We start from the raw sequence: 57,098 nt of genomic DNA on the forward strand, positions 1-57,098 counted from the left end.
AGCATAGATGATTTATGATATTAGATTGTGACCTGTAAGAGTAAAAACTAAGTTATTATTGCTCTGTAAGTTTTCAGATGTGTAACATCCGCAGCCAATAATAAACTTGGCTCAAAGTTGTCAGAGACTGGTAAACTAGAAAAGCTCTCAGGTTCAATCAGAGTTAATGGCTGAATAAAACAAGCCAAAAAACAACTCTAAACTACATTCACTCCTTTAAGCTTGAGAAACCAGGCGAAATCTTAAACTATAGTTTAAGGTTAAAGTAATGTGTTGAGTGAAGCAAAAACTGAGCAGCAATGTTGGTTTAATAGCATTGCACTAGCCTTAGTTAAAGGATACTGAGTGGTAAAAAACCGCTTAAGTCCCACTACAGCACGGCAGAAGCAAGTTATGGCAGGAAAGCCACCAACAGCACTGCCTCCAGAAAGTGCCTAAGTAATTGCTTGGACGAAAGCATTACTGCACAAAGCGCAAAGCTAGAAAGCATTGCCCTAATTCCAAAAGTTATTTTTTCTGAATGGGAAAAAGCTTGTGGCTGTTCTGGTGACCAAGTGAGTGAAAGTAAACGGATTCACCAAACAGAAAAGACACAACTCGTTGTGTCATGAAATATATGGTGTAGTTTTATCTGCTGCAAATTTCCGTTCGAGCAGCATCCTCAAGAAAGGTTCGTCCAACCTCAATCGGCACTGATACCAAGTGTAAAAGTGTCCTCAAGAGTCCGATTCCAACACCAGCAAGTATATAAGGAGAACCAGTTACTGTGTCTGTAGGTATTCTCGGCACCAAACTGGGCATGACCCAAGTCTTTGACGAAGCAGGAATATCCATTCCTGTCACCGTAGTTCAAGCGGGACCATGCACTGTTACACAAGTTAAAACAAAACAGACCGACGGTTATAGCGCCATTCAACTCGGTTATGGTGAAGTAAAACCCAAGGCGCTGAATAGACCTCTGCTGGGTCACTTGGCAAAATCATCTGCACCAGCTTTGCGTCATTTAAACGAATATCACACAGATAGCCCTAGTGATTATGCTTTAGGTCAAGAACTGAAAGCAGACATTTTTAGCGAAGGTCAAATTGTCGATGTAGTCGGTACCAGTATTGGTCGTGGTTTTGCGGGCAACCAAAAGCGCAACAACTTCAGCCGTGGTCCCATGTCACATGGTTCAAAAAACCATAGAGCGCCGGGTTCCATCGGTGCAGGTACAACCCCCGGTCGTGTTTATCCCGGTAAACGGATGGCAGGACGTTTGGGTGGAACCCGCGTGACAATTCGCAAGTTGACAGTGGTACGAGTAGACCTCGAACGCAACTTATTGCTAATTAAAGGAGCCATTCCTGGTAAACCGGGGTCCTTAGTGAATATTCTGCCTGCAAAGAAAGTTGGTAAGTAGTCATTAAAAGGCAAAAGACACAAAAGGACAAAAAAATGGTTGAAAGCGTAGTAAAAAATTGGCAAGGAGAACAAGTCGGCGAGACGACCTTTGAATTAAGAGTTGCTAAAGAATCAACAGCATCTCATATTGTGCATAGAGCCTTGGTTAGACAAATGACCAACTCTCGCCAAGGAACCGCAAGTACAAAAACTCGTTCCGAAGTCAGAGGTGGTGGTCGTAAACCTTGGCGGCAAAAAGGTACCGGTCGCGCTCGTGCAGGGTCTATTCGTTCACCACTGTGGCGTGGTGGTGGTGTCATCTTTGGACCAAAACCCAGAGACTATAACCAAAAATTAAACCGCAAAGAACGACGTTTAGCACTGCGAACTGCACTAGTTAGTCGTGCCGACGATTTGATTGTGGTACAAGACTTTAGTAACGAGTTATCCCGCCCCAAAACCAAAGAATTAGTGGCAGCACTAGCTCGTTGGGGAGCAGCACCAGAAAACAAGGCATTGTTAATTATGCCGGCAATTTCATCTGAGGATAACGTTTATCTGTCAGCCCGCAATATCCAAAATTTAAAGTTAATTGCAGCCGACCAGCTAAATGTTTACGATTTGCTGCACGCTGACAAAATTGTGATCACAGCATCAGCTTTAGCTAAAATTCAGGAGGTCTATAGTGCCTAAGTTTGACCCCCGCAACCTTGCCGACTTAGTGCGTCGCCCCATAGTGACTGAAAAGGCGACCATCCTGATGGAGCAAAATAAATATACATTTGAAGTGGCTCCAAAAGCCACCAAGCCACAAATAAAAGCGGCAATTGAAGACCTATTCGCGGTCAAAATTGTCAAAATTAATACCATGATGCCACCACGCAAACAGCGTCGGGTTGGTAAATTCGTTGGTTACAAACCCCAATACAAGCGAGCTATCGTCACTGTAGCCCCTGGGGATGAAGAAAAAATTAGACAAGTTCTATTCCCAGAGGTATAAAGCAAAATGGGTACTCGTTCTTATCGTCCTTATACCCCTAGTACACGCCAAGTTACTGTTTCCGACTTTGCCGAAATTACCAAATCAAAGCCGGAAAAATCTTTAACAGAATACGTGCATCGCCCCAAAGGTCGTAACAACCAAGGGCGCATCACTAGCCGTCGTCGGGGTGGCGGACACAAACAAATGTACCGGATCATTGACTTTAAACGGGATAAACGTAATATTCCCGCCCAAGTCATAGCCATTGAATATGATCCCAACCGGAATGCGCGCATTGCCCTTGTGTTATATCAAGATGGCGAAAAGCGTTACATTCTTCACCCCAATAAGTTGCCAGTGGGTGCAACAATTATTGCTGGGCCTGATTCCCCCTTTGAAGATGGCAATGCTCTGCCACTTCTGAATATTCCCTTGGGTACAAGCGTACACAACGTAGAACTAACACCTGGTAAAGGCGGACAAATTGTCCGGGCTGCTGGTGCTAACGCTCAAGTGGTCGCCAAAGAAGGTCAGTATGTCACACTGAAATTACCTTCGGGAGAAGTGCGGATGATTCGGCGGGAATGCTACGCCACCATCGGACAAGTCGGTAACACCGACGCGAGAAACTTGAGTGCGGGTAAAGCCGGACGTAATCGTTGGAAGGGTCGCCGTCCGAAGGTGAGAGGTAGTGTCATGAACCCCGTGGATCACCCACATGGTGGTGGTGAGGGTAGAGCGCCTATTGGTAGACCAGGCCCTGTAACACCTTGGGGTAAACCTACTTTGGGTGCGAAGACACGCAAACCCAAGAAAGCCAGCAGTAAATTGATTGTACGTCGCCGCCGTAAATCTTCTAAACGTGGTCGTGGTGGTCGTCAATCATAGAATTTTAGATTTTAAATTTTGGATTTTATATGGGGTTGACTTGTGAGTATCCAGAATTTGCGAAACTTGACCAGAGACCTAATTCATTAAAATCCGAAATTCTCAAATTTTTAATTCAAAATCTCAAATCCAAAATCCAAAATCGAATTATGGGTCGTTCTTTAAAAAAAGGGCCTTTTGTGGCCGATCACTTGCTGACCAAGATTGAAAAGCTCAACGCTAAAAACGAAAAGCAAGTAATCAAAACTTGGTCTAGAGCTTCGACAATTTTGCCCTTAATGATAGGTCATACCATCGCTGTTCACAACGGTCGTCAACACGTTCCGGTTTTTGTGAACGAGCAAATGGTAGGACACAAGTTGGGAGAGTTCGCCCCCACACGTACCTATAGAGGTCATGGGAAGAGTGATAAAAAAGCAGGGAGATAGTTATTAGTCATTAGTCATCAGCTAAAGACTAATAATCAGTGACTAATGACTAAAGGAGAAAATTATGGCTATTGATACTACTGAAGTTAAGGCGATCGCTCGTTATATCCGCATCTCTCCCTACAAAGTGCGTCGTGTCCTCGACCAAATTAGAGGGCGTTCTTACCGGGAAGCACTAATTATATTGGAATTCATGCCCTATCGAGCCTGTGAACCAATATTGAAGCTTCTCAGAAGTGCCGCCGCTAATGCCGAGCATAATGCTGGTTTAGACCGGACAAATCTGGTAATTACTCAGGCTTATGCCAATCAAGGTCCAGTGCTAAAACGGTTTCAACCCAGAGCGCAAGGGCGAGCTTATCAAATTCGCAAGCCAACGTGTCATATCACTGTGGCTGTAGCTGATGCTACTGCTGAATAATTATCAAACCCGAAAAATTGCGTAAAGTCAGAAATTTTAGAGGAAGCATTTGTGGGACAGAAGATTCATCCAGTTGGTTTTCGCCTGGGTATTACAAGAGAGCATCAATCCCGTTGGTTTGCAGTTCCTGAACGCTATCCAGAACTTTTACAAGAAGACTACAAACTGCGTCAGTATATAGAACAAAAGCTGGGTAAACTGGCTCAAAACAACGCCGGGATTTCCGAAGTCAGAATTGAGCGCAAAGCCGACCAAATTGACTTAGAAGTACGCACAGCTAGACCTGGTGTAGTTGTCGGTCGTGGTGGACAAGGTATTGAATCACTACGGATTGGACTACAAGAAGTGCTGGGTGGTAATCGCCAAATTCGCATCAACGTAGTCGAAGTTCAAAAAGTTGATGCTGATGCTTCCCTGATTGGCGAATACATTGCTCAACAGTTGGAACGACGTGTTTCGTTTCGGCGGGTAGTACGGCAAGCCATTCAGCGCGCTCAACGTGCTGGTGTTCAAGGCATTAAAATTCAAGTCAGTGGTCGGCTCAACGGTGCAGAAATTGCCCGAACAGAGTGGACTCGTGAAGGTAGAGTACCTTTACATACCTTACGGGCTGACATTGACTACGCTTACTGCACAGCCAAAACAATCTACGGGATTCTGGGCATCAAAGTATGGGTGTTCAAGGGAGAAATTATCCCTGGACAGGAAGAAACTCCAGCCCCACCCAGTACACGCGATCGCGAACGTGAACCTCGTCGTCGTCAACAACAACGCCGTCGTCAGCAATTTGAAGACCGTTCTAATGAAGGATAGTCATTAGTCATTAGTCCTGAGTCCTAAGAAAGACAAATGACAAATGACCAATGACCAATTACCAATGACAAATGACGAACCATGTTAAGTCCTAGAAGAACTAAATTCCGCAAACAACAGCGCGGACGGATGCAAGGCCTAGCTACCCGTGGCTGCAACATTGATTTTGGTGATTTTGCCCTCCAAGCTCAAGAACCATCTTGGATTACTGCCCGGCAAATAGAGGCCTCCCGTCGGGCAATGACCCGTTATATTCGCCGGGGTGGACAAATTTGGATTCGGATTTTCCCAGATAAACCGATCACCATGCGCCCAGCTGAAACCCGGATGGGTTCTGGTAAAGGTTCCCCTGAATATTGGGTAGCCGTAGTCAAGCCAGGACGCATTATGTTTGAAATCGCTGGTGTTACCGAAGAAATCGCTCGTGAAGCGATGCGTTTGGCAGCAAATAAGCTCCCGATTAAAACTAAGTTTATTGTGCGTTCTCAACCAAAGGAGCAGGAGTAGGTTATGCCTCTTCCCAAAATTTCAGAAGCTAGAGAATTCAGCGACGAGCAGCTGGTTGAGGAAATTCTCGCTGTTAAAAAACAACTGTTTCAGTTGCGCTTGCAAAAAGCGACAAGACAACTAGAAAAGCCTCACCAGTTCCGACACGCCCGACATCGCCTATCCCAATTGCTGACTGTCGAGACTGAACGTAAGCACAGCAGCAAGTCAACCGACTAAAGAAGAACAATAGGAGATTATGGCAATCAAAGAACGAGTCGGCTTGGTAGTGAGCGACAAAATGCAAAAAACTGTAGTAGTTGCTATAGAGAATCGCTCTCCCCATCCCAAGTACGGCAAAATCATGGTTAAAACTCGTCGTTATAAAGTCCACGACGAAGAGAATCAATGCAAAGTAGGCGATCGCGTGCGGATTCAAGAAACTAGACCTTTGAGTAAAACCAAACGCTGGCAAGTCAAAGACATCTTGAATACTAAAGCCACAATGTAACCCTGGTTACACGAATAAATCAGGATAAAAGGGAGACTAATTGTGATTCAAACCCAGACTTACCTGAATGTCGCAGATAATAGCGGTGCCAAAAAAATTATGTGCATCCGTGTATTAGGTGGTGGCAACAGACGTTATGGTTTCATCGGCGATAGAATTATCGCCGTTGTTAAAGATGCCATTCCTAACATGGCTGTGAAAAAGTCAGATGTAATCGAAGCAGTGATTGTCCGCACCCGTCATAGCATCCGCCGTGATAGTGGTATGACCATTCGCTTTGACGATAACGCTGCCGTGATCATCAATAAAGATGGTAATCCCAGAGGTACACGGGTTTTTGGCCCAGTTGCCCGCGAATTACGTGAAAAGAGCTTCACCAAAATTGTTTCTCTGGCTCCGGAGGTACTCTAATGGCAAACCGCAAGGAAAAGCCGAAAGTATTCTATAAAATGCACGTCAAAACTGGTGATACCGTGCAAGTAATTGCAGGTAAAGACAAAGGCAAAGTGGGGGAAATAGTCCAAGCACTACCCCAACTGAGCAAAGTCATTATCAAAGGTGTCAACATGAAGACGAAGCACATGAAACCCCAGCAAGAAGGGGAATCAGGTAAAATCGTCACTCAGGAATTTCCCATCCATAGTTCCAACGTGATGCTCTACTCCAGCAAGCAAAACGTTACCAGTCGTGTTTGCTACTCCTTCACCGCAGAGGGTAAAAAGGTGAGAATGCTGAAAAAAACAGGCGAAATTCTCAATAACTAAAGAACTAGCCAATGTGTGCCACTGTAAATTCTTTACTCAGCACGGGCTAAACGCCCCGCTACCGCTCTAAGCGCAGCCATGCCCGCAAGGGCCTTTACAGCACCCAGCACTTAAAAACGCTTCCCTGACCAAGCCCAGGGATAAGGACAAGAAAGTATGCCAACAACAAGACTCAAAAACTTATACCAAGAGACAATCGTCCCTAAACTGATTAATCAGTTTCAATACACCAATGTACATCAAGTACCAAAGGTGATTAAGATTACGATTAACCGAGGTTTAGGCGAAGCAGCTCAAAATGCTAAGTCGCTAGAAGCGTCTTTAAATGAAATTGCGGTAATCACTGGTCAAAAACCAGTAGTGACGCGGGCGAAAAAGGCGATCGCTGGCTTTAAAATTCGTGAGGGGATGCCCGTGGGCATTATGGTAACTCTCCGAAGCGAACGAATGTATGCTTTTCTTGACAGATTAATTAGCTTGTCATTACCCAGAATTAGAGACTTTCGGGGCATTAGTCCTAAGAGTTTTGACGGTCGAGGTAACTACACTCTGGGTGTGAGAGAACAGCTAATTTTTCCAGAAGTCGAGTACGACAGTATCGATCAAATCCGTGGTATGGATATTTCCATCATCACAACAGCGAAAAACGACGAAGAGGGTCGCGCCTTACTTAAAGAAATGGGAATGCCCTTTCGCGATCAATAAGTTCATCTAAAGAGGGAACGATGGCGGCTAACGATACAGTTGCAGATATGCTGACGCGCATCCGCAATGCCAACCTGGCAAGACATCAAACAACACAAGTGCCAGCCACAAAAATGACTCGTAGTATTGCTAAAGTACTACAAGAGGAAGGTTTTGTTGCTGAAATTGCGGAAGCAGGAGAAGGAATTCAGCGAAATCTCGTGATTTCCTTGAAGTATAAGGGTAAAAATCGTCAACCTTTAATCACTGCCTTAAAGCGAGTGAGTAAACCAGGTTTGCGCGTTTACTCCACTAGAAAAGAATTACCAAGGGTACTAGGTGGCATCGGCATTGCCATTATTTCTACATCCAGTGGCATCATGACTGACCGGGAAGCCCGTCGTCAGAGCTTGGGTGGTGAAGTACTTTGCTATGTTTGGTAGTCATTAGTTAGTCCTTAGCGCTCAGGACTCAAGATAAAGGACAAAAAATCATGTCTCGTATTGGTAAACAACCAATTACTATTCCCGCCAAAGTGGAAGTGACAATTGATGGCCCCAAAGTTTTGGTGAAAGGCCCCAAAGGGCAACTTTCTCGCACTTTGTCATCCAATGTCATTGTCTCCCAAGAAGGGGAAATATTAAATGTCACCCGTCGTGATGAGACCCGTGTCTCTCGGCAAATGCACGGTTTAAGCCGTACCTTGGTCGCTAACATGGTCGAGGGAGTTTCCCAAGGCTTTAAGCGTCGCTTGGAAATTCAAGGTGTAGGTTATCGCGCCCAACTTCAAGGACGTAACCTAGTTTTGAATATTGGTTATAGCCATCAAGTGCATATTGTGCCACCAGACGGAGTTGAGTTTGTTGTAGAAACTAACACAAACATCGTCGTCAGTGGTTACGACAAAGAAATAGTAGGTAACACAGCAGCGAAGATCCGCGCCGTTCGTCCCCCAGAACCATACAAAGGTAAAGGGATTCGTTATGCCGGTGAAGTGGTCAGACGCAAGGCTGGTAAGACTGGTAAGAGTGGTAAGAAGTAAAAATGAAACTTACTCGTAGAGAATCAAAACAGCGTCGCCATCGGCGCGTTCGTAATAAAGTTCAAGGAACCCTAGCACGTCCACGTTTAGCCGTGTTTCGTTCCAACGAACATATTTACGCTCAAGTAATTGACGATACTCAGCATCACACATTAGTAGCAGCCTCGACGCTGGAAGCAGATTTGAAATCTAATTCAGCTACAGGTGCTACTCGTGACGCATCAGCGCAAGTCGGCAAGTTGATAGCAGTGCGATTGTTAGAAAAAGGCATTACCCAAGTAGTCTTTGATCGCGGTGGCAACTTATATCATGGTCGTGTCAAAGCCCTCGCTGATGCAGCCCGCGAAGCTGGTTTAGATTTCTAAAGTCATTAGTCATTAGTCATTAGTCATTGGCTAAGGATAAATGACAAAAGACAAAAGACAACTGACTAATAGAGAGCATTTGATTATGGCAACTGGTCGTCGTAAAGCGAACCGCACAAAAAAAGAAGAAACTACTTGGCAAGAGCGAGTCATCCAAATCCGCCGGGTGAGCAAGGTCGTCAAGGGAGGTAAAAAACTTAGCTTCCGGGCTATTGTGGTCGTCGGTAATGAACGTGGTCAAGTTGGTGTCGGAGTAGGCAAAGCCTCAGATGTCATCGGTGCTGTTAAAAAAGGTGTAGCCGATGGCAAAAAACATCTGATTGATATCCCTATGACCAAATCTAACTCCATTCCTCATCCTATTGATGGTGTGGGTGGCGGTGCTAAGGTGATGATGCGTCCTGCTGCCCCTGGTACTGGGGTAATTGCTGGTGGTGCGGTTCGGACTGTCCTGGAATTGGCAGGAGTTCGTAACATCTTGGCCAAGCAACTTGGTTCCAACAATCCACTCAACAATGCTAGAGCCGCAGTGAATGCCTTATCTACACTACGTACTCTTTCGGAAGTGGCTGAAGACCGGGGTATTCCTATTGAAAAACTCTACATTTAGAATGGTTGACGGTTGTCACTCAACAGTCATCACTCAACAGTGAACAGTCAGTCAATAGTGAACGTGTAAACAATTACTAATTACATCATGAGACTCAACGATGTTAAGCCCCAAAAAGGTTCAAAGAAACGCCGTCGCCGCGTAGCTAGGGGTATTTCCGCAGGTCAAGGCGCTAGCGCTGGTTTAGGGATGAGAGGTCAAAAATCTCGGTCTGGTAGCGGTACCAGACCTGGTTTTGAAGGTGGTCAACAACCATTGTACCGCCGAGTACCTAAGCTCAAGGGCTTTCCAGTGGTGAATCGGAAAGTTTACACTACGATTAATGTAGAGAAACTAGCTTCCCTTCCTGCTGATACAGAAGTAACTTTGGCTTCCCTCAGAGAGGCAGGAATCTTAACTGCTGCTAAGGGTCCATTGAAAGTTTTGGGCAACGGCGAATTGAATGTATCTCTAAAGGTACAAGCAGCAGCTTTTACAGGACAAGCTCGGAGCAAAATTGAAGCAGCTGGTGGTAGTTGCGAAGTTTTATAAGTGAGCCGGAAAAGCGCACTTTGCAAGCTAACTCGCTGCCAGCGCCTGGTTCACTATAGAGGTAGCATTCTATGATCAGTCGAGAAAAAGCCCCAACGGCTCAAGAAACTTTTATGCAGATGGCGCAAGCAGCTGGCCTCAGAGGTAGGCTGCTTGTCACCGTCGGTATTTTAATTTTGGTTCGCCTCGGTATATTTTTGCCAGTGCCTGGCCTTGATAGAGCTAGGTTTGCTGAAGCAATAGCTGGTAATAATGCCGTCTTCGGTTTATTGGATATATTTTCTGGACGAGGACTTTCCACTTTGGGAATCTTCGCTTTGGGGATTTTACCCTTTATTAATGCGTCCATTATTATCCAATTACTCACGGCGGCCATTCCATCTTTAGAAAATTTACAGAAAAATGAAGGGGAGCAAGGTCGGCGAAAAATTTCGCAGATCACACGCTATGTAACTGTAGTGTGGGCAACTATTCAAAGTGTGGCTTTTTCGGCGATTTTCCTGAATCAATTTGCTTTGAATCCAGGTACAGCATTTGTCCTGGAGACAGCGATCGCTCTAACAGCTGGTTCCATGTTTGTCATGTGGGCATCAGAATTGATTACAGAACGAGGACTTGGTAATGGAGCATCATTGTTAATTTTTGTCAACATTGTGGCTTCGTTACCTAAAGCTTTAGGCGATACCATTGACTTGGTGCAAGTCGGTGGTAGAGAAACCATTGGTCGCGTCATCGTTCTGATCTTGGTGTTCCTCGTGACAATTGTGGGGATTGTTTTCGTTCAAGAAGGCATCCGTCGCATCCCGATTATCTCGGCTCGTCGCCAAGTAGGTCGGAGAGTACTGGCAGAACAACGGAGTTATTTACCCTTGCGGCTCAATTCGGGGGGTGTAATGCCGATTATTTTTGCGGCGGCAATTTTAAGTTTGCCACTTTTAATCGCTAATTTTACCAGAAATCCGGAAATAGCCAACATTGTCAATACTTATCTCAGTCCTGGGGGTTCTGGGGCTTGGGTTTACGCTCTGGTCTATTTAGTCTCAATTATTTTCTTCAGTTACTTCTATTCTTCGTTGATTGTTAACCCAGTTGATGTAGCGCAGAACTTGAAGAAAATGGGGTCTAGCATTCCCGGTATTCGTCCCGGAAAAGCTACCAGTGAGTATCTGGAGCGTGTGATCAATCGACTAACTTTTTTAGGTGCGATATTTTTGGGCTTTGTGGCTATTATTCCCACGGCTGTGGAAAGTGCTTTAGGAGTACCAACCTTTAGAGGATTGGGTGCTACTTCTTTGCTAATTCTAGTAGGTGTGGCAATTGATACAGCAAAACAAGTTCAAACTTACGTTATTTCTCAGCGTTATGAAGGAATGGTGAAACAATAGTGACAGTGACTCGATTAATTTTCTTGGGACCACCTGGATCTGGTAAAGGAACTCAAGCTCAAATTTTAGCTGAAGATTTGAATATTCCCCATATTTCTACCGGGGAAATATTAAGGCAAGCTATGCAAGAGCAAACTTCTTTGGGAATTAAGGCTCAAAGTTATGTAAATAGCGGCGATTTAGTCCCCGACCAGTTAGTTCAGGACTTAGTAAAGGAACGTCTTAGTCAACCTGATGTGCAATCTGGTTGGATTCTTGATGGTTTTCCTCGCAAAGTCACACAAGCAGTTTTTCTGGAAAAATTGCTAGCAGAAATGAACCAGGGTGGCGAAAGGGTAATTAATCTGGATGCACCAGATGATGTTGTGGTAGCACGTTTACTCGAAAGAGGACGAAAAGATGATACCGAAGCGGTAATCCGTCATCGTCTAGACGTTTATCGTTCTGAAACTGCGCCATTGATTGATTATTATGGCGAACGTCAGAAATTGATCACAGTCAATGGCGATCAGTCCCAAGAAGAAGTCACTCACGAGTTGAAAAAAATCGTCACTTCATAGACTGAGTATGGTTTGTCAAAATCACCATTCACTCCCTAGTACAGACGCGATCAATCGCGTCTCTCCCCCACAAGGGCAAGATGCAGGCCAATTTTAGCTAAGATATATTAAGAAACTGTTGATATATTTCTCAAAATATGTTCTTTTGCAGATGAAGTGCTGTAACTGAATAAAAAGGAGATTGTTGCATTGAGGAAAAAACAAATTGTCTAAGCAAGATTTGATCGAAATGGAAGGCACTGTCACTGAATCCTTGCCCAATGCGATGTTTCGCGTTGATTTGGACAATGGATTTAATGTCTTGGCACACATTTCCGGTAAGATTCGCCGTAATTACATCAAGATTTTACCTGGCGATCGCGTCAAAGTGGAGTTGACCCCCTACGACCTCTCAAAAGGTAGAATCACCTATAGACTGCGGAAAAAATAGTTATATGTCGAAAATCTTACCATAAAACCATCTTTTTGGGTTCTACCCAGTTACTTAAGTGAATTAATTTCCCTAAAAATGCTATAATTTACTATTTGGAGTCAATTAAAAAAGGCATGAAAGTTCGAGCCTCAGTCAAGAAAATGTGTGAAAAATGTAACGTGATCCGCCGTCGCGGTCGCGTTATGGTGATTTGCGTGAACCCCAAACACAAACAACGCCAAGGCTAACACTCTGACAGATCAAAGAGTGATCACACAGATTAATCACCATTAAAAGCTACAAAGGCGATTATCACGCCTTTGTCATAGTAACTGCGATAACAATAGGGAGAAATTAATTGTGGCACGTATTTCCGGAGTAGACCTTCCACGCGATAAGCGCGTTGAAATTGGTCTGACTTATATCTACGGAATTGGGTTAACAAGGTCTCTGGAAATTTTAGCCGCTACAGGTGTAAACCCAGATACCCGTGTTAAAGACCTAAGTGATGCTGACGTAGCAGCCCTGCGTGGCGAAATCGAAAGCAACTATCAAGTTGAAGGTGACTTACGGCGTTTAGAAGCCATGAGCATTAAACGCTTGGTTGATATTGGTTGCTACCGTGGTCGTCGTCACCGCATGGGCTTACCAGTTAGAGGTCAAAGAACTCGGACTAATGCTAGAACCCGTCGTGGGAGAAGGCAGACAGTGGCTGGTAAGAAGAAGGCTCCAGGCAAATAAACTTTCAACACTTGCTCGTCCAGGCAAGTTTTACCTTAGATTAACTAAACAAATATGGCAAGACAACCAACTAAAAAAGGCGGGAGCAAAAAGCAGAAGCGCAACGTACCCAACGGGATGGCCTACATCCAGTCTACTTTCAACAATAGCATTGTCACCATTACCGATCAAAATGGCGACGTTATTTCCTGGGCCAGTGCTGGTTCAAGCGGTTTTAAGGGAGCCAAAAAAGGAACTCCCTTTGCAGCACAAACCGCAGCTGAAAGTGCAGCCCGTCGGGCTATGGATCAAGGGATGCGCCAAATTGAAGTCATGGTAAGTGGCCCCGGAGCAGGTAGAGAAACCGCGATTCGGGCTATCCAAGGTGCAGGACTGGAAATTACATTGATTCGGGATATTACCCCGATTCCTCACAATGGTTGCCGTCCACCCAAGCGCCGCCGAGTTTAAATGCAACCTGTTTGTTAGGCATTGGCTCTACAAATTGTTTCAAATGGCTTGAGCACCGAGAAGCAAGTCAGCTCTTCCTGTCGGGAGGGCTGCTAAACTTCAGAACAACCAAAATACAGCAAAGAAAGTGCTGTTAGCGGTAGCGGGGCGTTTAGCCCGTGTTGAGTGCTGAGTATAAACCCAGTTTATTGATAGCTCTAAGCAATCAACACTGTACTTAACATCGCTGACTACAACTAAAAATAATGATTTTCCCTGAAGAGGGTAATCAAATTAGACTGCCATTAAAAGCAGTTGAATCTACCCAGCGAAAGCTGGGGAAAAAAAGTAAATTGGGGAGGCAATTGATTTGCCTGCTAGCAGCACCTTAAAGAAGGGAGGCTAATCCGTGGCGCAGTTTCAAATTGAATGTGTAGAATCTAATACTGAGGAAAGTCGGAGCCATTACAGTAAATTTGTGCTGGAGCCTCTAGAGCGTGGTCAAGGAACAACAGTTGGCAACGCGCTGCGGCGGGTTTTACTGTCGAATCTAGAGGGGACAGCAGTTACAGCAGTGAGAATTGCCGGTGTAACCCACGAGTTTGCTACAGTTCCGGGTGTGCGGGAAGACGTTTTGGAAATCCTCATGAAAATGAAGGAAGTTATCCTCAGAAGCTATTCTTCTCAACCCCAGATTGGCAGATTACTCGTTAACGGGCCAGCAACAGTTACTGTGGCTCATTTTGATTTGCCCAGTGAAGTAGAAGTCATAGACCAAACCCAGTATGTCGCTACCCTTGCTGAGGGTGGCAAACTGGAAATGGAATTTCGGATTGAGAAAGGCAAAGGGTATCGCACAGTAGAGCGAGGACGTGAAGAAGCTACTTCCTTGGACTTTCTGCAAATTGACTCGGTATTTATGCCAGTCCGGAAAGTTAACTACAGTGTCGAAGAAGCCCGTGGTGAAAGCTCAATTACCAAAGACAGACTGCTGTTAGAAGTTTGGACAAATGGCAGTATTTCGCCCCAAGAAGCACTATCATCAGCAGCTGGTATTCTGGTAGAGCTATTCAATCCATTGAAAGATATTTCACTGGAACCAACAGAAACAGGCGCTGAAGTCCCAGACGACCCCACCGCCCAAATTCCCATTGAAGAGTTACAACTTTCTGTGCGGGCTTATAACTGTCTCAAACGCGCACAAGTTAACTCTGTGGCCGATTTATTAGATTTCACTCAAGAAGACTTGTTAGAAATTAAAAACTTTGGTCAGAAGTCAGCAGAAGAGGTAGTTGAAGCCTTACAGCGCCGTTTAGGTATTACCCTGCCCCAAGAAAGAGGCACTAAACACACATAAGTCCAAACTTTTACTCATTGATAGTCCCTTATTATGCGTCACCGTTGTCGAGTTAAAAAACTCAGTAAACCAGCTGACCAACGTCGCGCCCTCTTGCGAGCGTTGACCACAGAGATCATCCGTCATGGTCGAATCACCACAACTTTAATTCGAGCTAAAGTTGTGCGTAGTGAAGTAGAAAAAATGATTACCCTAGCTAAAAACGGCTCTTTGTCAGCACGTCGGGAAGCTCTGGGTTATATCTACGACAAGCAGCTAGTTCATGCTTTATTTGAACAAGCTCCGACTCGTTACGGCGAACGCCAAGGCGGTTATACCCGCATCATGCGTACCGTTCCTCGCCGGGGAGATCAGGCGAAAATGGCAATCATCGAGCTAGTTTAGTTGATTGGTGATCGGTCATGAGTCATGAGTGAATGGCAAAGACAGATCCCAACAGACAAAATCAGTATGTTAGAAAGCCAACCGGTTCCTACCCAAACCCATAGAGTCGCCCTCGTAATTCAATACGTCGGCACTCATTTTCACGGCTGGCAAAGACAAAAGCAGCATCGTTCAGTTCAAGAAGAAATTGAAACAGCGATCGCTACGGTTCTTGGTGATCATGTGACTCTACATGGTGCTGGGCGAACCGATTCTGGAGTTCATGCAGCTGCTCAAGTCGCCCATTTTGAAGCCACAGGATTAATCCCACCTCACAGGTGGGCATCAATTCTGAATAGCTATCTGCCTCAAGATATACTGATAAAGGCTTCAGCTGCTGTAGATAATCGTTGGCACGCACGCTTTAGTGCTGCCTATCGCCGATATCGCTACACGATATACACTGAAGATCGGCCGAACTTGTTCGTCAGACCCTTCAGTTGGCATTATTATTATGCACCCCTGGATGAATGCTTAATCCAAGCTGCCCTCCAACCCTTGATGGGGAAGCATCATTTGGCCGCATTTCACCGTGCAGGTTCCAAGCGATCGCATTCTTGGGTAGAGGTGCAAGCAGCAGAATGTCATCGTAGTGGGCCATTTCTTCATATTGAAATTCAGGCAAATGGATTTTTGTATGGCATGGTACGGCTGTTAGTAGGGATGCTGGCACAGGTAGGCACAGGTAAGCTGACACTTGCTGGCTTTACCGAACTCTGGCAAGAAGAACGCCGCGAAGAAGTCAAATACGCTGCCCCTCCCCAGGGTTTGTGTTTGTTACGAGTAGGCTATCCAGATTTTCCTTTTTCCCCAGAGATTTGGTACGAAACCCTGCCTAAATTGGTCTTTCCTACAGATATTCCTTTGGAATATTCCCAAACAGAAACCGTTTCCCTCAATTCCACACCACTTTTGTAAACCGAAACTCTAATGACAACAAAAACATACCTTCCTCCTCAAGCAACCCTTGAGCGTGAGTGGTACGTAGTAGATGCCACTGATAAACGCCTCGGCCGCCTCGCCACCGAAATCGCCATGATTTTGAGAGGCAAAAAGAAAGCCGAATTTACTCCCCACATGGACACCGGTGACTTTGTAATTGTGATCAATGTCGAAAAAATCGCAGTTACAGGCAAAAAGCGCAGCCAAAAACTTTACCGTCGCCATTCAGGCCGTCCCGGCGGAATGAAAACAGAAACCTTCGCTAAATTGCAACAGCGCCTACCAGAACGGATATTAGAACACGCCGTCAAAGGTATGCTCCCTAAAAATAGTTTGGGTAAGCAGTTATTTACCAAACTCAAAGTCTACGCTGGGCCAACTCATCCCCACGAAGCGCAAAAACCCAAAGAACTAAAAATTAATACAATTCCTGGAGAAGAAAATTAATGGTAGTAGCAGATAGCAATAGCGGTCGCGCCGTGTACTGGGGTACTGGTCGTCGCAAGTCCGCAGTCGCACGGGTCAGATTGGTTCCAGGTGAAGGTAAATTGACTGTCAATGGTAAGGATGGAGAATTGTATTTTCAATTCAACGCCAACTACCTGGGAGTGATTAAAAACCCTCTAGAAACTTTGGGACTAGAAAACGAATACGACATTTTGGTGAAAGCTGAAGGCGGCGGATTGACAGGACAAGCTGATTCTATTCGTTTAGGTGTCGCTCGCGCTCTTTGTCAACTAGACCCAGATAACCGTCCACCTTTGAAAACTGAGGGCTACCTAACTCGTGACCCCCGTGCCAAAGAACGGAAAAAATATGGTTTGCACAAAGCCCGGAAAGCTCCTCAGTACTCCAAACGTTAAGCAAATTGGGTATTGGGTATTGGGCATAGAGAAATTTCTTCCCCAGTTCCCATTAGGGGCGGGTTCATAGCTATCGTTCCACATAAACGAGGATATGACTAAACCCGCCCCTACGACCCAATCCCTTTTTTCATCTAAAAGTTATAATTGATATAGGTTCAAGACAAAAAACATGGCTAAATCTGATATTCATCCCCAATGGTATCCAGAAGCTAAAGTTTACTGTAACGGTCAAGTTGTCATGACCATTGGCTCAACCAAGCCAGAATTACACGTAGACGTTTGGTCTGGAAATCACCCTTTCTATACTGGTACTCAGAAGCTGATCGACACTGAAGGTCGAGTTGAACGCTTCTTGCGTAAGTACGGTATGAGCAGCACTCAAGCCGCAGAAGAAACTCAAGAAAAGTAGCGGTTTGGCTCTGCTGTTAACGACGACCCTGCAACTGCTGGGTCGATTGTCATTTTTGGGCGAGCCAAGTTGTTATTTTTAAGGAGCGCATTGGTCATGGCTGAATCATACTTACTAGATAAACTTAAATCTGTTGAACAAACCTTTCATGAATTAACCCGTCGTCTGGCTGATCCTGATACTGCTAGCAATCCTGATGAGTATCAAAAAATCGCCAAGTCTCGGTCATCTTTGGAAGAGGTAGTAAATACCTACGAAACCTGGAAGATTGCGACTGAAGAATTAGCAGGGGCGCGTCAGATATACAAAGAGGCCAACAGTGATCCAGATCTGCACGAAATGGCAGCTTTGGAAGTTAATGAGTTAGAAGAAAAACTAGAACATTTAGAAGCTCGCTTGAAGGTGTTGCTGTTACCCCGCGACCCCAATGATGATAAAAACATCATGTTGGAAATTCGCGCTGGTACTGGTGGCGATGAAGCGAGTATTTGGGCTGGAGATTTACTGCGGATGTACTCCCGCTATGCTGAACTCCAGCATTGGAAAGTCAAACTGGTGAGCGAGTCACTGGGAGAAATGGGTGGCTTTAAAGAAGTAATCCTAGAAATTCAAGGTGATAGCGTTTACAGTCAGCTGAAGTTTGAAGCGGGAGTACATCGTGTACAGCGTGTACCAGCAACTGAAGCTGGGGGACGAGTTCACACCTCTACCGCCACAGTAGCAATTATGCCAGAAGTGGATGATGTGGAAATTCACATTGATCCCAAGGATATTGAAATGAGTACAGCTCGTTCTGGTGGCGCTGGTGGACAAAACGTCAACAAAGTGGAAACGGCTGCTGACTTGTTCCACAAACCCACAGGTATCCGCATTTTCTGTACAGAAGAACGTAGCCAGTTGCAAAACAAAGAACGGGCGATGCAAATCCTGCGGGCAAAACTGTACGAAATGAAGTTAGCCGAACAACAAGATGCGGTAACTTCCATGAGGCGATCGCAAGTTGGGACAGGATCACGATCAGAAAAAATCCGTACCTACAATTATAAAGATAACCGCGTTACCGACCACCGTCTAGGACAGAATTATTCTCTGAATCCTGTCTTAGAAGGTGAGTTAGAAACGGTGATTCAATCTTGTATCTCTCAAGACCAGCAAGAACGCCTAGCAGAGTTAGCAACTTCTAGTTCTAACTAATTTGTGCCTGTTAAACTTCCTAGAAAACCGCTAGTTGTTCTGTAGCTTGCAATACATACAGGCGGTTTTCTAATGCGTTGCTGAGTGCTTCTGAGATTTCACTGAGATAATGGTAATATGCAAACTCGTACTGGATGATGTGATTTAACTTCTTCCATTCTGCCAGGGTTGGGCAGTAGTCAATTAATTTTTCCACGTCTGTTTGCCAACGGGCAAAAATCCGATAACTGAAAAAGCTACAGCAGACGTTATTATTTGCATCCCAGTAGGAAATACACACCTGATGCTTGAGACAACGGATTTTTTTGACTTGCTTAACGTCGTAGCCTTTAACTTTCAGAGCTTCTTTCACTTCTGCATCTGAAATGTTCCATTGATCTGGTTTAATCTTATTAGAGGCGATGAGGTTTCGACCTGAACGGCGATATTTTTTAACCTTGCGTGGACTGCGGAACATGATGCACCCTTGATTTGATTGGCAGCAAAGCCGAAAAGTCTAGTTGTGTATTTATTTCTAGGTTAAAATTAGAATTGCTACCTGGTAATTATTTTAAGATACCAGCAACAATAAACCTTGTCAAGATAAAAGTATAATTTTAATAATTGCTTACTAAACTTGTAAACACAGTTGGCTAGCTATATAAGCAGTGAAGATTGAAAGCAAAGAAAAACTGGTAGAAATCATCAAATTAGCTCGTGGTTCCATGAGTCAACGAGCCTTTGGCAAACTGTTAGGAGTTTCTGCTACTGCTGTTCAGTTGTGGGAAAAAGGTGTGAATGTGCCAGATACCGACTATTTGGTGAAGATAGCAGCCAGAGCAGGCTATACGCTACAAGAGTTAATCACCTGCTTAAATGGCGAGCCAATCCAAGAAATTTCCGATATAAATTTGATTTTGAGACAAATCAAGTATATGCCTTTGAGTCAAGTGGCTGAGATTGTGCGCGCTGCGGCGGATAGATTAGCAACTGTGGCTGAAACATCTGAGGATGAGGCGAAAGCTAGTTAGGTAGAAGAAAATATAAGCAATTGTTATGGCGGTTATCAGTTAAGTGAGATACAAGAACCCCACCCCCAACCCCCTCCCCGCAAGCCTACCGTGTACACACAAGTAGTTTCTGCAAGGGTTTCAAGGTTTATAGACCCTTTAAATTGTCATTACGAGTGGAGCGATAGCGGAGCGAAGTAATCGCATAATCCCGTAGTTTTTGCGATTGCTTCGTCGTTCCTCCTCGCAATGACGGAGTTCCCACAACGAGCCAACAACCCAGATCCAGACGACGAAACCCAACATTAGGTGGAATTTTAAGACTTGTGTGTACACCGTAGCCCCGCAAGCGAGGAGGGGGCTATTATGTACTTTATTCAAGTGCATACTGCTATAGTATTTTTGAATTGGTAAGATTCAACTGATGAAATATGGACGAACCTTGTTTGTATGACCAAGACTTCTATGGATGGACACAGCAACAGGCTAAAGCTTTGGAGCAGAGGCTAGTTCCAGAACTAGATTGGCAACATCTGCAAGAGGAAATCCAAGCTTTGGGACGACAAGAGTATCGGGAATTAGTCAGTCGTCTGAGTGTATTAATCGGTCATCTGTTGAAGTGGGAATATCAACTAGAAGAACGCTCTCGGAGTTGGTTTTTAACAATTCGAGAACAGCGTCGTGCTATCCATAGGCATTTGCGACAGAACCCCAGCTTAAAGTCTCGCATAGAAGCAGCCTTGTTAGATGGTTTTGAAGCGGGAGTTGATTTAGCACTCAGAGAAACTAACTTACCGTTACGCACTTTTCCAGAGCTTTGTCCCTATTTATTTGATGATGTTATGGCAGAGAATTTTCTTTGTGATACTCGTCAGGACTGGGAAGCATAGGGAGCTATATGGTTCAGTTAAGGAACCAAATTTTTTGTCAGAGTAAATTTTTTTACGAACCCCAGAGGCGCAGAGGACACAGAGAGAAGGAAGAAATGCTTAAGTGAATTGTATTAGACATCTAATATAATTTTCCCATTTGTGTTGATTAATACATAACATGGGAATTATTAAAACTACTTAGGGCAATTCCCAATTCAACATGGCAGCAGCGACACCGGAAAGTCTGAATAAGTTTGTTAGTTTTTGTCAGCAGCACATCACAGGACAGGAAAGGAAGGAAGCGCAAACGTTTTTAGACCGCTTTTTTCGGGCTTTTGGGCATGAAGGGGCGCTGGAAGCTGGGGCGAGTTATGAGGAAGCAATAAAAAAGGGCAGTAAGACGGGTAAAACGGGTTTTGCTGATTTGGTCTGGAAACCCCGTGTGTTGATTGAGATGAAGAAGCGGGGGGAGGATTTAAGTAAGCATTATTCCCAGGCTTTTGATTATTGGACACGGTTAGTACCAGACCGTCCACGTTATGTTTTGCTGTGCAATTTTGATGAGTTTTGGATCTTTGACTTTGATATTCAGCTAGATACACCTGTAGATAAAATTTCCCTGGAGCAACTGCCAGAAAGGGCGGGAGCTTTTGCGTTTATGGAGTTTGGGAATAAAACTCCTGTTTTCAATAATAACCAGGTGGAGGTGACAGAACGGGCGGCACGTCGCATGGGTGAGTTGCTGTTGGAACTGGAAAAGCGGGGAATTGAGAAGTTGACAGCGCAGCGCTTTATTTTGCAATGCGTGCTGGCGATGTTTGCTGAAGATAGGCAACTTTTACCCCGTGATATGTTTATTTCCTGTGTTCAAGAGTGTATGGCTGGGGCGAGTTCTTATGATGTTTTGGGTGGTTTATTTCGGGAAATGAATCTGCAAGGAAAAACGCCAGCAGGACGTTATAAAGGTGTAGATTATTTCAATGGTGGGTTATTTTCTCAGATTCAAGCGATTGAGTTGACAAGGGAAGAATTGAATTTTTTGGATGTCTCAGCTAAGGAGAATTGGAGTAAGGTACGTCCGGCTATTTTTGGGAATTTATTTGAAGGGACTGTAGATAAAAAAGAGCGTCACGCCAAGGGTATTCATTACACTTCGGAAGCGGACATTATGAAAATTGTTCGTCCGACTATTAGCCGTTATTGGGAAGATAGAATTGATGCGGCTGGCTCAATTAAGGAACTTTCTCAACTACAATTAGAATTACAAAGTTATCGCGTACTTGACCCGGCTTGTGGTTCTGGTAATTTTCTCTATATAGCGTATCAGGAATTGAAAAGAATTGAAAGTTTACTATTAGAGAAGTTACAACAGCGTGGAAAATCGGAAGATAAGCAAATGCTGATGGGTTTGGTGACTCCTCTGCAATTTTATGGAATGGATACGAATCCCTTTGCGGTGGAATTGGCGCGGGTTACATTGATGATTGCGCGGAAGATTGCAATTGATAATTTACAATTAACTGAGCCTCCCTTACCTTTGGATTCTTTGGATAAAAATATTGTTTGTCAGGATGCTTTATTTAGTGAATGGACAAAGGCGAATGCTATTATTGGTAATCCGCCATTTTTAGGTGGTAAACATATTAGAATCGCTTTAGGTGATGAATATATAGATAAAGTCTTTCAACGCTTTCCTGATGTTAAAGATATAGATTTTTGTGCTTATTGGTTTCGATTAGCTCATGAACATATTGATCAAAAAGGTAGAGTAGGTTTCGTTGCGACAAATTCAGTCAGTCAAGGTAAAAGCAGAGTTGCAACTTTAGATTATATTACTCAAAATAATGGTTATATTCATGAGGCTGTTTCTACACAACCTTGGTCGGGTGAAGCTAAGGTTCATGTAAGTATTGTAAATTGGTGTAGGGATAAACCGGAAAAATATTATTTAGATAATCAGATAGTTTCACAAATTAATTCTGCACTGAAATCTAGTGTTGATGTTTCTCAGGCTGTACGATTAAAAGCCAACCTTAATAAATGTTTTCAAGGTGTAATTCCTAACGGAAAAGGATTTATTGTAACCAAAGAACAAGTACAGGAATGGATAAAAGCTGATGTTAAAAATCAAGAAGTATTAAAACTATTTTCAATGGGTGCGAATTTAGCTAAAAATCCTCATGGTAAACCTGAAAGATGGATTATTGATTTTAATGATATGAGTATTGAAGATGCTATTGATTATAAATTACCATTTACACACGTCAAGCAAACTATTCCATTAGAACGCCAAAATAATCGCAATGAAAAATTGAAGCTTAACTGGTGGAAATATGAAGGTAAAAGAATAGAAATGAGGAATGCTATTTCATCTCTATCATTTTACTTTGCAGTTCCTGAAGTATCAAAATGGGCAATTTTTATTCCCTGTCCTGCTGAATGGCTATCAGGTAATAAAACTAAAGCTGTTACTTCCGATGATTTCTATGTCCTGGGCATTCTTTCATCTAACATCCATCGTACTTGGATGCACGCGCAAAAATCAACATTAAAAGCAGATATCGCCTACACTCACAATACTTGCTTTGAAACCTTCCCCTTTCCCCAAACCCCCGACGCTAAATTAGTCCAACAAATTCGCGCCAAAGCTGAAGAACTCCATCAATATCGCACAGAACAAATGGAGTCGAAACAGTGGGGAATCACCACACTATATAATAAATTTTTTAACGAACCCAGCAGCCAACTTTATAAACTGCATGAACAGTTAGATAAATTGGTAATGCAAGCCTATAAGTTTAAAACTAAAGATGATATTTTAGAAAAATTGCTGACATTGAATTTAGAATTAGCTGAGAAGGAAAAACAAGGTCAAACCGTCATTGGCCCTTGGATACCAAATTAAAATATAAGAGAGTTTCACGCAAAGGCGCAGAGGCGCAAAGGTGAGGATCTAAGATTTTCAAATACCCAAATTAAGCCACACCTCAAGTTATCTGAAACCTCAGCGCACCTTTGCGTGAACCTCAGCGCGCCTCTGCGTTTAAAATGTATCCTTCCTTTACTAGCGAAATGCTGTAGCTAGAAGTTCTCGAAATTAGCGATCGCACTCTTCATCTTATCCACCACTTCATCCACAGGGATAGCTCCCAACTCCCCAGACGCACGGGTACGGATACTCAAGCTGTTAGATTCAACTTCTTTGGCTCCGATCACCGCCATGACGGGGATTTTTTGTTTCTCTGCATTGCGGATGATTTTACCCAAGCGATCGCCACTGGTATCGACTTCTGCACGGATACCCTCAGCCACCATTTTTGCGGCGACATCCTTAGCAAAATCTAGCTGTGCTTCACCCACTGGTAACAATCTCGCTTGTACAGGTGCTAACCATAAAGGAAAATCACCAGCGTACTCTTCAATCAAAATCCCAATTAGCCGTTCTAGAGAACCAAACGGCGCACGGTGAATCATCACAGGACGTTGGCGGGAACCATCTTCAGCTACATATTCCAAATCAAAGCGTTCTGGTAAGTTGTAATCTACCTGAACAGTTCCTAATTGCCACTCCCGTTCTAAGGCATCACTAAAGATAAAATCTAGTTTGGGACCATAAAACGCCGCTTCCCCAATCCCCTCAAAGTAATTCATTCCCAACTTTTCCACAGCGCGGCGAATTGCACCTTCGGCTTTATCCCAAACTTCATTAGAACCGATATACTTATCACTGGCTGGATCGCGGAAACTGAGTCTAGCTTTAAAATTCTTCAATTGCAGACTCTTAAACACCGACAAAATCAAATCCACCACATTCAGAAATTCACTGTCTAGCTGTTCGGGAGTTACAAACAGGTGCGAATCATCCACAGTAAAACCGCGCACTCTGGTTAAACCACCCAATTCTCCTGATTGTTCGTAGCGGTAAACAGTACCAAATTCGGCAAATCTAATTGGTAATTCCCGATAGGAACGTAACTCATTCTTGTATATTTGGATATGAAAAGGACAATTCATCGGCTTGAGGACAAAACCTTGCTCTAAAGCTGCGGCTTCCTCATCATCCGACATCAAAGGAAACATATCTTCCTTATACTTTTGCCAGTGTCCAGAGGTTTTAAATAAATCCACTCTCGCAATATGCGGCGTTACCACAGGTAAATATCCGCGTTTGAGTTGTTCCTTCTTGAGGAAATCTTCTAACACACTCCGCAACAAAGTACCTTTAGGAGTCCACAAGGGTAAACCCGGCCCCACTTGTTCGGAAAATATAAATAAACCCAGTTCCTTACCGAGTTTACGGTGGTCTCTTCGTAGCGCTTCCTCTTTGCGCCGCTTATACTCAGCCAGTTGTTCTGGACTTTCCCAAGCAGTCGCATAGATGCGTTGTAACTGCGCCTTGGTTTCATCCCCACGCCAATAAGCACCGGCAACACTTTCTAATTCAATCGCTTTGGGGTTTAATTGGCTGGTGTTTTCTACGTGAGGTCCGGCGCACAAATCCCACCATTCATTCCCCAGATGGTAAATTGTGATCGGTTCTTGTTTAATATCTCCCAGAATTTCGAGTTTGTAAGGTTCTTGAATTTCTGAGATTCTTTTTTCAGCCTCTCCTCGGCTGACTTCTTCCCGAATTACAGGTAATTTGCGATTAATAATCTTCACCATCTCTTTCTTGATGGCTTTCAAATCATTTTCGCTAAATGGTTCTGGACTATCGAAGTCGTAGTAAAAACCATTTTCAATCCAGGGACCGATTGTAACTTGCGCTTTAGGAAACAGCTTTTGTACCGCCATTGCCATTACGTGGGAAGCTGTGTGGCGAATCTGCTTTAATGTTTCCGATTCGCTGGTACGCGGTAAATATATTTTTTCAGGTTGTTCTGATGGACTGAGAGTTGAATTTGGCGACATCGGTTGCTGAACCATTAGCGAAGTGATTACAAAAAGATAATTTTAGTTGTTGAAGCTGTGAAAAATCTACCCAGGGAGTGGGAAGAGGCAGAGGAGCAGGGGAGAAGAAACTTACTCAGCACTCGGTGTCCGAGCGGGTTTACTAAGGATTTCGACGAACCACAGACTGATTGCTTCAACCCGCCCCTACTCACTTAGCACTTTCAGGTGTTGCTTCAAATATAGCGAGTATGCCTGCTATATTCGCTGCCAAGTTGACTTTAATATTCCAGTTTTATTAATGCTTTTCTCATAAACCACAGCAGATGAGTGTTAAGAACTCAGCACCAAAGTGGGAAATTATCGACTATTGGCTCACTATACCGACTGTGAGCTACGCTGAGGCTCGGCTGAAAATACTTTGACTGTATATATTTTGTATAGCTTTTTTATATTTTTTGAAGTTTACACAAAGCTTACGCAAATTATGATTATAGTCTATTTCGTCGCGATTAGGAGAGATGTTTCCACAATCTATCTGAGGAGATAGTCTAAAATAATGTTAAATTTTGTAAAAAATGTTAATATTCTTAGAGAAGTTAGAAATATACTTTTTATTTATGCGAGACTCGAATGTACCAGGGGCTGAGATGCTGAAAACGGTGTTAGAACCTCTATTAGAGGATTTTAATTATTGGTTTGCGCGATCGCGTGAATTGTTAGAAACCGGGCAATTCTCATTTATGAGTCAAGAAGAACAATCAGATTTACTTTTGCGAGTCAAGCAAGCGCAAGAGGAGCTAAACGCAGCAAAAATGCTATTTACCGCCACGGATGGACAAGTCGGCATTGAGATGACCACCTTAATGCCTTGGCACAGATTAGTCACAGAATGCTGGAATGTATCAATGCGCTTTCGTCAGGCACAGGAAGTCTAAGAGTACGCGTTGGTTGATTTTTTACAGCCTGATTGGCATCAGAACAAGACACTATACAAGTCGCATTAAAGATTCAAAATCCTTAACATTATTTTTATTAACAAATAATGTATCCCATGCTACTTTAGTTTGAATAGATTAACAAATTTTTCCATCAAGATATAGACGCACCAAGGTGCGTGAGATATTCATCTTTGCCGACTCTCACAATATAGGCGAAGCAAAAGGCTACCGAATAACGTTTTAAAACTTGCTGCTCTTAGAGGAAAATCCGATGTTACACCTACTTTACATTCTGGCTTTTACAATTCTGGCTGTTCTAGCCGTAGCTAACTTAATCCGCAACTTGATTATGTTCAGTTTTGATCGAGAACGAGTTTATCCCGGTAAATACTCATCAATGGATAATCAAGGCTATATGTCTTCGAGAAAACAATTTATTCCCCACCCAGAATTATTAGATAACGCGGGTAATTTAATTAAAGAACCTCTGTTAGTCATGCGTTCAGTTAACGTTGAAGATGCTCGTCAACAGTTAGATGCTCTTTATGAATCTTCCCCAGGACAAAAAATCGACCGTCAAGAAGAAGGTTAATTTTTGAAAGTCATAATTTAGTATCTGTAGCATTGGGGGTTTAGTAATGAACCCCTTTATGGGACTAGAGTCTAGATAAGAATAATTAAACGCTGATAAACGCCGATAAACGCTGATAAATCAATTTTTTACTGTTTTGAGTTAGATTCGGGAAACCAGTTTTCGTCTAAGATTTGTTCTAAGGAACCAATGGGTATGAGGGGAAAGATATCGAGAATTAGTTGCGTGCGATCGCTTGCTTCTTTTCTCGCTTCTTGATAAGATTGGTCAAATATTTCTAAAATATAAGGTTTTAAACTCGGACTATCTTTAAGTTCATCTTGTATCTGTCTGCGGAATGTCCTAATTTCCCCTTTCCAATGTCCTTGATTTCGTTCTCTCTCGGTATCCCAACACTTGAGTTTTAGTAGATGTTCCAGAAGCTTAATTAATAAACTTTTAATTGTGCGCTTCTCACGTCTACCCATATCTTCTAATTCTTCTAACAAATTATCCAAATCCACCGCAGAAAACTGTCCCGTGCGAAGTTGGTTGATAGTTGTCCTCAGCCACAGATAATAATCTTGGTCAAATAAGGTTTGAGTGGCTGGTTGTATTATTGGTGTCACCATAAACTAGCTCTACTCCTACTCTTGTTGAGAACTTCTCTCTGCGCCTCTGCGCCTCTGCGTGAGATAATCAAGATAGGGGTCTATAAATAAACCCCTATAAACCCCTCTGGTTAAGCTTCAATCACCACCCGCAGATTACCGCGTTTTTTCACAACCCGACAAGCTGTTGTACTTCCAGAGCGCTCAAACTCTAAATCCAGGATAGTAGCGCCAACCTTCAAATTATGAAACGATAGACGATTAATTGATTCTGGTAAAGTCGGATCAATAATTCGTAAACAATTATTTTGAGCATCGGGGACTAAATTAACTACCATTTGCAGCAGTTGAAATATAGTACCAGTCGCCCAAGCTTGGGGTGAACAAGCAACAGGATACTGTACCGGCGCATGGTCTCCATTGCGTTCATAACCGCAGAAAAGTTCTGGAGGACGTTGATATGGTTGCTGACTAGTCATATCAAACAAACCTTGGAACACTTCTAAAGCTTGATCAATTAGACCGAGCGATCGCAATCCCATAGCAATGAGAGAATTATCATGAGGCCAAACTGAACCAATATGATAACCCATTGGATTGTACGCTGGTGACAAACTGCTCAAAGTCCGAATTCCCCAGCCATTAAACATATCTGGCGCGCGCAACCGTTCCGCCACACTGTAGGCTTTTTCCGGTGTGAAAATTCCTAAACTTAAACAGTGTCCAGGATTAGATGTAATACTTTCCACTGGTTTACCATCGCCATCCAAAGCCAAGGCGCAGAAATCTTCGTCTTTCATCCAAAAATCTTGATTAAAACGCACCTTCAAGTGTCTAGCCTCATCTAGCCAGCGTTCTGCTAAGTCTAGCCGCTTCTTCATCTTAGCAACTTCTGCTAGCTGAATTTTGGCTGCATAAACATAAGCTTGTACCTCACTCAAAGCAATGGGACCCTCGGCTAACTCACCCTTATGGTTTACGATACAGTCGCCAGAATCTTTCCATCCTTGGTTAGCCAACCCACGTTTAGATTTACGGTAATAAGTCAAATAGCTACTGTGTTGGAGATGACGGTCAATCCATTCCATCGCTGCTAGAGCATTCGGCCAAAGCTTCTCTAGAGTTTCTTGATCGTGAGTCCAAGCGTAGTATTCAGCATACAACATCAACCACAAGGGAGTCGCATCAACAGTACCATAGTAGGGTGTATGGGGAATTTCTTCACACCGCGCCATTTCCCCAAACCTTAACTCGTGTAAAATTTTCCCTGGTTCTTCTTCGCGCCAATCATCCTCGGTTTTACCTTGATATGAGGCTAATATCATCAAGGTTTCTTTAGCAATTTGAGGATTTAGCATCAGAGTTTGGGAAGCTGTAATCAGCGAATCTCTGCCAAATAAGGCTGAGAACCAAGGGACACCCGCAGAAACAGTCTTATTCTTCCCAAAAGACTGACGCAACAAATACATATCTTGTTCAGCACGCTCAATTACACGATTAAACAGACTTTTATCTGATCTAATGTGTGTAATTTGCTGTATCCATTGTTGCTCTTCCATCAACTCAGCCGCCTTGGCTTGTACTAAGGTAAAAGCTGCACTCACCGTAGAACTGGGTTGATTGTTAGTCAACATATTGACTCTGTAACCTAGCTTTTGGGTTTCGTGAGAAGCTAACTCCAACCGCCAAATAGCTGTGTAACCTTTGAAATCGTCTGGTTGGCGATACTGGAATTGCAGACGAGATTCCATTAATAAGCCATCCAAACCTTGATAGGCTAAGGTCAAAGATTCTTGATCTGTGGATTCTACTAACCGTAAAAGTTGACCCCTTTTTTCTCTCTTAGCACCGCGAACCTCAAATAAATCCACAAAATCTGCATCGAAGCTGATACTTAATTCAAAGCTGACGTTTGTGGTGCTGTAATTAGATATTTCAATTTCTTCAAATAGCGCCCCATTCAGCACCATTTCTCGACGAATACCGATGGTTTCAGCCTTTAAGTGTTCGTCAATATTCGGGTTAGTACATAAAACGGAAATGGAGAAACCTTTTTCAGCAGTACTGCTCAGAAGAATAGGCGATCGCCTGTCAATTTGCAACTCTAGACGATTCAGGAATCTGGTGTCAGCACAAAATAGTCCCACGTTAGGATTACCATCCTGTAGAGAACAGCCAGAAATGTTCCCCATTGTATCCGTCACCAAAAATAAATCATCATCTTTGACTGTCAGAGTTGGTTGTGGTCTTTCACTTACAACAGAAGGCCATTCTGGTATAGGTAATTGTGCTGCGGGAGTAAAATTTTTGCCATCTAAAGAAATTTTTTCCAGGGTCGTCAGTGTATCCGGTGTCATGAGCGAGAGTTCCTTTTTCCAGGTATATATCAATGGGGTCAACAGGGGAAAGTGCTTTTATAAAAAGGTTTCAGTCTATTTGTGTCAAATTAAGATGCACAGATTTTTACCAAAGGCGCAGACAGGAAATTGATCATAAATCTTTACCAGATTATATTTTCTATATTTAAAGTCAAGGCTGAAAAACAGTGATTTTTAGCTAATTCATCGAACTATAAACCTCCTCAGTCCTCATGCAAAGAGAATACTTAGCCATGATGCTAAAGTTGCCGATTTTGACAATTCTATTGAAAAATTAAGTCCTGCAATCCTATAAACTGGCTGGAATAACTTTGGGATATTCTTATAACAAATGGGTGAAAAAATGGCTTTAAGTTAATCCAATTAATCCAGCAGTCATAATTCTTTGAACGTGAATATAGCAAAGTGCTGATTATCAAGCCAGTTGCTTTAATAATTTGAGTTCTCAACACTGTTCTCACTTTTATGAAAACCGCTATATAAAAAATAAGTTGGCAATATTTGAAAATCTCAAAATTATGGTTTTTAGACTGTGCCAAGTATAGGTACTCAAATATTTGCCTAAAAGTTGATAAAATGAGCAAGTGAAAGAATCGTAAATTAGCTTATTTTGCACTTATAGGTAATTTTAGGTAAATACACTGTGGCTAAAGTTGATAACAAAGATGTCTCTTGAATGTATATTGGGCTTAGTAGCATACGATTTTTAACTTGATAATGCCAGAAAATGAAACAAAAAAAACTGCAAGATAAATATCAAAATAATGTAGTAAAAAACTCCTACATCCCAGGATATGAGCCATGAATATACTATTTTTATTGTTCTAGTTCGGGAAATTTTTCTAACACTGTCACTACCTTGGTGAAAAGTGTAGTTAACGATTCTTTACATATTTCAACTGTCTGCTGCACTTGATAGTCCGTTGTAATTTGTACAATGCAGCTATGACTTGAATCTTTATTGTGATTGGGCTTTTCTTTAACGATATTCATGAGCATTTCGTCTTCCGTGCTGAGTGATCTGCTACAATCTATACCTTACCTGCGACCCCAGCTATATTTCAAGGCTTCACTAACAGCGCTTTCCCATGCGATGGAAGATCAGGTTTTGGCTGCAACTTTGGAGCAGCCTTTGGTAATTGCTAGCTTCCAACGAGAGCGATACTATCGCCAAGAAGCTCATCGCTATCAGCGTTTGGCTATGCGTAGTAATCAAATATACGTCTTATCCGCACCAGAGACAGACTTTACCAACAGTTCGGAATATTATGAAAAGGTAGCCTTTGAGCCAGAAGATGCCTTAAGTCAAGAATGGCATTTGGTGGTGATTGCTAATAATTATGCTACTTGCTTGGTGTGCCGGGAAAGCCTGGGTTCCATTGCCAAAAACCAGCAAATACCAGAATTTACTCCTAGTCTAGATATGGACACGGCTCGGAGGTTTGAGGGAATCTGGACATCAGAACGAGGAGTTAGCCTCAAAGCGGCTGACTTGCTATTAGACAGAATTTCAGTTTACAGACCAGATTTGGGAGACAAGATTAAACAGGCTCGCCAGAGGTTTGGGATTGGGGAAACCAGAAATTATTCCCCAGCAGCACAAGTGACGGAATTTGCTTGTGATATCGACACTGACCCCTTTGTGCAGCGCTTGGTGACTTATCTGCAAGCTAGTCAGTATAAATTGCATAAAGCCTATCGTTCCATCACTGCCCAAGCACGAAAAGAGCGTTTAGTCAATTCCATTAGTACAGCCATTAGGCGATCGCTTGACCCCCACGAAATCCTCCAAGTGGCTGCCCAAGAGCTAGGACAACATCTAGGGGCTAGTCGTTGTTTAATCTACCGCGCTCAGGCTACAGATGCCCAAGCAGATATTAAACACGAGTTTTTGATTCCTGGTGTTTTACCTGTGGGTGGGCAAAGTTGGCAATTAGAGGAAAATCATTTATTTCAAGAAGCAATCCAAAATGGTGAGGGCGTTTGTGTAGCGGATACGCTGAGTGATCCTCGTGTGACCAAATCCAAAAAACTGTCTGCAATTGCCAAAAAATTTGCCATTCGTTCTTGGTTAATCGAACCAGTCTTATTTCAAGGACGGTTGTTAGGGATTGTGGAATTGCATTATTGCAGTGTACCACCCCACGAATGGCAACCAGGGGAATTAGACTTGGTGAAGGCGATCGCCACCCAAATGGGCGCAGCGTTAATTCAAGCCGAAGCTTACGCCAACCTCGAAGACCTCAACCAGCAACTAGAAGCCCTAGACCGCACCCGCAGCAACTTAATCGCCATTACAGGACACGAACTCCGCACGCCCCTATCCACAATTCAGGTGTGCTTAGAAAGTCTGGCGACTGAACCAGATATGCCTTTAGAATTGCAGCAGGTAATGCTGAGTACTGCACTTTCCGACTCAGAACGAATGCGGAAACTGGTGCAAGATTTCCTCACCCTGTCTAACTTAGAAAGCGGCAGGGTAGAATGGCATCCAGAATCCCTGACTTTACAAGAATGTGTGGATTTAGCCCTCAGCCGACTTCGCACCCGTTCCTCAGCCGAGAAACCCCCCCAAGTCAAAACTCAAATTGCCGAAAATCTGCCTTTAGTCAGAGCTGATGGTGATTGGCTGGTGGAGGTAATTGCAAAACTGATGGATAACGCTTGTAAATTTACATTGCCTGAAGGCAAGATTACAATTACCGCCACCCAAAACAGCAACCAGATGGTGGAGGTGACTGTGGCTGATACTGGACGTGGTATTGAACCCAATCGCCTAGAAATAGTGTTTGACCGCTTTTATCAAGAAGAAGGAGCGCTGCGGCGTACCACGGGCGGGACGGGCTTAGGATTGGCAATTAGTCGTCAAATTGTCACTGGCTGGGGTGGGGAAATTTGGGCAGAATCAAATGGTAAAGACCAAGGTAGCCAGTTTCATTTCACTGTTCCTATCGCTCAGGTGAGTTATGAGGAGAAGCGACCAAAAGTTAAGAGCAAGTTGTAATTCTCAGAAGAACCTCACCCCCAGCCCCTCTCCTTACTAAGGAGCTACCGTGTACACACAAGTCTTATCAAGTTGCCTAACAGCGTTTCGATCCCCCCTAACCCCCCTTGAGAAGGGGGGAAAATTTCTTAAAGTCCCCCTTTTTAAGGGGGATTTAGGGGGATCAGATCACTTGTGTGTACACCGTAGTTACTAAGGAGAGGGGGGAGTTTGATCACCAATGACTAATGACCGAATGACTAAAAACTGTTACAGTCTATGACGCGATCGCAACATGATCATGTTGGCAATGTTAGGATGCCGTAAAAACGTTGAGAGAGAGACACCTTTATGGCAGAAACACTTTCTGGACAAACTCCGCTATTTGGTGGTAGCACTGGCGGTTTGCTGACCAAAGCAAGAGAAGAAGAAAAGTACGCGATCACTTGGACAAGCCCCAAAGAACAAGTTTTTGAAATGCCTACAGGTGGTTCAGCCACTATGCTCAAAGGCGAAAACCTGCTATACATAGCTCGTAAAGAATATGGTATCGCATTGGGCGGTCAACTCCGGAAATTCAAAATCACAGATTACAAAATTTACCGGATTTTACCCTCTGGAGAAACCACTTTCATTCATCCGGCTGATGGTGTGTTCCCAGAAAAAGTCAACGCAGGACGCGAAAAAGTACGTCATGTACCTCGCAGCATTGGGGAAAACCCCAGTCCCGCCAAACTTAAGTTCAGTGGTAAAGCTACCCACGATGCTGACGTTTAGATAGAAAGTGGGGAGTAGGGAGTAGTGAAAGGAAGGGGACAAATTTGATACCTAAATTTGCTATCTCCATTCTCTAATTTCTCTATTCCCCATTCTCTAATTTTCCCATTCCCAAAATTCTATGATGTTCCCCGATTTTTCTGATTTTTCGCAGCTAGCTTTACAAGGTAATTTTGTTCCGGTGTATCAGGAATGGATAGCAGACCTAGATACACCTGTTTCAGCTTGGTATAAAGTTTGTGCTGGTCAGCCTTATAGTTTTTTGCTGGAATCGGTGGAAGGTGGGGAAAAAATCGGACGTTATAGTTTACTCGGTTGCAATCCGCTCTGGATTTTATCAGCTAAGGATGACACCACAACCCAGACGCATCGAGACGGTTCCCAAGTTGTGTTTACAGGCGACCCCTTTACAGCTTTAGCCCAATGTTTGGAACCTTTTAAACCTGTGACCTTACCCCAACTACCGCCGGGAATTGGCGGATTGTTTGGGTTTTGGGGCTATGAATTGATTCGTTGGATTGAGCCACGTGTGCCAATTCATCCACCAGATGAGCGTAATATCCCTGATGGATTATGGATGCAGGTAGACCATCTGTTGATTTTTGACCAGGTGAAGCGGAAAATTTGGGCGATCGCCTACGCAGATTTACGTGATCCGGAAGTAGATTTGCAAGCGGCGTATGAACAAGCGTGCGATCGCGTTACCCAGATGCTGTGTAAGTTATCTTTACCTGTGTCGCCACAAAAAACTATTTTAGAATGGACTCCCCCAGGAACGCAGAATGTCGGGGGAATAGAGGAATATACCAGCAATTTCACTCGTCCAGAATTTTGCGCTAGTGTGGAGAAGGCTAAAGAATATATTAAAGCTGGCGATATTTTCCAAGTAGTAATTTCCCAGCGTTTATCAACAGAATACACAGGCGACCCCTTCGCGCTTTATCGTTCCCTGCGCCAGATAAATCCTTCGCCTTACATGGCTTTCTTTAACTTCCAAGATTGGCAAATTATCGGTTCCAGTCCAGAGGTGATGGTCAAAGCCGAACGGGATGCAGATGGTGGGATATTAGCCACAGTCCGCCCCATTGCGGGTACACGTCCACGGGGGAAAACGACAAAGGAAGATGAAGCCTTTGCTGAGGATTTACTCCAAGACCCCAAGGAAACTGCGGAACACGTGATGCTAGTTGATTTAGGGCGGAATGATTTGGGGCGGGTTTGTGAAAGTGGTAGTGTCAAAGTTGATGAGTTAATGATCGTTGAGCGTTATTCCCATGTCATGCACATTGTGAGTAATGTGGTGGGTAAGTTAGCACCAGATAAGACCGCTTGGGATTTACTCAAAGCTTGTTTCCCTGCGGGGACTGTGAGTGGTGCGCCTAAAATTCGGGCGATGGAAATTATTAATGAGTTAGAACCGAGTCGCCGGGGTGTTTATTCTGGTGTCTATGGGTATTATGATTTTGAAGGACAATTGAATAGTGCGATCGCCATTCGCACAATTGTATTGCAGAATAATACTGTAACTGTCCAAGCTGGTGCTGGTTTGGTGGCTGATTCTGAACCGGAAAAAGAATATGAGGAGACTTTGAATAAGGCGCGAGGATTATTGATTGCAATTCGTTGTTTACAGTGAAACACCTCGCCTTTATAGGCTTGATGTATTCTGAATTTAGAGGCGTTAATTAGGCAATGAAACTATGAGCGTTGTGATTTCAGACGATATATTACAGACAATCCAAATGTCTGACACTGAATTGCTAAAAGAAATTGCAGTTATGCTTTTTCAACAAGAGCGTTTTACCTTGGGACAGGCGAGTAATTTTGCGGGTATGAATCAACTGCAATTTCAGCGATTACTTGCTAATCGTCAAATTCCTCTGCACTATGATATAGCCGAACTTAGGGAGGACGTGAAGAGTTTGGAAGCCAATAATTGGCGATGATTATTGTTTGTAACACTTCACCAATTAGTAATCTAGCTGCTATTAGGCAGTTAGCTTTGTTGCAGCAACTCTATGGCAAAATTATTATTCCACCACGGGTTTATCAGGAAATTATTGATTCTGGTATCACTGACCCTGGTACACTTGCGGTTCAATCTGTAGATTGGATTCACATTTTACCTGTGACAAATTTTGATCTGCTTCAGACTCTAAAAGTCAATTTAGATCCAGGTGAGGCTGAAGCTATCGCCCTTGCTGTCGAGTTGAAAGCTGATAGACTGATTATTGATGAACGAAGAGGCAGAAATGAAGCAGTTAAAATTGGTTTGCGAGTGACTGGATTATTAGGCATTTTGCTGGCTGCTAAACAACAAGGGTTTGTGCTAGAAGTACGACCGATATTAGATGATTTGATTGCCAATGGCTTCTGGATTCGTGAACAGTTGTATGCTGAAGTATTATTGTTAGCAGGAGAATAGCGATCGCACCTACGGAATCTGGGTGACAATTATATATTTTTTTGATTATGCGCTATAAATTATATTCTTGCTGAATTTATGGGAACAATAGAACTGTCATCCCAGTAAATAATTCAGTAGTAATAACAATGCCCCCAACAGAACGAGGATTTCTGGAAAATTTTATAGTTGATAATGAAGAATTAGAGAATCTAGAATCAAAACTTGCTGGATTTAATATTTTTGAAGCAATTGGCGTAGTGCGTCAAGAATTAAAGCATTCAAATTTTTTAGCATTTCTGTTAAATCCATCTGAAAACCACAGACTCAATGATATTTTTCTCAAGCAATTTCTCAAGCGAGTACTTTTAGAAGAGTATGAGCCTACAGATATCCAGTATACAAAAATTAGTCCCGTTGATATAGACATTGCTGATTTAACAGACGCTGAAATTAGACGAGAATGGCAACATATTGATATTTTTATACACTCTCCACAGAACAAAATAGTATGTGCAATAGAGAACAAAGTTGATGCAGGAGAATATATAGGTAATTTAAAAAGATACCGAAAAGTTATTGAGCAAGAATATAAAGATTGTCAAGTAATTTTAATTTATCTAACACCAGAAGGAATACCACCATCAGATGAAAATTGGAGAATATATAGCTATTCTAAATTAGTTAAAATAATTGATAATATTTGTGCAGGATATAAATCAATACTTGGTACAGATATTTATACCTTACTGACTCATTATTCTACATTACTTAGGAGGCATATTGTGAGTGATTCAGAAGTTGCTGAACTCTGCCGTAAAATATACTTTAAACATAAGCAGGCTCTAGATTTAATCTTTGAACATCGTCCTGATTTACAAACAGAAATGGCCACTAATATTTATGAACTAGTAAGTCAATATAGTGATTCCAAACAAATATTTGTAGAACTTTATGGCAAGAGGTGGATATCTTTTGCCTTTACACAATGGAGAGATTTAACATTACCTCTTTACTTTGTTTTTGAAAATCAGTCTAATTTTCTTGTAATCAAGGTACAAATTGGACCGGCGGAAGATGAACACAAATATAAACGCAAAAATATCTATGAATTATCTAAACATCATATACCGCCTTTTAAGCCAACTCGTTGGACAGAAAAATGGACAACTATTTATAAAAAGCAAATTCTTACATCTAAAGATTACGAAGATAGTGATGTGGAAGAGCTAATAAATAAGGTTCAGTTATTTTGGGATACTTTTATGGAGAAAGATTTTGCCACAATATACAGGATAATTAATGACAATATAGACAAAATAATGTGTGAAGATATCTCCTAAATTTTGAAAATGAACTTTAGGACTATACAAAATATTTAAGGGTACAGCATTGCTGCACCCCTACCTTGTTTGCTATGAAAGACGCGGAGATAAAACTCTACGCTAAGGCGGCTATTTGCTCTAACAAACCTTGAAATAACCTCAACCCGTCACTACACCCCAGCGCGGCATCTGAAGCCCTTTCTGGGTGCGGCATCATGCCCAAAACATTGCCTTGTCGATTGCAAATTCCGGCGATGTTGTTAAGTGAACCGTTGGGATTCTCTCCTGCATAGCGGAAGAGGACTTGCCCATGATCTTCAATTGCTGATAAAGTCGCTGGATCAGCATAAAATCGCCCTTCACCGTGGGCAATGGGTAAAGTGATAGTTTCACCCGTTGTATAGGCTTGCGTCCAATTGGTATCAGTACGCTCAACTTTCAAGGGGGCGCGATCGCATATAAAATGCAAATCTCGATTTCTGGTTAATACTCCTGGTAACAATCCAGCTTCAGTTAATACCTGAAAACCGTTACAAATACCGAGAACAAACTTACCCTGTTTAGCATGGTTAATCACCTGCTGCATCACAGGCGAAAATTGAGCGATCGCACCACAACGCAAATAATCCCCGTAACTAAAACCACCCGGTACAATCACTACATCCACATCAGCGATGTCTGTGTCTTGATGCCAAACCATGCGAGTCGGTTGACCCAGCAATTCTCTGGTGACATACGCCACATCGCGATCGCAATTAGAACCCGGAAAAACCAAAACCCCAAATTTCATGATTTAGTCAATAGTCATTGGTCATTAGCAGTGGGGAGTGGGGAGTGGGGAGTGGGGAGTGGGAAATTAATCTTCTCCCGTTCTCCCTCATTCCCCAACCCCTGTTAAATGACTCCCGTTTGTGTTTCCACCTCTATCAAATCAAAGCGATAATTTTCAATTACCGGATTTGCTAACATTTGGTCACAGATACGTTCAAGGTCTTGACGCGCTTTAATCTCTTCAGTCGAAGTGATGGTTAGTTCAATGTACTTACCAATCCGCACCTGTTCAACATTGTTGTATCCCAGTTGCTGGAGACCGGATTGTACAGCCACACCAGCAGGGTCTAAGACTGAAGGACGAAGCGTCACGAAAATTTTAGCTATATACTTCCTTTGCACAGGCTTTTTGCTGAATGCTGCGATCGCTATACTATAACTTTATGCCCCAACTGAGCGAAAATAAGATTACGAAGCGGTTAAAGTTAATTAATTAGTTGTCAATTATAACAGCTTCTACTACAGTGGCGAATTTAAATAATAGTCTATGAGAGCCATACACACCCGCAGTCAAGAGCGAATTTTGAGCCTGCTGAAAACCATTAAACAAGGCATTTCTGCCCAAGATATTTACGTAGAATTACGTAATCGAAATCAAAGCATGGGTTTAGCAACGGTTTACCGTTCCCTGGAGGCCTTAAAACTAGAAGGTATGGTGCAGGTTAGGACTTTGGCTAACGGTGAAGCCCTCTATAACCTAGCCCAGCAAGACAAACACCACCTAACTTGCCTCCAGTGTGGCCTTTCAATTCCAATTAATCAATGTCCCGTTCATAATCTCGAAAGCGAATTGGAATCCAGTCATAAGTTTAAGATTTTCTACCACACACTGGAATTTTTTGGTTTGTGTACTCAATGCCAAATGAATCAAGCTGCTAGCATGGGCGTTCATTAGAAATTTCTCATAAAAATGTAGGGATAATTCATGAATTATTCCTACAAGAATTTGGCAAAAAGCATATTTCAATTCGGTCAAATTTTATCAGTCCAACTTGTGAGTTAAAAGTTAGTAATTGCAAAATTTTAACTTTTAACACGTCTTCTTAGCTAGCATGATTATCCTTAACTCTTGGTATCTCACCACCAAATAAAGGGTTAGCAGAAGCATCAGAAACAATAGAACGCATCCCTTCCAAAGTCGCAGGAATACTGCGGGGGTCCATAAACATCACCTTACTGCTATCACTACTGCCAATCTTTGTACCCATTTCCAAATAATTTTGTGCCAGTAAAAACTGTAACGCTTCTTGTGCGCCTGGTTCACTATTCAGAGTTTTAGTGATAATTTGGAGTGCTTCTGATGTTGCTTGCGCCTTGAGAACCTGTTGCTGGCGTTCAGCTTGAGCTTGTAACACAATAGATTTTTGTTGCGCTTCTGCATGGAGAATCGTGGATTTTTGCCGAGCTTCAGCGTCCAAAATTTGCGCCTCAGCCTTACCCCTAGCGCTATTAACAGCAGATTCCCGTTCACCCTCAGAAGTCAGAATTGCTGCCCGTCTGCGCCGTTCTGCTGCCATTTGCAACTCCATTGACTCTCGTACTGTCTGGGATGGGACAATATCTCGCAATTCCACCCGTGTAATTTTCACACCCCAAGGGTCAGTAGCAATATCTAACTCGCGCAATAAGATGTCATTGATTTGAGAACGAGCCGTAAAGGATTTATCTAACTCCAATTGTCCCATTTCCGAGCGAATTTGAGTTAAAACCAAGTTTGTCATGGCTGCATGGAGATTTTCTACCTTATACCAGGCTTTTTCCATATCCACAATTCGCCAATAAACCACCGCATCTACTTCAATGCCCACATTATCGCGGGTAATACATTTTTGGGGAGGAATATCTAAGACCTTTTCACGGATAGTTTGTTGGTAGACGATTTTATCTAAAAAAGGGATGACAAAATTCAGCCCTGGTTCCAGCTTTTGGTTATAGCTACCCAATCTTTCTACTAAAACTTCATTACCTTGATTGACAACTTTCACAGACCCTGCAACAGCAGAACCACCAAGCGCCAAGAAGATGAGTAACAAAAATTCATTCATTTATTTACTCTCCTAATTTCTCATCCCATTTATTTGTCAAGAAGCGCCGAATTCTCTTCCTTTCTTCCTTCCTTCTTTGTGTACTTTGTGTCCTAAAGCCCTGGGGGCATACGCTGCGCGGTAAGCGTTCGCGTTAGCGTGCCGGAGGCTCTAGCTATGCCGAAGGCTTTATGCGGTATGCGCTTCGCGCACGCTACGCGAACGTTCCTCTTCCCAGACGCGATGAATCGCGTCTCTACAAGCGCGCACTCAACGCAATAGATAATCAGGCATCACAATCAAGGTAGTGCCTTCTCTTCTGACTACATAAACCCTTTGATTGGGTGCTACGCTGAGTTGTTCATCGTCACATTGTGCGCGCCAAGAATTTCCCTCATATAGTACCCGTCCGGTTTCCCCAGCCGGAATTTCCGTTAAGGTTTCGGCTACAACTGTAGCCGGCATTTTCGATTTGCGTCGGCGCGGTTGCAAAAACCGCCGAGAAAGCACAATCAGAACAGTGGAAAGCAGTAACCAAGCCGCAACTTGTAGCCATAAATTCCCCAAACCCACTAGAGACAGTAGCGCCACGAGAAAGGCACTAATTCCCATCATGAATTCGACAAAAGCCGATGGTAAGAAAAGTTCCATTAAACACAGAACAGATCCTGCCAGGAGCCAGATTAAGGTATAACTTGGCATAGGCATAGCGCCATCCTAGACTCCACATTTACGTAAATGTATTTGTGAGATTAGATATACCTAGACTGTAACTGTTGACAGAAAGCAAAACTTGATATTTTTAGGATCATGTTTGATTAATTTCAGTAACAAGCTGTAGTCATGGGTACATAAATCCAGTCTATTCTAGCGTTCAAGTCTTTGAAACTTAAATTTAATCGAAATTCACAAGTTGGTTTATTTTTTGACTTTATACTGTCATGATTTCGACACAGCGAATAATTTATTGCGTTAATCCAGACTGTACTAACCCCATGAATCCTGCGGGGGAAAGTGTTTGTGGAAGTTGCCAAACGCCTTTAGTTCACCGCTATCTCTGGGCTAGTGGTTCCTTCTCAGCCGCTATTTCACCTGGAACTAAAGTGCTAGATAGGTATGAGGTAATTACACAACAGGTTTGGCTAGACACTCAGCCGGGTTTACCGCCCACAGTGCCTGAAGAGTTACCAACAGCCGTTATGCCTTACTTACGGCTATACCAAGAACGGTTACACCTGCCGGAGGTGTATGGTTTGGTTCACACCGAAGAAGCGGGTGCAGATGATATCCTCTTGCTGGAAAATGTGCCGATAGATGAGACAGGAAATCTCTACCCCAGCATTGCCCAGGGATGGGAACAAGCAACTGCGGTGAGACAAGTTTACTGGCTATGGCAAATTCTCCAACTGTGGAAACCTTTATCTGAGTTAGGAGTTGCCCATAGTTTACTGATACCAGATAATGTGCGATCGCACGGTTGGTGTGTGCGACTGTTGGAACTTCACCAAACAACAGCTACTCAAAAACCGACTTTACAGGATTTGGGTCAATTTTGGCAGCCTTGGATGGCATCTTTAAATACCCCACTATCTCCAGAATTAGAAAATATTGTGCAACAGATGTGTAGCACTGAGGCGGAGTTAGAAACTATTTCTACTCAACTTAATGCCTTATTACTGGCATCGGCGGCAGAATTACCATTAAATCTGAAGGTGGCAGGAGCAACCGATATTGGGCCGGAATTGCGGCACAATGAAGACAATTGCTACCCCATGACTAGCAGTGGGTTAGATGACCCCATACTGCCACGATTGGCGATTGTTTGTGATGGCATTGGTGGACATCAAGGCGGAGAGGTTGCCAGTCAATTGGCTGTACAGTCCCTAAAACTGCAAATGCGTGCCTTATTAACGGAAGTAGGAGAACAAACTGAAATCGTTCCGCCTGATTTATTGCAGTCACAAATAGAAGCCAGCTTGCGGGTCGTGAATAATGTTATCTGTGCTTGTAATGACGAACAGAAACGCCAAGGTAGAGAACGCATGGCTACAACCCTTGTGATGGCTATACAAGTGCCACAACGAATGCCAACGCCAACGACCTCTGGGAGGCAATTAGATAACGCCCATGAACTTTATTTAGCTAATATTGGCGATAGTCGTGCTTATTGGATAACTAGCGATTCTTGCCAGCTACTAACAGTGGATGATATTGTGGCGACGCGAGAAGTCCGTTCTGCGAGGAGTCTTTATCGTCCCGCACTGGAGAGAATAGATGCAACTGCCCTCACCCAAGCATTGGGGACAAAAGATGCTGAATTCCTACACATTGCAATTCAACGCTTAATCTTGGAAGAAGACGGTGTATTGCTACTGTGTTCGGATGGTTTAAGTGATCATAACTTGGTAGAAAAATCCTGGCAGGATTATGTAATTCCCGTGTTAGCAGGTGAAATTTCAGTTGAAGATGCTGTTAACAATTGGATTAATTTAGCAAATGAGAAAAATGGTCATGATAATACCTCTATTGTGATGACTCTTTGTCGAGTATCCAAAGGATATCTAGTGCCAGTTACTGAATCATCTTTGCCAGGAGGAATTCTCAAAACTGAAGAACTAGAGGAATCAGAGGAACTAGAGGAACCAGCAGAACTAGAGGAATCAGAGGAACCAGAAGAACTAGAAGAACCCGAATATTCTTTTGCGGAAAGTTCCCAAGCACTACTGGATTTGGATCTGACATTGGATAATTTGCCAGATTCACCCATCCCTACTCCAGTCAAAAAACCAACTCCGCGTAAGCCTGTGGTGCTAGTTGGGACATTATTGGCCGTCTTGGTGGGGGGTACAAGTCTGGGATTATTTGCTTTATGGCAACTTAATCCTCAAGGATTTCAACAGATATGTAGGCAACTTCCTCAAGTAATGCAACCAATATGTCCCCAAAAATAAGTTTTTCAAAGCAGAGTAGACAAACGACAAATGACAAATCACCAGTGACCAATGACTATTTGTTGTAGAATTAGATTTGTCGTTAAAGCGCACAGCAAAACCAAAGCGGGTTTTAAACTATCCGAATGTCACTGAATAACCACTATTAAATCAGTGAACAGTGAACAGTGAACAGTTATCAAGGCATAAAGTGGGGGACTTAAACCCAATTATGTCTCTTAACTGATAACTAATAACTGTTAAAGCCTGCGTAGGCAGGCTTTGTTTGTATATCAGTTACAAAAGGCGTAAAACAGAGCTTCTGTCCCGATAGGAGCTTAAAATTGACTGTTATCAACAGTTGATTTTTCAAAAAAGCAGTTCAGTGAGGAATGCAGGTGGAGATGCTTGTGGAACAGCAAAAGCAAGATATAAATGTTGTTATGAAAGTTGGCGATCGCGTCCGTGTTAAAGAGTCGGTAGTAGTGTATCATGACCCTGAACATCGCGGTCAGGCTTTTGATATCAAAGGTACAGAAGGCGAAGTCATAGGTATTGCTACTGAATGGCAAGGTAGACCCGTCAGCGCTAATCTGCCAATTTTAGTCAGGTTTACGAAAAAGTTTAAAGCTCATTTACGTGAGAATGAGTTAGAAATCATTTAAATCACTCACGTGCGGCGAAACCACTGGAAAATATTTAATTCGCCGCGCATTTTTTCAAAATCCTGGCGATGCTGTTCTGCCGTTATTTCATACCACTCGCAATAATTCTCAAACTCCGAGCGTGTATGAACTTCTTGGTAGAATTGGTGAGTTGTGTGGTAATTCGCAAAACCTTCCTCAACTTGAAATTGAGGCGACGGCATAATATAAGGTAAATTTTTAGACATTCTCTTAATATTTCTGAGCTATTTAATCAAATTATCTTCAATTTATCGCGTCTGTTCACAACCAACCGCGCCAGCTATATACAAGACTACCAATATATTCTTTGAGGGCGCTAGTAAATTGCTGTAGGTTACTGGTGTCAGGTAATAAATTGAGGATAGCGGCTTTGGGAGTGCTGCTGAGTTCTTGCAGTTCACCTTGACTGACGAGAAAATCTGTAGGTGCAGCAATGGCATTTATACCTTGACGCTGGAAAATTTTCAGAGATCGCGGCATATGCATTGCCGAAGTCACTAATAATACTTTATCAATGCCACGAGATACTAAAATCTTCTTAACATTGACCGCATTTTGATAAGTATTCAGAGAGTCGGGTTCCTCAACAATTACCTCAGAGGGGATACCAATAGATGTCAGCACATTTGCCATATCTGCCGATTCTGACTCACCACCACCGCGCCAATCAATCCTACCACCACTGAGAATAATGATTGGGGCTTTGTTTTGGCGATATAATTGAGCCGCATAAATGACGCGATCGCCTGTTTCACTTAAATCCACAGTAGGCCTCGGAGGATAAGCTGATTTAGTTGCACCACCTAAAACGACAATGGCTTCTGCATTTGGTACTGGCTGAGGAGGGAGATATTGCCATTCTAGCGATCGCACCAAAGATTTCGCCACCCAACCATTACTGCAAACCAGCAATAAAGTTAAAGCCGAAGAAATAGCGATCGCTGCTATGCGTGGTCGTTTCCATAAAGTTACCAATGCCACTATCAAACTAATACTCATTAGTCCCAGAGGATAAAAAAATAGTGGTAGTAACTTAGAAAGATATAAAAACATATTCAGTATCAGGTTTTTGCTGTAATTACGAATTACGAATTACGAATTACGAACTACGAATTACGAATTACGAATTACGAATTACGAACTACGAACTACGAATTATCCTCATCTTTCCCAAAACCTAAAATTAAAACTTCCAGAAGGCCGACGATAACGACGGGTAAGCTTTCTGCGTTGCTGTTTAGTGACCCTTTCTCTAGGACTTTGATTTGTATCCACCTCTAAAGCCTCCAGTGGTAGCTGAGTTTGCGTTGCTTCCTTACTTCCCCACCAAGCAGTAATCCAGCCGCCACCGATAGCCGCAATTCCACCCATCAAGATACTTATAGGTGCAGAATATCCCAAAAATGAGAAGCCTAACAGAAAAAATAACCAGTATTTTAGTCCTGCGTCGATACCATCAGATGAGGCTACAGTCGTGTCCTGGGGGCTATTTTTACTGGAATTTGTGAACCAACCTAAAACGAAACCTGCAATAATGCCGAGGAAGATACTCAGGGGTGGTGAAAATCCTGCCAAGAGCAATATAAATATTAAAAATCCCCCAAATATCAGTTGAGAAAAGAATTCTGGCGAGATGGGGGGTAAACCTTGATTGTTTGATGCCATGAGATAATCAATACGAGAAATCAAGTACTTATTTTAATTGTGTCTGTGGTGGTTGAGTTGTATCCCAAATCTGCACATAGGGTTTTTCGGCGGCGGTAAATGCTTCGGCTTGCTGAAGTTGCGATGTTAATAAATCAACTGTAGCATCAGCAATATCACCAGTGCGTTTAGCCAGGCGCTCTTGTACAACTTCTAAAGGTGCTGTGCAGTAAATGATTTGTAGGGGAAGTTGGTATTTATCTGCTTGAGCGATCGCCTCTTGTCGCAGATGTTCTTTATCATACTTCGCATCTAAAATTACATTAAAACCTTGCTTCGCCAGCATAATTCCCAAATCCAGCAATTGGGCATAAGTTTTTTGGGTCATCTCAGGGGTGTATAAATCATCCCCACCACGTTCCCAAAGAGAAATTCCCCCCAAATGTTTCCGCACCGCATCTGAGCGAATCTGAATGGCTTGTAGTTGACGGGCTAAATATTTTGCAGTTGTAGACTTGCCAGAACCCGACACCCCAGACATTAAAATTAGTTTTCCTTGTTGAGGTTTAGTGTACTCCCACGCCTGTGTGTAATATTCTGCTGCCGTTTTTGTCGCCTCTTCCTTGGCTGTCGCTGGCACACCGGGGTCATCTAACAGAAATGAAGTCACCTTAGCCCTAACATAAGCCTGACGGCTTAAATACAAAGGTAATACCTGCAATCCTTCCCAATCGCCAGTTTGCTCAACGTAAGTATTCAAAAACGCATTAGCCAAATCGGGGCTGTGTCGCGCCTCTAAATCCATCACCGTAAACGCCACATCATACATGACATCGACAAAGCGAAACGGCTCATTAAACTCAATGCAGTCAAACAGGGTAATTTTGTCATTCCACAGAGCAATATTTCTCAGGTGTAAATCACCGTGACATTCGCGAATATAGTTATTTTCAACTCTGCTGCTAAATAGTTCTGGACGTTCTAGAAAAAAATTATCTGTATATTGCTTTGTTTCCTGAAAATGTTTCTGTGTTTGAGGTCCACCAACATACTTTTCAGTTTGTTGGTAATTCTCATCAATTGCAGCCCGCACCTGCGGCACTTCCCCAAAACTGCGAATATAATCATCAGTTGCAGATTTTGCGTGGTATTCAGCCACAACCCTCCCCAAATCCTCCAGGTGAGTCTCATTTAACTTACCTTGCTCAAATAATGTACTAAACAGCAACTCCTGGGGAAACTGGCGCATTTTCAGCGCATATTCTACAGCCTTTCCTGTTCCCCCTAGATGATGTTGCTCATCCACCATAGTCACAGGCAAGACTTCCAGATAAAGTTCAGCCGCACCGCGTTGATTCAAGCGCAATTCTTCGTGACAAAAATGTTTGCGTTTTTCTAAGGTAGAAAAATCCAAAAAGCCAAAATTTACTGGTTTTTTCAGCTTATAGGCGTAATCTCCTGTAAGTAGGACATAGGAAATATGAGTTTGAATCAGTTGAATTGGTTCTGTAACTGCATGAGGATAAAATCCCGGCTGTAACATCTGCTGAATTAAAACTGGAAGATTTACTTCTGTCATAAAAACTGTGGATTGGGTACTTACAAAAATTTGAAATAAATCCCGCAGGATTCACGCATTGTACAAGGTTAGAGACAAACTCATAAACCCCATCGTCTGACGCTTGTAACAAAAAACCAGGGTTTAACCCCTGGTATAATCAACAATTATCACAAATTTTTAAGTTGCGAGAAAGACAAATTCAGCATCTGGATTAGTCTTGAGAAGATGCAAAAAAGCTGACGTGATAGATAAAACCCTTAGCTGGATGGGATTGAACTTCTCTGAGTACAGTTTTACCGTTCCACTCAAGTTCAGGGATACTCAGTTCAATTTCTGTTTTGTTAACAGTAGCTTGTTTGAGCAGACGCTCAATGGTTTTGGCATTAACTACGAGAGAAATTGATTCTGCACCTTTGTGTCCGTACAAATTGGCAGGGATAAGACCAGAACGGCGTAAAGCATTTGGTTTACTACCTTCTGGTCGCTTTTGAGATTCGACTGTAATAGCCATACAAGTTATCAGTTATCAGTTATCAGTTATCAGTTGTCAGTTGTCAGCAGATCCTTGTAGAGACGCGATGAATCGCGTCTGATTCATCTAAGCACTTAGCAAAGAGGCGGGTGTACCGTCAGGATGCAATAAGGCACGTTTTGGCCCGTGAATTGGGTCTTCAACGATGATCGTTTGATCGCGACTAGCTCCTAAAGAGACGATCGCAATGGGGACTTCCATCAATTCGGCTAAGAATTTCAAGTAGTCTAGTGCTTGCTGTGGCAAGTCTTCCAGGGTACGACATTCACTCGTCGATACCTGCCATCCTGGGAGGGTTTTGTAAATCGGGCGACATTGAGCAAAGCGACGGGAACTAGTGGGGAAGTGTTCGCAGCGATCGCCATCGATTTCGTAGGCGACACAGACTTGAATTTCCTCTAGTTCGTCGAGAACATCGAGTTTGGTAATGGCCATACAGTCCATACCATTAATTCGCACTGCATAGCGACCAATGACGGCATCAAACCAGCCACAGCGCCGCTTGCGTCCTGTCGTTGTGCCAAATTCCGCCCCGCGATCGCACAATAATTCTCCCACTTTTCCATGCAATTCGGTGGGAAAAGGTCCCTCTCCTACTCTCGTAGTGTAGGCTTTTGACACCCCAATCACCCGATCAATCATTGTCGGTCCTAGACCCGTGCCAACGCAAGCCCCACCCGCTACCGGGTTAGAAGAGGTGACATAGGGGTAAGTACCATGATCTAAGTCAAGAAGCGTACCTTGTGCGCCTTCAAACAGGATATTGCGCTTCTTGAGGATGGAATCATATATTTTTAATGATGTATCAACCACGTAAGGCCGCAAGCGTTCAGCGTAACCAAGATATTGCTCAATTACTTCTTGGGGATTTAAAGGCGGTAGGTTGTAAAGTTTTTCTAAAATTGTGTTTTTATAATTAATCGTCCATTCTAACTTCTCACGTAGCGCTTCCGGGTCGATCAAGTCTAAAATTCTGATGCCTGTACGCTCTGATTTATCCGCATAGGTGGGGCCAATGCCTCTACCTGTCGTGCCGATTTTATAACTTCCGCGTCGCTCCTCTGAAGCCTTGTCAATCAATCGATGATAAGGCATCGTGACATGGGCTGTTTCAGATATTAACAGCTTGGCAGTAGAAATATTTAATTCTTCTAGTTGATCAAGTTCTGCTATTAATACCTGTGGATCTATGACTGTTCCACAGCCAATAATACACTCAGTATTGGGATACAGAATACCAGAGGGGATTAAGTGCAGCTTAAACGTCTGGCCGTCAACTACTATGGTATGTCCAGCGTTCACTCCCCCTTGGTAACGTACCACCACATCTGCGGAGCGGCTGAGTAAATCTGTTATTTTACCTTTTCCTTCATCGCCCCACTGGGCACCTATGACAATTACGTTAGCCAAGAGATTATCTCAAAGGGTAAAGTTTCCACAAATTACAATTTTTACCAGATTGTATGACTCTTGTCAAGTAATTGGGCAGGGGGCAGGGAGTGTAAATTAATTTCCAACGAACAGAGGGCAAATTGTTTGTATTTAACTTTTAGAGAAATGGTATTATATATCACCCATCTCTGGACTCCAAGCTTCTGCAATCGGTTGCCTATTTCTTATGAAAAACACCCGAATTTTTCAACGTCTCGGTATTGACTATCAAAATCCTCGTTGGTGGTTTCATGTCTTAATTATTGCCATCAGTTACTATAGCGTTTCTTGGCTGGTATTGAAAACAATGTCAGTTCCAGCTTTTGGTACTCCTGTTTGGCCAGGTACGGGTTTTGCTGTTGGCTTTTTGTTGCTTTGGGGGCGATCGCGTTGGTTTGGGGTCTTATTAGGAGCAACATTAGCTAATAATATTGGCTTTCAAATGATACCTTTAGCTATTTTGCAAGCTATATTTACTACTATTGGCTCACTCATTTCTGTGAAGCTAATCCTTCTACTATCTCGATCTAATTATCCTTTTAACAAAGTCAAAAATGTAGTACTTTTTTCATTTTGTATTTTGGTTACTGGCACTATTTTTCAATCTTTATCCGGTGCAGCTATAGTTTGTTTAGCTGGTTATCAACCTTGTAATAAATATTTAGAACTGTCCTTAAGTTGGTGGGTGGGTGATGCCATAGGGATTTTAGTATTTGCTCCACCTATTTTAACTTTAGCCAAAAAAAGACCGGAATTTGAATTTAAAAATTCTCTAAAATGGGAAATATCAGCGACAGTAATTATTTTATGTATAGTTAGCTATTTTACTTTTATTCAAACACAACCTTTAGAGTATTTACTATTACCGCCGTTATTTTGGTCTGCTTTTCGCTTTGGTGATAAAATCACCACTGTATTAGTTGCACTTGTATCTACCGTGGCTGTTGTTGCTACGAGTTATGGCTTAGGAATATTTTATAACGCCGCTTTAAGAAGTAATTCAATTGTTTTGTTACAAGTGTTTATGGGTGTAATATCTGTGACTACTATGGTGATGTTAGCTATTGTCACAGAAAACCATAAGTATCGGTTAAATCTTCAAACAATTAATGCAGAATTAGAACAACGAGTTTTTGAGCGAACGAAAGATTTACAAGAAAGTGAAGCTAAAGCCCAGGAATTAGCAGCCAAAGCCGAAGCCGCCAACCGGGCGAAAAGTGCGTTTATTGCCAATATGAGTCATGAGTTGCGATCGCCCCTCAATGCTGTAATTGGCTTTTCGCAACTGATGTTACGCGCTAAAAATCTTCCGCCAGATCAGTATGAAAATGCCGGAATTATTTATCGTAGTGGCGACTACTTACTCACACTGATTAATCATATTCTCGACTTATCCAAAATTGAAGCTGGGAAAGCAACGTTAAATATTAATGATTTTAATCTCTATCGCTTACTAGATGACTTAGAAGATATGCTGCATCTGCGGGCTAGTAGTACAGGATTGTCACTAATATTTAAGCGGAGTAAAAATTTACCGCATTATATTTGCACCGATGAAGTAAAACTGCGTCAGGTTTTAATCAATTTACTCAGTAATGCTATTAAATTTACCTCTGTCGGTCAAGTTACTCTCTATGTCTTCCAGGGAGAACAAGAAACAATTGATGTGTTTAATCTCTATATGCGTATCAGTGATACAGGAATAGGAATTTCCGCCGCCGAACTACCAAAAGTATTTGAGGCTTTTACCCAAGCAGAAGCCGGAAGAGAAATGCAAGAAGGAACGGGGTTAGGTTTAGCCATCAGTCGGAAATTTGTGCAGTTAATGGGTGGGGATATTTCAGTAGAAAGCGAGTTAGGAAAAGGTACAACATTTCAATTTTATATTCAAGCCAAATTAGGTCAAGAAATAAATAGTAATGATGTGAATGAACGTCCTCATGTGCTGGGGCTGGTGGCTGGTCAACCTACATACAAAATCCTCGCAGTAGATGATAAACCTATTAATCGGCAATTATTGCTGAAGCTGCTAAAACCATTGGGTTTTGAGATGAAAGAAGCTAGTAATGGCAAAGAAGCGCTGAAAATTTGGGATGAGTGGGAACCGCATTTAATTTTTATGGATATGCGGATGCCTGTAATGGATGGTTATGAGGCGACAAAACAGATTAAATCTACCACCAAAGGCAATGCAACGGCGGTGATAGCTCTAACTGCCAGTGTTTTAGAAGAAGAAAAAGCCATTGTGCTGTCAGCAGGTTGTGATGACTTTCTCCGCAAACCATTTGCAGAATATACAATTTTTGATGCTTTAGCTAAACATCTAGGTGTAAAATACATTTTCGCAGAAAACCATGCACTTGATTTAGAGAGTGTAGAGTCAAGCCCATTAACATCAGAAAATTTAACTTGTATGTCTGGAGAATGGATTAGTCAATTATATGAAGCTGCGCTTGAGGCTAATACTAACCTCGTCTTGGAACTAGTAGGAGAAATACCGAAAATAGAGACTCATTTGATCCAAGCACTGACCAAACTAGCACGTCAATTTGAATTTGAGAAACTGGTTGATTTATCTGAATCTTTGATCAAGCATGATTAGGATCATTTAAATAAGTCTCTGCAAACCTCATTTTTAAGAAAAATTAGCAACACCTATGAACATATTTCATAATATTTTGCGTTATTTTAAATCAGAATCGTCAAGTATTATTAAAATTAATATTTTCTTGGGAATTTCCTATGTAATAGGCGCACAGTTGAGCCAAAGTATCGCTCTTTTAAATAGAGGAGTTACAGCAATTTGGTTGCCTTCAGGAATGACTTTAGCCGCATTTCTTCTGTTTGGTTATAAAATCTTTCCCGCTATTTTTTTTGGTTCAATCGTAGGACTTTATCATATATTTTTATCAGTAGAATCATTCAATGACATCCTTTTTCTTAATATTGCCTGTATTCTAGGAAATTATTTGCAACCATTGTTAGCCTCATTAGTTATCAAAAAATATAGTCATATTACTGAATTATTTAATAGTATTAATGGCACAATTATTTTTGTAATAGCAGGATTTTTTTCACCCATAATATCTGCAACTATTATTACTACTACCGCCAGTTATACGGGGTTTTATCCCTGGGAAACTTACTGGATTTCTTGGCTGACAATATGGATAGCTAGTGGGTTAACTCACTTAATTTTTACCCCAGCCTTTTTAATTCATAAAATTTATTCAATTCCCAATAGAAGTATTGCTAATTACAAAATTAAATTCTCAATTATAGTCTTCGTAACCATCGGGACAATTTTAATTTTTTGGTTAACTTTTTTAAAAAATTATCCTATCGAATATATTTTATTACTGTTACTGATTTGCACTGTTTTCAGTCTAGGTAAAAAATACTCAATTATGATGGTAGTAGTAGTTTCTTCGGCAGCTATTATTGCCACTAACCTCAGATTAGGTCCATTTGTTAAAGAAACCAAGAACGAATCATTATTATTACTACAATCATTTATTGGTGTTTTTTCTATAACTTCATTAATATTATCAGCAATTATTGATGAAAAACAACAAGCTACAAATAAATTAGAATTAACCCTAGCTAACTTAGAGCATACCGTTAAAGAACGTACCTTAGAACTAGCAAATGCCAAAGAAAAAGCTGAAGCAGCCAATCAAGCCAAAAGCATCTTTATTGCTAATATGAGTCATGAATTACGATCACCTCTCAATGCTATTCTTGGTTTTTCACAATTGATGTTACGTGCTAATAACCTAAGTTCTGACCATTATGAAAATACTAGCATCATTTATCGCAGTGGTGATTATTTATTAACATTAATAAATAATGTTCTGGATTTATCAAAAATCGAGGCAGGGAAAACTACCCTTAACCCCAGTGATTTTGACCTTTACCGCTTGCTAGATGATTTAGAAGATATGTTTGATTTAAGAGTCAGTAACCAAGGCTTAAATCTCATATTTCAACGCAGTGAAAATGTGCCACGTTATATTTGCACAGATGAAGTGAAACTTCGACAGGTGTTAATTAATTTAATTAGTAACAGCATCAAATTTACTCAACAAGGAGGAATTAGTTTAAAAATAAATAATAGTAGCGAAGAAACCACAGATACTTTCATAATTAATTTTCAATTGCGTGATACAGGATTGGGTATTGCTGCGGCAGAATTACCGCAAATATTTGAGGCTTTTACGCAAACACAATCTGGAAAAGATGCCCAGGAAGGAACAGGGTTAGGTTTGGTAATTAGTCAAAAGTTTGTAGAGTTAATGGGAGGACAGATTACCGTTGAAAGTGAATTAGGAAAAGGCACAACTTTCAAATTCTATATTCAAGTCAAATTAGGGCAAGAAATCCATAAAAATGGCTTGTCAGACTTTCCCAAAGTTTTAGGACTTGTACTTGGTCAACCTCGATATAAAATATTAACAGTAGATGATAAACCGATTAATTCGCAATTACTAATTAAGCTATTAGAACCATTGGGTTTTCAGATGAAAGCAGCTAGTAATGGTCAAGAAGCATTGACGATTTGGGATCAGTGGGAACCGCATTTAATTTTTATGGATATGCGGATGCCTGTGATGGATGGTTATGAGGCGACAAAACAGATTAAATCGACCACCAAAGGCAATGCTACAGCAGTAATAGCATTAACTGCCAGTGTATTAGAAGAAGAGAAAGCCATAGTGCTTTCTGCTGGTTGTGATGATTTCCTTCGTAAACCATTTAGGGAAAATACAATTTTTGATGTACTTGCCAAACATTTGGGTGTAAAATACATTTTTGCAGAAAACCCTGCTCTTGATTTAGACCATTCAGAGGAAATACCATTGACATCGCAGCAACTAACCTGTATGTCTGGAGAATGGATTAGTCAATTATATGATGCTGCTCTTGAGGCTAATACTCACTTAGTCTTGGAACTGATAGAAAAAATTCCTAAAACAGAAACTCGTTTTATACATTCTTTAAAAAAACTTGCTCGCCAATTTGAATTTGAACAGCTTGTTGACTTAGCCGAACCCCTGATAAGTAATGAATCTCGAACCTGACATAGAAAATAAAGGTAACATTCTCTTAGTAGATGATATTCCCGAAAATTTACAATTACTAAGCGATTTGCTGATCAAACTTGGTTACACTGTTCGTAGCGTCACCAGTGGACGCATGGCACTAAAAACAGTGAGGGTAAAGCGGCCAGAAGTTATCCTGTTAGATATTAAGATGCCAGAAATGGATGGCTATCAAGTTTGTCAAGCGCTGAAAGCTGATGAAGATTTATGTCATATTCCCGTGATTTTTATTAGTGCTTTAGATGATGTTTTCGATAAAGTCAAAGCCTTTAATTCCGGGGGGGTAGACTACATAACTAAACCTTTTCAAATTGAAGAAGTAGTAGCACGTCTAGAGAATCAGTTAACTATTCAAAGACAACAACACCTGCTGCAAAAAGAAATTAATTACCGTAGAGATACAGAAGAGGCTCTTTATCAGTCTAGGGCGTTGTTGTCTAGTATTTTGAATAGTTCCCTTGATGGAATCGCCGCCTTGCAAGCTGTTCGTAATCCTGAAACTGGCAATATTGAAGATTTTCGTTGTTTAGTCGTTAACCCTGTAATTGCCAAAGTCTTTCAACGCAGTCGTGAAGATATGATTGGCAAGTTGGTACTGAAAAAGTTTTTGAATACAATTCAGCCAGAACTATTTAATAATTTTATTGAGGTTATAGAAACGGGGCGACCTCTAGAACAGGATTTTTACTATCCATCAGGAAATTCTTCTTGGTATCACTTTGTAGCAGTTAAGTTAGGTGATGGTTTTGCGATTACCACACGTGATATCACCGCCCGGAAACAAACAGAAATAGCTTTGCAAGATGCTAATCATAAATTAGAATTACTGGCAAATCTAGATGGTTTAACTCAAGTAGCTAACCGTCGTTGTTTTAATAATCGCTTACAAAGTGAATGGCAACGTTTAGCGCAAGAACAGCAGCCACTTTCCTTAATTTTATTTGATATTGATGTTTTTAAACGTTATAACGATTATTATGGTCATCTAGCAGGTGATGATTGCTTATTAAAAATTGCTCAATCAGTTTATCATTGTATTCGTTATCAAGAGGTGAGCCGTCCCACGGACATGGTAGCCCGTTATGGTGGGGAAGAATTTGTGATCCTGCTCCCGAACACGGATTTAGCAGGAGCGATTAAAGTAGCATCGAGAATTCAAGCAGTAATTCATGATCTGAAGATTTGCCACACAGAGTCTAATGTTAAGGATATTGTGACCGTGAGTTTGGGCATTGCTTCAGTGATACCTTCCTTGGAAGTGCAGCCAGATACACTGATAGCCTATGCAGATCAAGCATTATACGAGGCCAAACAACAAGGGCGCGATCGCTACTGCTGCAACTGTGAACAAAGTTTTGATAAATGAGCCAATATTTAAGTAGGGCTAATTGCTGATTTACAGGAGTCAGAAAATTATGATAGCTGTGAAAAATCGCGCCGATAGAGTCGTACTTTACAATATTAGCTGGCAACAATTTGAAAACCTTTTGCAAGATTTGGGAGAAAGTCGTGCAGCCAGAATAGCTTACGATAACGGTAACTTGGAAATTATGACACCTTTACCAGAACACGAACACTATAAAGAAGTAATTAGTGATTTAGTTAAAGATATTGCTGATACCCTTGATTTAGACTATGAAAGTTATGGTTCAACCACCTGGAAGCGAGAAAGCCGCATGGCTGGTTTAGAAGCAGATAATTGCTTTTATTTCCAAAATGAAGCAGAAATTAGAGGGAGACTAGATTTAGATTTAAACCAAGATCCGCCCCCAGATTTAGCATTAGAAATTGATGTTACTAGTAAATCTTTAAATCGATTTCCGATTTATGCGCGGTTGGGTGTTCCTGAAGTTTGGTGTTATGACTCAGGAGAATTGAAGATTAATCTCTTGCAAAATGAGGAATATCTAGAGTCAGAAACAAGTTTAGTTTTCCCTAGTTTACCAATTCGTGAATTACCCCGATTGATTGAAAAAAATCGCACCGAGGGGAGAAGGGCGATGAGAAAAGCAGTAAGAGGTTGGGTGAGGGGTGTGTTAGGTTAGATACAAGAGTGCAAATTAATCAGCACAGCTTAAGGTACTGGAACCCACACACCAGACTGTAAAAACCGAATATCATTGCCCGCCAGATTCACATTATAACTCTGGGTAGCACTTGCCCATGAAGGATTTCCACTAGGAACATTACCGCCAAAAACATTAACTCCCCATCCGGCTTGAATTGACTGGCGACAACTTAAGTTTTGGTTATCAATATTCAAACAACCATCAAAAAATTTGGGAGTTGTCGAGTGCAGACCAGTCATATTTTCTGAGACCTTTGCCCGTTTAGCTGCCTCTTTTTTGATGGCAGTTACTAATGAACTAGGTAAACTCTGCATTCCATCAGGTATGGGGGAAAAATTGGGGTCTGAAATTGCGTTTTTAGGAATATAGTAAACATAGCGATTAGCGTCCATAATAACGATCATTTGCCAAGCTGCTTGTTCTATATCTTGACAAATTCCCATTTCTGGTCTTGTGGGTGCTGTCTCTGCACCCTGACACCAATTCCATGTTATGGCTTTAATACTTTCAACTCGCAGGTTAGAATTTAAATTATCATGGCGACTCACAACATCCTCTAACACCTTCTCGCCGATATTTCGGGGCATTTCTGCTGTTTCTGAGGGCAAAAATAAACTTAAATTCCCATAATTTAAATCTTGGCTATCAAGTCCCAAGAAGAATGGTTTCTCTCTACCTTTTACAAGAATACGCCATCCTAAAATTGACTGGACTTTGCAATTAGCATTGATAGGACAGGCCGGAAGACCTTTGCTTAGTTGTGCGGCAACAATAGAAATATTGTTGGGTTCTAGGGATAATTTTGTGGATAAAGCTGAGAGAATAGTTTGATTTAAACTGGCAGTGGCATCAAGGGTAATAAATCCATTATTAGTCACATAATAAACCCAATTTTCACCTTGACCACTCATGGTTACACGC

64 protein-coding genes (1 of these 64 cut by a window edge) are annotated in these 57,098 nt (G+C 42.2%); 49 read left to right on the forward strand and 15 right to left on the reverse strand.

Going from position 1 to position 57,098, the window contains the following annotated elements; translation table 11 throughout:
- Positions 1 to 766: 766 nt before the first annotated feature.
- From rplC to prfA, 31 genes are all read left to right on the forward strand, one after another.
- On the forward strand, positions 767 to 1,402 hold the full coding sequence (gene rplC / locus ACM0OW_RS11675) for a 50S ribosomal protein L3 (RefSeq protein WP_414550263.1): 636 nt from the start codon (positions 767 to 769) through the stop codon (positions 1,400 to 1,402).
- 35 nt (positions 1,403 to 1,437) lie between these two features.
- The gene (gene rplD / locus ACM0OW_RS11680; RefSeq protein ID WP_414550264.1) at positions 1,438 to 2,076 is read left to right on the forward strand and encodes a 50S ribosomal protein L4; all 639 of its coding nucleotides are present in this window, start codon (positions 1,438 to 1,440) and stop codon (positions 2,074 to 2,076) included.
- Positions 2,069 to 2,383: a 50S ribosomal protein L23 gene (locus ACM0OW_RS11685; protein WP_414550265.1), complete on the forward strand. Its 315-nt coding sequence runs from the start codon at positions 2,069 to 2,071 to the stop codon at positions 2,381 to 2,383. The genes rplD and ACM0OW_RS11685 overlap by 8 nt, the downstream gene beginning before the upstream one ends.
- 6 nt (positions 2,384 to 2,389) lie before the next feature.
- Positions 2,390 to 3,253, forward strand: coding sequence for a 50S ribosomal protein L2 (gene rplB, locus ACM0OW_RS11690; RefSeq protein WP_006196741.1), 864 nt, complete (start codon positions 2,390 to 2,392; stop codon positions 3,251 to 3,253).
- 149 nt (positions 3,254 to 3,402) lie between these two features.
- On the forward strand, positions 3,403 to 3,681 hold the full coding sequence (gene rpsS, locus ACM0OW_RS11695) for a 30S ribosomal protein S19 (RefSeq protein ID WP_006196740.1): 279 nt from the start codon (positions 3,403 to 3,405) through the stop codon (positions 3,679 to 3,681).
- 64 nt (positions 3,682 to 3,745) lie between these two features.
- Complete coding sequence (rplV, locus tag ACM0OW_RS11700; RefSeq protein WP_194001761.1) at positions 3,746 to 4,102, forward strand: 50S ribosomal protein L22; 357 nt, start codon at positions 3,746 to 3,748, stop codon at positions 4,100 to 4,102.
- 51 nt (positions 4,103 to 4,153) lie between these two features.
- Positions 4,154 to 4,915, forward strand: coding sequence for a 30S ribosomal protein S3 (rpsC, locus tag ACM0OW_RS11705; protein WP_414550267.1), 762 nt, complete (start codon positions 4,154 to 4,156; stop codon positions 4,913 to 4,915).
- Positions 4,916 to 4,996: 81 nt separating this feature from the next.
- Complete coding sequence (gene rplP / locus ACM0OW_RS11710) at positions 4,997 to 5,422, forward strand: 50S ribosomal protein L16 (protein WP_414550268.1); 426 nt, start codon at positions 4,997 to 4,999, stop codon at positions 5,420 to 5,422.
- A 3-nt stretch (positions 5,423 to 5,425) separates the two neighbouring features.
- Positions 5,426 to 5,641: a 50S ribosomal protein L29 gene (gene rpmC, locus ACM0OW_RS11715; protein ID WP_006196736.1), complete on the forward strand. Its 216-nt coding sequence runs from the start codon at positions 5,426 to 5,428 to the stop codon at positions 5,639 to 5,641.
- 19 nt (positions 5,642 to 5,660) lie between these two features.
- The gene (gene rpsQ, locus ACM0OW_RS11720; protein ID WP_006196735.1) at positions 5,661 to 5,912 is read left to right on the forward strand and encodes a 30S ribosomal protein S17; all 252 of its coding nucleotides are present in this window, start codon (positions 5,661 to 5,663) and stop codon (positions 5,910 to 5,912) included.
- 42 nt (positions 5,913 to 5,954) lie between these two features.
- Positions 5,955 to 6,323 carry a 50S ribosomal protein L14 gene (gene rplN / locus ACM0OW_RS11725; RefSeq protein ID WP_006196734.1) on the forward strand — a complete coding sequence of 123 codons (369 nt, stop codon included), beginning with the start codon at positions 5,955 to 5,957 and terminating at the stop codon, positions 6,321 to 6,323.
- Entirely contained in the window at positions 6,323 to 6,676 is a 354-nt protein-coding gene (gene rplX, locus ACM0OW_RS11730) for a 50S ribosomal protein L24 (protein WP_414550270.1), read from the forward strand. Before rplN ends, rplX begins: the two co-directional genes overlap by 1 nt.
- Positions 6,677 to 6,832: 156 nt before the next feature.
- Positions 6,833 to 7,381, forward strand: a complete 549-nt coding sequence (gene rplE, locus ACM0OW_RS11735; protein ID WP_414550271.1) for a 50S ribosomal protein L5 — start codon at positions 6,833 to 6,835, stop codon at positions 7,379 to 7,381.
- Between the two features lie 20 nt (positions 7,382 to 7,401).
- The gene (rpsH, locus tag ACM0OW_RS11740) at positions 7,402 to 7,803 is read left to right on the forward strand and encodes a 30S ribosomal protein S8 (RefSeq protein WP_414550273.1); all 402 of its coding nucleotides are present in this window, start codon (positions 7,402 to 7,404) and stop codon (positions 7,801 to 7,803) included.
- A 50-nt stretch (positions 7,804 to 7,853) separates the two neighbouring features.
- Positions 7,854 to 8,402, forward strand: coding sequence for a 50S ribosomal protein L6 (gene rplF, locus ACM0OW_RS11745; protein WP_414550274.1), 549 nt, complete (start codon positions 7,854 to 7,856; stop codon positions 8,400 to 8,402).
- Positions 8,403 to 8,404: 2 nt separating this feature from the next.
- Positions 8,405 to 8,767 carry a 50S ribosomal protein L18 gene (gene rplR, locus ACM0OW_RS11750; RefSeq protein ID WP_414550275.1) on the forward strand — a complete coding sequence of 121 codons (363 nt, stop codon included), beginning with the start codon at positions 8,405 to 8,407 and terminating at the stop codon, positions 8,765 to 8,767.
- Positions 8,768 to 8,852: 85 nt separating this feature from the next.
- On the forward strand, positions 8,853 to 9,377 hold the full coding sequence (gene rpsE / locus ACM0OW_RS11755; RefSeq protein WP_006196728.1) for a 30S ribosomal protein S5: 525 nt from the start codon (positions 8,853 to 8,855) through the stop codon (positions 9,375 to 9,377).
- 87 nt (positions 9,378 to 9,464) lie between these two features.
- Positions 9,465 to 9,908, forward strand: a complete 444-nt coding sequence (gene rplO, locus ACM0OW_RS11760; protein WP_414550277.1) for a 50S ribosomal protein L15 — start codon at positions 9,465 to 9,467, stop codon at positions 9,906 to 9,908.
- Positions 9,909 to 9,979: 71 nt separating this feature from the next.
- Complete coding sequence (gene secY / locus ACM0OW_RS11765) at positions 9,980 to 11,293, forward strand: preprotein translocase subunit SecY (RefSeq protein ID WP_414550278.1); 1,314 nt, start codon at positions 9,980 to 9,982, stop codon at positions 11,291 to 11,293.
- Between the two features lie 5 nt (positions 11,294 to 11,298).
- Complete coding sequence (locus ACM0OW_RS11770) at positions 11,299 to 11,853, forward strand: adenylate kinase (RefSeq protein ID WP_414550334.1); 555 nt, start codon at positions 11,299 to 11,301, stop codon at positions 11,851 to 11,853.
- Positions 11,854 to 12,058: 205 nt separating this feature from the next.
- Entirely contained in the window at positions 12,059 to 12,283 is a 225-nt protein-coding gene (infA, locus tag ACM0OW_RS11775) for a translation initiation factor IF-1 (RefSeq protein WP_006196724.1), read from the forward strand.
- 116 nt (positions 12,284 to 12,399) lie between these two features.
- The gene (rpmJ, locus tag ACM0OW_RS11780; protein WP_006196723.1) at positions 12,400 to 12,513 is read left to right on the forward strand and encodes a 50S ribosomal protein L36; all 114 of its coding nucleotides are present in this window, start codon (positions 12,400 to 12,402) and stop codon (positions 12,511 to 12,513) included.
- A gap of 112 nt (positions 12,514 to 12,625) precedes the next feature.
- Positions 12,626 to 13,006, forward strand: coding sequence for a 30S ribosomal protein S13 (gene rpsM / locus ACM0OW_RS11785; RefSeq protein WP_063873734.1), 381 nt, complete (start codon positions 12,626 to 12,628; stop codon positions 13,004 to 13,006).
- A 54-nt stretch (positions 13,007 to 13,060) separates the two neighbouring features.
- A complete protein-coding gene (rpsK, locus tag ACM0OW_RS11790) occupies positions 13,061 to 13,456 on the forward strand; it encodes a 30S ribosomal protein S11 (RefSeq protein ID WP_006196721.1) in 396 nt (131 codons plus the stop codon).
- A 388-nt stretch (positions 13,457 to 13,844) separates the two neighbouring features.
- Positions 13,845 to 14,792, forward strand: a complete 948-nt coding sequence (locus tag ACM0OW_RS11795; RefSeq protein ID WP_414550279.1) for a DNA-directed RNA polymerase subunit alpha — start codon at positions 13,845 to 13,847, stop codon at positions 14,790 to 14,792.
- A 33-nt stretch (positions 14,793 to 14,825) separates the two neighbouring features.
- A complete protein-coding gene (rplQ, locus tag ACM0OW_RS11800) occupies positions 14,826 to 15,176 on the forward strand; it encodes a 50S ribosomal protein L17 (protein WP_089090549.1) in 351 nt (116 codons plus the stop codon).
- Between the two features lie 66 nt (positions 15,177 to 15,242).
- Positions 15,243 to 16,133, forward strand: a complete 891-nt coding sequence (truA, locus tag ACM0OW_RS11805; RefSeq protein ID WP_414550335.1) for a tRNA pseudouridine(38-40) synthase TruA — start codon at positions 15,243 to 15,245, stop codon at positions 16,131 to 16,133.
- Positions 16,134 to 16,145: 12 nt separating this feature from the next.
- A complete protein-coding gene (gene rplM / locus ACM0OW_RS11810) occupies positions 16,146 to 16,604 on the forward strand; it encodes a 50S ribosomal protein L13 (protein WP_414550280.1) in 459 nt (152 codons plus the stop codon).
- On the forward strand, positions 16,604 to 17,020 hold the full coding sequence (gene rpsI, locus ACM0OW_RS11815; protein WP_414550281.1) for a 30S ribosomal protein S9: 417 nt from the start codon (positions 16,604 to 16,606) through the stop codon (positions 17,018 to 17,020). Before rplM ends, rpsI begins: the two co-directional genes overlap by 1 nt.
- Before the next feature lie 172 nt (positions 17,021 to 17,192).
- A complete protein-coding gene (gene rpmE, locus ACM0OW_RS11820; RefSeq protein ID WP_414550282.1) occupies positions 17,193 to 17,432 on the forward strand; it encodes a 50S ribosomal protein L31 in 240 nt (79 codons plus the stop codon).
- Between the two features lie 96 nt (positions 17,433 to 17,528).
- A complete protein-coding gene (gene prfA, locus ACM0OW_RS11825; protein WP_414550283.1) occupies positions 17,529 to 18,626 on the forward strand; it encodes a peptide chain release factor 1 in 1,098 nt (365 codons plus the stop codon).
- Positions 18,627 to 18,645: 19 nt separating this feature from the next.
- Here the strand turns inward: prfA and ACM0OW_RS11830 are convergent, their stop codons facing one another.
- On the reverse strand, positions 18,646 to 19,083 hold the full coding sequence (locus ACM0OW_RS11830) for a hypothetical protein (protein WP_414550284.1): 438 nt from the start codon (positions 19,081 to 19,083) through the stop codon (positions 18,646 to 18,648).
- 190 nt (positions 19,084 to 19,273) lie between these two features.
- Here ACM0OW_RS11830 and ACM0OW_RS11835 point away from each other — a divergent pair, with 190 nt between their 5' ends.
- From ACM0OW_RS11835 to ACM0OW_RS11845, 3 genes are all read left to right on the forward strand, one after another.
- Complete coding sequence (locus tag ACM0OW_RS11835) at positions 19,274 to 19,636, forward strand: helix-turn-helix domain-containing protein (RefSeq protein ID WP_414550285.1); 363 nt, start codon at positions 19,274 to 19,276, stop codon at positions 19,634 to 19,636.
- 410 nt (positions 19,637 to 20,046) lie between these two features.
- The gene (locus ACM0OW_RS11840; RefSeq protein WP_414550286.1) at positions 20,047 to 20,505 is read left to right on the forward strand and encodes a DUF29 domain-containing protein; all 459 of its coding nucleotides are present in this window, start codon (positions 20,047 to 20,049) and stop codon (positions 20,503 to 20,505) included.
- Between the two features lie 202 nt (positions 20,506 to 20,707).
- Positions 20,708 to 23,392, forward strand: a complete 2,685-nt coding sequence (locus ACM0OW_RS11845) for a DNA methyltransferase (protein ID WP_414550287.1) — start codon at positions 20,708 to 20,710, stop codon at positions 23,390 to 23,392.
- 176 nt (positions 23,393 to 23,568) lie between these two features.
- Here the strand turns inward: ACM0OW_RS11845 and thrS are convergent, their stop codons facing one another.
- The gene (thrS, locus tag ACM0OW_RS11850; RefSeq protein WP_414550288.1) at positions 23,569 to 25,413 is read right to left on the reverse strand and encodes a threonine--tRNA ligase; all 1,845 of its coding nucleotides are present in this window, start codon (positions 25,411 to 25,413) and stop codon (positions 23,569 to 23,571) included.
- A 584-nt stretch (positions 25,414 to 25,997) separates the two neighbouring features.
- On the opposite strand from thrS, the gene ACM0OW_RS11855 reads away from it, so the two are divergent.
- Entirely contained in the window at positions 25,998 to 26,315 is a 318-nt protein-coding gene (locus tag ACM0OW_RS11855; protein WP_414550289.1) for a DUF2605 domain-containing protein, read from the forward strand.
- Between the two features lie 274 nt (positions 26,316 to 26,589).
- Complete coding sequence (locus tag ACM0OW_RS11860) at positions 26,590 to 26,910, forward strand: DUF2973 domain-containing protein (protein WP_414550290.1); 321 nt, start codon at positions 26,590 to 26,592, stop codon at positions 26,908 to 26,910.
- Positions 26,911 to 27,038: 128 nt separating this feature from the next.
- Here ACM0OW_RS11860 and ACM0OW_RS11865 read toward each other — a convergent pair whose 3' ends face one another.
- Positions 27,039 to 27,521 (reverse strand): DUF29 domain-containing protein, encoded by a 483-nt coding sequence (locus ACM0OW_RS11865; protein ID WP_414550291.1) that lies wholly within the window; start codon positions 27,519 to 27,521, stop codon positions 27,039 to 27,041.
- A gap of 110 nt (positions 27,522 to 27,631) precedes the next feature.
- The gene (locus ACM0OW_RS11870; RefSeq protein ID WP_414550292.1) at positions 27,632 to 29,857 is read right to left on the reverse strand and encodes a glycogen debranching N-terminal domain-containing protein; all 2,226 of its coding nucleotides are present in this window, start codon (positions 29,855 to 29,857) and stop codon (positions 27,632 to 27,634) included.
- Positions 29,858 to 30,869: 1,012 nt separating this feature from the next.
- Here ACM0OW_RS11870 and ACM0OW_RS11875 point away from each other — a divergent pair.
- The 6 genes from ACM0OW_RS11875 to ACM0OW_RS11900 all read left to right on the forward strand — a co-directional run bounded on the left by ACM0OW_RS11875 (position 30,870) and on the right by ACM0OW_RS11900 (position 37,385).
- The gene (locus ACM0OW_RS11875) at positions 30,870 to 32,882 is read left to right on the forward strand and encodes a DICT sensory domain-containing protein (RefSeq protein WP_414550293.1); all 2,013 of its coding nucleotides are present in this window, start codon (positions 30,870 to 30,872) and stop codon (positions 32,880 to 32,882) included.
- Positions 32,883 to 33,212: 330 nt separating this feature from the next.
- A complete protein-coding gene (locus tag ACM0OW_RS11880; RefSeq protein ID WP_414550294.1) occupies positions 33,213 to 33,638 on the forward strand; it encodes a photosystem I reaction center subunit II PsaD in 426 nt (141 codons plus the stop codon).
- Positions 33,639 to 33,759: 121 nt separating this feature from the next.
- On the forward strand, positions 33,760 to 35,274 hold the full coding sequence (gene trpE, locus ACM0OW_RS11885; protein WP_414550295.1) for an anthranilate synthase component I: 1,515 nt from the start codon (positions 33,760 to 33,762) through the stop codon (positions 35,272 to 35,274).
- A 64-nt stretch (positions 35,275 to 35,338) separates the two neighbouring features.
- The gene (locus ACM0OW_RS11890) at positions 35,339 to 35,584 is read left to right on the forward strand and encodes a UPF0175 family protein (protein ID WP_414550296.1); all 246 of its coding nucleotides are present in this window, start codon (positions 35,339 to 35,341) and stop codon (positions 35,582 to 35,584) included.
- Positions 35,581 to 36,063, forward strand: coding sequence for a DUF3368 domain-containing protein (locus tag ACM0OW_RS11895; protein WP_414550297.1), 483 nt, complete (start codon positions 35,581 to 35,583; stop codon positions 36,061 to 36,063). The genes ACM0OW_RS11890 and ACM0OW_RS11895 overlap by 4 nt, the downstream gene beginning before the upstream one ends.
- 128 nt (positions 36,064 to 36,191) lie before the next feature.
- Complete coding sequence (locus tag ACM0OW_RS11900) at positions 36,192 to 37,385, forward strand: PD-(D/E)XK nuclease family protein (protein ID WP_414550299.1); 1,194 nt, start codon at positions 36,192 to 36,194, stop codon at positions 37,383 to 37,385.
- Between the two features lie 97 nt (positions 37,386 to 37,482).
- On the opposite strand, the gene purQ is transcribed toward ACM0OW_RS11900, so the two are convergent.
- Positions 37,483 to 38,157, reverse strand: coding sequence for a phosphoribosylformylglycinamidine synthase subunit PurQ (purQ, locus tag ACM0OW_RS11905; protein WP_414550300.1), 675 nt, complete (start codon positions 38,155 to 38,157; stop codon positions 37,483 to 37,485).
- 104 nt (positions 38,158 to 38,261) lie between these two features.
- Positions 38,262 to 38,540, reverse strand: coding sequence for a phosphoribosylformylglycinamidine synthase subunit PurS (purS, locus tag ACM0OW_RS11910; protein WP_006197636.1), 279 nt, complete (start codon positions 38,538 to 38,540; stop codon positions 38,262 to 38,264).
- Positions 38,541 to 38,685: 145 nt separating this feature from the next.
- On the opposite strand from purS, the gene ACM0OW_RS11915 reads away from it, so the two are divergent.
- Positions 38,686 to 39,093, forward strand: a complete 408-nt coding sequence (locus ACM0OW_RS11915) for a Fur family transcriptional regulator (RefSeq protein ID WP_414550301.1) — start codon at positions 38,686 to 38,688, stop codon at positions 39,091 to 39,093.
- 148 nt (positions 39,094 to 39,241) lie between these two features.
- On the opposite strand, the gene ACM0OW_RS11920 is transcribed toward ACM0OW_RS11915, so the two are convergent.
- Positions 39,242 to 40,243 (reverse strand): SPFH domain-containing protein, encoded by a 1,002-nt coding sequence (locus ACM0OW_RS11920; RefSeq protein WP_414550302.1) that lies wholly within the window; start codon positions 40,241 to 40,243, stop codon positions 39,242 to 39,244.
- A gap of 249 nt (positions 40,244 to 40,492) precedes the next feature.
- Positions 40,493 to 40,924 carry an NfeD family protein gene (locus ACM0OW_RS11925; RefSeq protein ID WP_414550303.1) on the reverse strand — a complete coding sequence of 144 codons (432 nt, stop codon included), beginning with the start codon at positions 40,922 to 40,924 and terminating at the stop codon, positions 40,493 to 40,495.
- A gap of 239 nt (positions 40,925 to 41,163) precedes the next feature.
- Here ACM0OW_RS11925 and ACM0OW_RS11930 point away from each other — a divergent pair, with 239 nt between their 5' ends.
- Positions 41,164 to 43,173, forward strand: a complete 2,010-nt coding sequence (locus ACM0OW_RS11930) for a protein phosphatase 2C domain-containing protein (RefSeq protein WP_414550304.1) — start codon at positions 41,164 to 41,166, stop codon at positions 43,171 to 43,173.
- 371 nt (positions 43,174 to 43,544) lie between these two features.
- On the forward strand, positions 43,545 to 43,817 hold the full coding sequence (locus ACM0OW_RS11935) for a ferredoxin-thioredoxin reductase variable chain (protein WP_414550305.1): 273 nt from the start codon (positions 43,545 to 43,547) through the stop codon (positions 43,815 to 43,817).
- Positions 43,818 to 43,822: 5 nt separating this feature from the next.
- On the opposite strand, the gene ACM0OW_RS11940 is transcribed toward ACM0OW_RS11935, so the two are convergent.
- From ACM0OW_RS11940 to ACM0OW_RS11965, 6 genes are all read right to left on the reverse strand, one after another.
- The gene (locus ACM0OW_RS11940; protein WP_414550306.1) at positions 43,823 to 44,044 is read right to left on the reverse strand and encodes a hypothetical protein; all 222 of its coding nucleotides are present in this window, start codon (positions 44,042 to 44,044) and stop codon (positions 43,823 to 43,825) included.
- Between the two features lie 55 nt (positions 44,045 to 44,099).
- On the reverse strand, positions 44,100 to 44,891 hold the full coding sequence (locus tag ACM0OW_RS11945) for a YdcF family protein (RefSeq protein WP_414550307.1): 792 nt from the start codon (positions 44,889 to 44,891) through the stop codon (positions 44,100 to 44,102).
- A 108-nt stretch (positions 44,892 to 44,999) separates the two neighbouring features.
- Entirely contained in the window at positions 45,000 to 45,503 is a 504-nt protein-coding gene (locus tag ACM0OW_RS11950; protein WP_414550308.1) for a hypothetical protein, read from the reverse strand.
- 28 nt (positions 45,504 to 45,531) lie between these two features.
- On the reverse strand, positions 45,532 to 47,061 hold the full coding sequence (locus ACM0OW_RS11955; protein WP_414550309.1) for an AAA family ATPase: 1,530 nt from the start codon (positions 47,059 to 47,061) through the stop codon (positions 45,532 to 45,534).
- 193 nt (positions 47,062 to 47,254) lie between these two features.
- Entirely contained in the window at positions 47,255 to 47,554 is a 300-nt protein-coding gene (rplY, locus tag ACM0OW_RS11960) for a 50S ribosomal protein L25 (RefSeq protein WP_414550310.1), read from the reverse strand.
- A gap of 87 nt (positions 47,555 to 47,641) precedes the next feature.
- Positions 47,642 to 48,985: an adenylosuccinate synthase gene (locus tag ACM0OW_RS11965; RefSeq protein WP_414550311.1), complete on the reverse strand. Its 1,344-nt coding sequence runs from the start codon at positions 48,983 to 48,985 to the stop codon at positions 47,642 to 47,644.
- A gap of 208 nt (positions 48,986 to 49,193) precedes the next feature.
- Here ACM0OW_RS11965 and ACM0OW_RS11970 point away from each other — a divergent pair, with 208 nt between their 5' ends.
- The 4 genes from ACM0OW_RS11970 to ACM0OW_RS11985 are packed head-to-tail and all read left to right on the forward strand — an operon-like array spanning position 49,194 to position 56,153.
- A complete protein-coding gene (locus ACM0OW_RS11970; protein WP_414550312.1) occupies positions 49,194 to 51,608 on the forward strand; it encodes an MASE1 domain-containing protein in 2,415 nt (804 codons plus the stop codon).
- A gap of 55 nt (positions 51,609 to 51,663) precedes the next feature.
- On the forward strand, positions 51,664 to 54,087 hold the full coding sequence (locus ACM0OW_RS11975) for an MASE1 domain-containing protein (protein WP_414550313.1): 2,424 nt from the start codon (positions 51,664 to 51,666) through the stop codon (positions 54,085 to 54,087).
- Positions 54,071 to 55,474: a diguanylate cyclase domain-containing protein gene (locus tag ACM0OW_RS11980; RefSeq protein WP_414550314.1), complete on the forward strand. Its 1,404-nt coding sequence runs from the start codon at positions 54,071 to 54,073 to the stop codon at positions 55,472 to 55,474. The genes ACM0OW_RS11975 and ACM0OW_RS11980 overlap by 17 nt, the downstream gene beginning before the upstream one ends.
- Before the next feature lie 49 nt (positions 55,475 to 55,523).
- Entirely contained in the window at positions 55,524 to 56,153 is a 630-nt protein-coding gene (locus ACM0OW_RS11985) for a Uma2 family endonuclease (RefSeq protein ID WP_414550315.1), read from the forward strand.
- A 29-nt stretch (positions 56,154 to 56,182) separates the two neighbouring features.
- On the opposite strand, the gene ACM0OW_RS11990 is transcribed toward ACM0OW_RS11985, so the two are convergent.
- On the reverse strand, positions 56,183 to 57,098 hold the 3' portion of the coding sequence (locus tag ACM0OW_RS11990; protein WP_414550316.1) for a hypothetical protein. Its footprint extends 296 nt past the window's final position; 916 of the gene's 1,212 nt are visible here — the last part of the coding sequence; its start codon lies off the right edge, out of view — the gene reads right to left on this strand; its stop codon occupies positions 56,183 to 56,185.

It is taken from the genome of Anabaena sp. CCY 0017 (assembly GCF_963920885.1).
In the GTDB taxonomy this organism is placed as follows: domain Bacteria; phylum Cyanobacteriota; class Cyanobacteriia; order Cyanobacteriales; family Nostocaceae; genus Nodularia.

Coding starts and splice junctions, on each gene's coding strand:
- rplF (WP_414550274.1), top strand. CDS start 7,854: ATGTCTCGTATTGGTAAACAACCAATTACTATTCCCGCCAAAGTGGAA.
- rpsI (WP_414550281.1), top strand. CDS start 16,604: ATGGTAGTAGCAGATAGCAATAGCGGTCGCGCCGTGTACTGGGGTACT.
- rpsE (WP_006196728.1), top strand. CDS start 8,853: ATGGCAACTGGTCGTCGTAAAGCGAACCGCACAAAAAAAGAAGAAACT.
- ACM0OW_RS11860 (WP_414550290.1), top strand. CDS start 26,590: ATGTTACACCTACTTTACATTCTGGCTTTTACAATTCTGGCTGTTCTA.
- rpsQ (WP_006196735.1), top strand. CDS start 5,661: ATGGCAATCAAAGAACGAGTCGGCTTGGTAGTGAGCGACAAAATGCAA.
- ACM0OW_RS11955 (WP_414550309.1), bottom strand. CDS start 47,061: ATGACAGAAGTAAATCTTCCAGTTTTAATTCAGCAGATGTTACAGCCG.
- secY (WP_414550278.1), top strand. CDS start 9,980: ATGATCAGTCGAGAAAAAGCCCCAACGGCTCAAGAAACTTTTATGCAG.
- ACM0OW_RS11890 (WP_414550296.1), top strand. CDS start 35,339: ATGAGCGTTGTGATTTCAGACGATATATTACAGACAATCCAAATGTCT.
- truA (WP_414550335.1), top strand. CDS start 15,243: ATGTTAGAAAGCCAACCGGTTCCTACCCAAACCCATAGAGTCGCCCTC.
- rplV (WP_194001761.1), top strand. CDS start 3,746: ATGGCTATTGATACTACTGAAGTTAAGGCGATCGCTCGTTATATCCGC.
- ACM0OW_RS11950 (WP_414550308.1), bottom strand. CDS start 45,503: ATGGCATCAAACAATCAAGGTTTACCCCCCATCTCGCCAGAATTCTTT.
- ACM0OW_RS11870 (WP_414550292.1), bottom strand. CDS start 29,857: ATGACACCGGATACACTGACGACCCTGGAAAAAATTTCTTTAGATGGC.
- ACM0OW_RS11985 (WP_414550315.1), top strand. CDS start 55,524: ATGATAGCTGTGAAAAATCGCGCCGATAGAGTCGTACTTTACAATATT.
- rplD (WP_414550264.1), top strand. CDS start 1,438: ATGGTTGAAAGCGTAGTAAAAAATTGGCAAGGAGAACAAGTCGGCGAG.
- rplO (WP_414550277.1), top strand. CDS start 9,465: ATGAGACTCAACGATGTTAAGCCCCAAAAAGGTTCAAAGAAACGCCGT.
- ACM0OW_RS11845 (WP_414550287.1), top strand. CDS start 20,708: ATGGCAGCAGCGACACCGGAAAGTCTGAATAAGTTTGTTAGTTTTTGT.
- rplY (WP_414550310.1), bottom strand. CDS start 47,554: ATGGCTATTACAGTCGAATCTCAAAAGCGACCAGAAGGTAGTAAACCA.
- ACM0OW_RS11920 (WP_414550302.1), bottom strand. CDS start 40,243: ATGAATGAATTTTTGTTACTCATCTTCTTGGCGCTTGGTGGTTCTGCT.
- ACM0OW_RS11880 (WP_414550294.1), top strand. CDS start 33,213: ATGGCAGAAACACTTTCTGGACAAACTCCGCTATTTGGTGGTAGCACT.
- ACM0OW_RS11975 (WP_414550313.1), top strand. CDS start 51,664: ATGAACATATTTCATAATATTTTGCGTTATTTTAAATCAGAATCGTCA.
- ACM0OW_RS11980 (WP_414550314.1), top strand. CDS start 54,071: ATGAATCTCGAACCTGACATAGAAAATAAAGGTAACATTCTCTTAGTA.
- trpE (WP_414550295.1), top strand. CDS start 33,760: ATGATGTTCCCCGATTTTTCTGATTTTTCGCAGCTAGCTTTACAAGGT.
- rplM (WP_414550280.1), top strand. CDS start 16,146: ATGACAACAAAAACATACCTTCCTCCTCAAGCAACCCTTGAGCGTGAG.
- ACM0OW_RS11830 (WP_414550284.1), bottom strand. CDS start 19,083: ATGTTCCGCAGTCCACGCAAGGTTAAAAAATATCGCCGTTCAGGTCGA.
- ACM0OW_RS11915 (WP_414550301.1), top strand. CDS start 38,686: ATGAGAGCCATACACACCCGCAGTCAAGAGCGAATTTTGAGCCTGCTG.
- rpsS (WP_006196740.1), top strand. CDS start 3,403: ATGGGTCGTTCTTTAAAAAAAGGGCCTTTTGTGGCCGATCACTTGCTG.
- rplQ (WP_089090549.1), top strand. CDS start 14,826: ATGCGTCACCGTTGTCGAGTTAAAAAACTCAGTAAACCAGCTGACCAA.
- rpmJ (WP_006196723.1), top strand. CDS start 12,400: ATGAAAGTTCGAGCCTCAGTCAAGAAAATGTGTGAAAAATGTAACGTG.
- ACM0OW_RS11840 (WP_414550286.1), top strand. CDS start 20,047: ATGGACGAACCTTGTTTGTATGACCAAGACTTCTATGGATGGACACAG.
- ACM0OW_RS11945 (WP_414550307.1), bottom strand. CDS start 44,891: ATGTTTTTATATCTTTCTAAGTTACTACCACTATTTTTTTATCCTCTG.
- ACM0OW_RS11925 (WP_414550303.1), bottom strand. CDS start 40,924: ATGCCAAGTTATACCTTAATCTGGCTCCTGGCAGGATCTGTTCTGTGT.
- ACM0OW_RS11865 (WP_414550291.1), bottom strand. CDS start 27,521: ATGGTGACACCAATAATACAACCAGCCACTCAAACCTTATTTGACCAA.
- thrS (WP_414550288.1), bottom strand. CDS start 25,413: ATGGTTCAGCAACCGATGTCGCCAAATTCAACTCTCAGTCCATCAGAA.
- ACM0OW_RS11875 (WP_414550293.1), top strand. CDS start 30,870: ATGAGCATTTCGTCTTCCGTGCTGAGTGATCTGCTACAATCTATACCT.
- rpmC (WP_006196736.1), top strand. CDS start 5,426: ATGCCTCTTCCCAAAATTTCAGAAGCTAGAGAATTCAGCGACGAGCAG.
- rplP (WP_414550268.1), top strand. CDS start 4,997: ATGTTAAGTCCTAGAAGAACTAAATTCCGCAAACAACAGCGCGGACGG.
- rpsK (WP_006196721.1), top strand. CDS start 13,061: ATGGCAAGACAACCAACTAAAAAAGGCGGGAGCAAAAAGCAGAAGCGC.
- rplE (WP_414550271.1), top strand. CDS start 6,833: ATGCCAACAACAAGACTCAAAAACTTATACCAAGAGACAATCGTCCCT.
- ACM0OW_RS11895 (WP_414550297.1), top strand. CDS start 35,581: ATGATTATTGTTTGTAACACTTCACCAATTAGTAATCTAGCTGCTATT.
- purQ (WP_414550300.1), bottom strand. CDS start 38,157: ATGAAATTTGGGGTTTTGGTTTTTCCGGGTTCTAATTGCGATCGCGAT.
- ACM0OW_RS11855 (WP_414550289.1), top strand. CDS start 25,998: ATGCGAGACTCGAATGTACCAGGGGCTGAGATGCTGAAAACGGTGTTA.
- rplR (WP_414550275.1), top strand. CDS start 8,405: ATGAAACTTACTCGTAGAGAATCAAAACAGCGTCGCCATCGGCGCGTT.
- ACM0OW_RS11935 (WP_414550305.1), top strand. CDS start 43,545: ATGCAGGTGGAGATGCTTGTGGAACAGCAAAAGCAAGATATAAATGTT.
- rplB (WP_006196741.1), top strand. CDS start 2,390: ATGGGTACTCGTTCTTATCGTCCTTATACCCCTAGTACACGCCAAGTT.
- prfA (WP_414550283.1), top strand. CDS start 17,529: ATGGCTGAATCATACTTACTAGATAAACTTAAATCTGTTGAACAAACC.
- ACM0OW_RS11900 (WP_414550299.1), top strand. CDS start 36,192: ATGCCCCCAACAGAACGAGGATTTCTGGAAAATTTTATAGTTGATAAT.
- ACM0OW_RS11970 (WP_414550312.1), top strand. CDS start 49,194: ATGAAAAACACCCGAATTTTTCAACGTCTCGGTATTGACTATCAAAAT.
- rpsH (WP_414550273.1), top strand. CDS start 7,402: ATGGCGGCTAACGATACAGTTGCAGATATGCTGACGCGCATCCGCAAT.
- ACM0OW_RS11940 (WP_414550306.1), bottom strand. CDS start 44,044: ATGTCTAAAAATTTACCTTATATTATGCCGTCGCCTCAATTTCAAGTT.
- ACM0OW_RS11930 (WP_414550304.1), top strand. CDS start 41,164: ATGATTTCGACACAGCGAATAATTTATTGCGTTAATCCAGACTGTACT.
- rpmE (WP_414550282.1), top strand. CDS start 17,193: ATGGCTAAATCTGATATTCATCCCCAATGGTATCCAGAAGCTAAAGTT.
- rplX (WP_414550270.1), top strand. CDS start 6,323: ATGGCAAACCGCAAGGAAAAGCCGAAAGTATTCTATAAAATGCACGTC.